General features: G+C 50.9%; 50 protein-coding genes and 10 pseudogenes (2 of these 60 cut by a window edge). 29 read left to right on the top strand and 31 right to left on the bottom strand.

Going from position 1 to position 56,855, the window contains the following annotated elements:
• Together GC56T3_RS06030 and GC56T3_RS06035 are read left to right on the top strand one after the other, a co-directional pair.
• On the top strand, positions 1 to 141 hold the 3' portion of the coding sequence (locus GC56T3_RS06030; protein WP_041468718.1) for an HIRAN domain-containing protein. It extends 606 nt beyond the left edge of the window; only the last 141 of its 747 coding nucleotides appear in the window; the start codon falls outside the window, past its left edge; it ends in the stop codon at positions 139 to 141.
• 143 nt (positions 142 to 284) lie between these two features.
• Positions 285 to 545, top strand: a complete 261-nt coding sequence (locus GC56T3_RS06035) for a nucleotidyltransferase family protein (RefSeq protein ID WP_049775780.1) — start codon at positions 285 to 287, stop codon at positions 543 to 545.
• A 134-nt stretch (positions 546 to 679) separates the two neighbouring features.
• Here the strand turns inward: GC56T3_RS06035 and GC56T3_RS06040 are convergent, their stop codons facing one another.
• The 10 genes and pseudogenes from GC56T3_RS06040 to GC56T3_RS06080 form a co-directional block, all read right to left on the bottom strand.
• Positions 680 to 1,312 carry a hypothetical protein gene (locus tag GC56T3_RS06040; protein WP_013144794.1) on the bottom strand — a complete coding sequence of 211 codons (633 nt, stop codon included), beginning with the start codon at positions 1,310 to 1,312 and terminating at the stop codon, positions 680 to 682.
• Positions 1,305 to 2,171: an ATP-binding cassette domain-containing protein gene (locus tag GC56T3_RS06045; RefSeq protein ID WP_013144795.1), complete on the bottom strand. Its 867-nt coding sequence runs from the start codon at positions 2,169 to 2,171 to the stop codon at positions 1,305 to 1,307. The genes GC56T3_RS06040 and GC56T3_RS06045 overlap by 8 nt, the downstream gene beginning before the upstream one ends.
• A pseudogene (locus GC56T3_RS20275) lies at positions 2,155 to 4,187 on the bottom strand (ABC transporter permease). The gene GC56T3_RS06045 and the pseudogene GC56T3_RS20275 overlap by 17 nt, the downstream one beginning before the upstream one ends.
• 113 nt (positions 4,188 to 4,300) lie before the next feature.
• The gene (locus GC56T3_RS18430; RefSeq protein ID WP_074044580.1) at positions 4,301 to 4,516 is read right to left on the bottom strand and encodes a hypothetical protein; all 216 of its coding nucleotides are present in this window, start codon (positions 4,514 to 4,516) and stop codon (positions 4,301 to 4,303) included.
• A 24-nt stretch (positions 4,517 to 4,540) separates the two neighbouring features.
• The gene (locus GC56T3_RS06055) at positions 4,541 to 5,200 is read right to left on the bottom strand and encodes a hypothetical protein (RefSeq protein ID WP_013144796.1); all 660 of its coding nucleotides are present in this window, start codon (positions 5,198 to 5,200) and stop codon (positions 4,541 to 4,543) included.
• Positions 5,197 to 6,066 (bottom strand): ABC transporter ATP-binding protein, encoded by an 870-nt coding sequence (locus tag GC56T3_RS06060; RefSeq protein WP_013144797.1) that lies wholly within the window; start codon positions 6,064 to 6,066, stop codon positions 5,197 to 5,199. The genes GC56T3_RS06055 and GC56T3_RS06060 overlap by 4 nt, the downstream gene beginning before the upstream one ends.
• Positions 6,063 to 8,114: an ABC transporter permease gene (locus GC56T3_RS06065; RefSeq protein WP_013144798.1), complete on the bottom strand. Its 2,052-nt coding sequence runs from the start codon at positions 8,112 to 8,114 to the stop codon at positions 6,063 to 6,065. The genes GC56T3_RS06060 and GC56T3_RS06065 overlap by 4 nt, the downstream gene beginning before the upstream one ends.
• Positions 8,115 to 8,232: 118 nt before the next feature.
• Entirely contained in the window at positions 8,233 to 8,631 is a 399-nt protein-coding gene (locus GC56T3_RS06070; protein ID WP_013144799.1) for a hypothetical protein, read from the bottom strand.
• Positions 8,618 to 9,250, bottom strand: coding sequence for a hypothetical protein (locus GC56T3_RS06075; protein ID WP_041468286.1), 633 nt, complete (start codon positions 9,248 to 9,250; stop codon positions 8,618 to 8,620). Before GC56T3_RS06075 ends, GC56T3_RS06070 begins: the two co-directional genes overlap by 14 nt.
• Complete coding sequence (locus GC56T3_RS06080) at positions 9,247 to 11,115, bottom strand: hypothetical protein (RefSeq protein ID WP_013144801.1); 1,869 nt, start codon at positions 11,113 to 11,115, stop codon at positions 9,247 to 9,249. Before GC56T3_RS06080 ends, GC56T3_RS06075 begins: the two co-directional genes overlap by 4 nt.
• Positions 11,116 to 11,588: 473 nt before the next feature.
• Between GC56T3_RS06080 and GC56T3_RS06090 the strand changes: the two genes are divergently transcribed.
• On the top strand, positions 11,589 to 12,539 hold the full coding sequence (locus GC56T3_RS06090) for an aromatic acid exporter family protein (protein WP_013144802.1): 951 nt from the start codon (positions 11,589 to 11,591) through the stop codon (positions 12,537 to 12,539).
• A gap of 92 nt (positions 12,540 to 12,631) precedes the next feature.
• Complete coding sequence (locus tag GC56T3_RS06095) at positions 12,632 to 13,138, top strand: L,D-transpeptidase (protein WP_013144803.1); 507 nt, start codon at positions 12,632 to 12,634, stop codon at positions 13,136 to 13,138.
• 51 nt (positions 13,139 to 13,189) lie between these two features.
• On the opposite strand, the gene prli42 is transcribed toward GC56T3_RS06095, so the two are convergent.
• Complete coding sequence (gene prli42, locus GC56T3_RS19250) at positions 13,190 to 13,282, bottom strand: stressosome-associated protein Prli42 (protein WP_012820630.1); 93 nt, start codon at positions 13,280 to 13,282, stop codon at positions 13,190 to 13,192.
• Between the two features lie 213 nt (positions 13,283 to 13,495).
• On the opposite strand from prli42, the gene mce reads away from it, so the two are divergent.
• The 3 genes and pseudogenes from mce to GC56T3_RS18440 all read left to right on the top strand — a co-directional run.
• The gene (gene mce / locus GC56T3_RS06100) at positions 13,496 to 13,921 is read left to right on the top strand and encodes a methylmalonyl-CoA epimerase (protein WP_013144804.1); all 426 of its coding nucleotides are present in this window, start codon (positions 13,496 to 13,498) and stop codon (positions 13,919 to 13,921) included.
• Positions 13,918 to 15,468, top strand: coding sequence for an acyl-CoA carboxylase subunit beta (locus GC56T3_RS06105; RefSeq protein WP_013144805.1), 1,551 nt, complete (start codon positions 13,918 to 13,920; stop codon positions 15,466 to 15,468). Before mce ends, GC56T3_RS06105 begins: the two co-directional genes overlap by 4 nt.
• Before the next feature lie 184 nt (positions 15,469 to 15,652).
• A pseudogene (locus GC56T3_RS18440) lies at positions 15,653 to 15,992 on the top strand (transposase); the annotation flags it as partial.
• A gap of 237 nt (positions 15,993 to 16,229) precedes the next feature.
• Here GC56T3_RS18440 and GC56T3_RS18445 read toward each other — a convergent pair.
• From GC56T3_RS18445 to GC56T3_RS06125, 4 pseudogenes are all read right to left on the bottom strand, one after another.
• Positions 16,230 to 16,694: pseudogene (locus GC56T3_RS18445) on the bottom strand (transposase); the annotation flags it as partial.
• Positions 16,679 to 18,147: pseudogene (locus tag GC56T3_RS06115) on the bottom strand (transposase). The pseudogenes GC56T3_RS06115 and GC56T3_RS18445, both read right to left, overlap by 16 nt.
• 73 nt (positions 18,148 to 18,220) lie before the next feature.
• Positions 18,221 to 18,892: pseudogene (locus tag GC56T3_RS06120) on the bottom strand (transposase); the annotation flags it as partial.
• A 558-nt stretch (positions 18,893 to 19,450) separates the two neighbouring features.
• A pseudogene (locus tag GC56T3_RS06125) lies at positions 19,451 to 20,819 on the bottom strand (DDE-type integrase/transposase/recombinase).
• A 239-nt stretch (positions 20,820 to 21,058) separates the two neighbouring features.
• Between GC56T3_RS06125 and GC56T3_RS06130 the strand changes: the two are divergent.
• The 3 genes from GC56T3_RS06130 to GC56T3_RS06140 are packed head-to-tail and all read left to right on the top strand — an operon-like array spanning position 21,059 to position 23,890.
• On the top strand, positions 21,059 to 22,333 hold the full coding sequence (locus GC56T3_RS06130; protein ID WP_013144806.1) for an RCCLKC-tail radical SAM protein: 1,275 nt from the start codon (positions 21,059 to 21,061) through the stop codon (positions 22,331 to 22,333).
• A gap of 22 nt (positions 22,334 to 22,355) precedes the next feature.
• Positions 22,356 to 22,655 (top strand): carboxymuconolactone decarboxylase family protein, encoded by a 300-nt coding sequence (locus GC56T3_RS06135; RefSeq protein ID WP_013144807.1) that lies wholly within the window; start codon positions 22,356 to 22,358, stop codon positions 22,653 to 22,655.
• Between the two features lie 11 nt (positions 22,656 to 22,666).
• Complete coding sequence (locus GC56T3_RS06140) at positions 22,667 to 23,890, top strand: ATP-grasp domain-containing protein (RefSeq protein WP_013144808.1); 1,224 nt, start codon at positions 22,667 to 22,669, stop codon at positions 23,888 to 23,890.
• Between the two features lie 82 nt (positions 23,891 to 23,972).
• On the opposite strand, the gene GC56T3_RS06145 is transcribed toward GC56T3_RS06140, so the two are convergent.
• Complete coding sequence (locus tag GC56T3_RS06145) at positions 23,973 to 24,851, bottom strand: IS982 family transposase (protein ID WP_013523048.1); 879 nt, start codon at positions 24,849 to 24,851, stop codon at positions 23,973 to 23,975.
• Positions 24,852 to 25,099: 248 nt separating this feature from the next.
• Between GC56T3_RS06145 and GC56T3_RS06155 the strand changes: the two genes are divergently transcribed.
• The 3 genes from GC56T3_RS06155 (at position 25,100) to GC56T3_RS06165 (ending at position 28,418) form a co-directional block, all read left to right on the top strand.
• Positions 25,100 to 26,215: a GTP-binding protein gene (locus GC56T3_RS06155; protein ID WP_013144809.1), complete on the top strand. Its 1,116-nt coding sequence runs from the start codon at positions 25,100 to 25,102 to the stop codon at positions 26,213 to 26,215.
• A 118-nt stretch (positions 26,216 to 26,333) separates the two neighbouring features.
• On the top strand, positions 26,334 to 27,614 hold the full coding sequence (locus GC56T3_RS06160) for an IS110 family transposase (RefSeq protein WP_041468294.1): 1,281 nt from the start codon (positions 26,334 to 26,336) through the stop codon (positions 27,612 to 27,614).
• 396 nt (positions 27,615 to 28,010) lie between these two features.
• The gene (locus GC56T3_RS06165; RefSeq protein ID WP_012820642.1) at positions 28,011 to 28,418 is read left to right on the top strand and encodes a hypothetical protein; all 408 of its coding nucleotides are present in this window, start codon (positions 28,011 to 28,013) and stop codon (positions 28,416 to 28,418) included.
• 14 nt (positions 28,419 to 28,432) lie between these two features.
• Here GC56T3_RS06165 and GC56T3_RS18455 read toward each other — a convergent pair.
• From GC56T3_RS18455 to GC56T3_RS06170, 3 genes and pseudogenes are all read right to left on the bottom strand, one after another.
• Positions 28,433 to 28,740, bottom strand: a pseudogene (locus GC56T3_RS18455) (transposase); the annotation flags it as partial.
• 254 nt (positions 28,741 to 28,994) lie between these two features.
• Positions 28,995 to 29,178, bottom strand: a pseudogene (locus GC56T3_RS20280) (transposase); the annotation flags it as partial.
• Positions 29,179 to 29,372: 194 nt separating this feature from the next.
• Complete coding sequence (locus GC56T3_RS06170) at positions 29,373 to 31,040, bottom strand: IS1634 family transposase (protein WP_041468296.1); 1,668 nt, start codon at positions 31,038 to 31,040, stop codon at positions 29,373 to 29,375.
• 166 nt (positions 31,041 to 31,206) lie between these two features.
• On the opposite strand from GC56T3_RS06170, the pseudogene GC56T3_RS06175 reads away from it, so the two are divergent.
• The 5 genes and pseudogenes from GC56T3_RS06175 to gndA form a co-directional block, all read left to right on the top strand.
• Positions 31,207 to 32,556, top strand: a pseudogene (locus GC56T3_RS06175) (IS1634 family transposase); the annotation flags it as partial.
• Positions 32,557 to 32,864: 308 nt separating this feature from the next.
• Positions 32,865 to 33,989: a tripeptidase T gene (locus GC56T3_RS06180; RefSeq protein ID WP_013144810.1), complete on the top strand. Its 1,125-nt coding sequence runs from the start codon at positions 32,865 to 32,867 to the stop codon at positions 33,987 to 33,989.
• 108 nt (positions 33,990 to 34,097) lie between these two features.
• Complete coding sequence (locus GC56T3_RS06185; RefSeq protein WP_013144811.1) at positions 34,098 to 34,592, top strand: chemotaxis protein CheW; 495 nt, start codon at positions 34,098 to 34,100, stop codon at positions 34,590 to 34,592.
• Positions 34,593 to 34,673: 81 nt separating this feature from the next.
• Positions 34,674 to 34,865, top strand: coding sequence for a hypothetical protein (locus tag GC56T3_RS06190; protein WP_013144812.1), 192 nt, complete (start codon positions 34,674 to 34,676; stop codon positions 34,863 to 34,865).
• A gap of 131 nt (positions 34,866 to 34,996) precedes the next feature.
• On the top strand, positions 34,997 to 36,406 hold the full coding sequence (gndA, locus tag GC56T3_RS06195) for an NADP-dependent phosphogluconate dehydrogenase (protein WP_013144813.1): 1,410 nt from the start codon (positions 34,997 to 34,999) through the stop codon (positions 36,404 to 36,406).
• 164 nt (positions 36,407 to 36,570) lie between these two features.
• Here the strand turns inward: gndA and GC56T3_RS06200 are convergent.
• The 4 genes and pseudogenes from GC56T3_RS06200 to GC56T3_RS06215 form a co-directional block, all read right to left on the bottom strand.
• Positions 36,571 to 38,497: pseudogene (locus tag GC56T3_RS06200) on the bottom strand (FtsX-like permease family protein).
• Positions 38,494 to 39,249, bottom strand: coding sequence for an ABC transporter ATP-binding protein (locus tag GC56T3_RS06205; RefSeq protein ID WP_013144814.1), 756 nt, complete (start codon positions 39,247 to 39,249; stop codon positions 38,494 to 38,496). The pseudogene GC56T3_RS06200 and the gene GC56T3_RS06205 overlap by 4 nt, the downstream one beginning before the upstream one ends.
• 93 nt (positions 39,250 to 39,342) lie before the next feature.
• The gene (locus GC56T3_RS06210) at positions 39,343 to 40,347 is read right to left on the bottom strand and encodes a sensor histidine kinase (RefSeq protein ID WP_013144815.1); all 1,005 of its coding nucleotides are present in this window, start codon (positions 40,345 to 40,347) and stop codon (positions 39,343 to 39,345) included.
• On the bottom strand, positions 40,347 to 41,033 hold the full coding sequence (locus GC56T3_RS06215; protein WP_013144816.1) for a response regulator transcription factor: 687 nt from the start codon (positions 41,031 to 41,033) through the stop codon (positions 40,347 to 40,349). The genes GC56T3_RS06210 and GC56T3_RS06215 overlap by 1 nt, the downstream gene beginning before the upstream one ends.
• 567 nt (positions 41,034 to 41,600) lie before the next feature.
• Here GC56T3_RS06215 and GC56T3_RS06220 point away from each other — a divergent pair.
• From GC56T3_RS06220 to GC56T3_RS06230, 3 genes are all read left to right on the top strand, one after another.
• Positions 41,601 to 42,182, top strand: coding sequence for a hypothetical protein (locus tag GC56T3_RS06220; RefSeq protein ID WP_013524150.1), 582 nt, complete (start codon positions 41,601 to 41,603; stop codon positions 42,180 to 42,182).
• 183 nt (positions 42,183 to 42,365) lie between these two features.
• Entirely contained in the window at positions 42,366 to 42,524 is a 159-nt protein-coding gene (locus GC56T3_RS06225; RefSeq protein WP_083778759.1) for a zinc ribbon domain-containing protein, read from the top strand.
• 204 nt (positions 42,525 to 42,728) lie between these two features.
• Positions 42,729 to 44,096, top strand: a complete 1,368-nt coding sequence (locus tag GC56T3_RS06230) for a glycoside hydrolase family 1 protein (protein WP_013144817.1) — start codon at positions 42,729 to 42,731, stop codon at positions 44,094 to 44,096.
• A gap of 85 nt (positions 44,097 to 44,181) precedes the next feature.
• Here the strand turns inward: GC56T3_RS06230 and GC56T3_RS06235 are convergent, their stop codons facing one another.
• The 3 genes from GC56T3_RS06235 to zwf all read right to left on the bottom strand — a co-directional run bounded on the left by GC56T3_RS06235 (position 44,182) and on the right by zwf (position 46,912).
• A complete protein-coding gene (locus GC56T3_RS06235; protein WP_013144818.1) occupies positions 44,182 to 44,493 on the bottom strand; it encodes an AbrB/MazE/SpoVT family DNA-binding domain-containing protein in 312 nt (103 codons plus the stop codon).
• Between the two features lie 217 nt (positions 44,494 to 44,710).
• Positions 44,711 to 45,328: a cyclase family protein gene (locus GC56T3_RS06240; protein ID WP_011231817.1), complete on the bottom strand. Its 618-nt coding sequence runs from the start codon at positions 45,326 to 45,328 to the stop codon at positions 44,711 to 44,713.
• Positions 45,329 to 45,427: 99 nt separating this feature from the next.
• A complete protein-coding gene (gene zwf, locus GC56T3_RS06245) occupies positions 45,428 to 46,912 on the bottom strand; it encodes a glucose-6-phosphate dehydrogenase (RefSeq protein WP_012820659.1) in 1,485 nt (494 codons plus the stop codon).
• 238 nt (positions 46,913 to 47,150) lie between these two features.
• Here zwf and rnz point away from each other — a divergent pair, with 238 nt between their 5' ends.
• Positions 47,151 to 48,074: a ribonuclease Z gene (gene rnz / locus GC56T3_RS06250; protein ID WP_012820660.1), complete on the top strand. Its 924-nt coding sequence runs from the start codon at positions 47,151 to 47,153 to the stop codon at positions 48,072 to 48,074.
• Here the strand turns inward: rnz and namA are convergent.
• Entirely contained in the window at positions 48,071 to 49,093 is a 1,023-nt protein-coding gene (namA, locus tag GC56T3_RS06255; RefSeq protein ID WP_013144819.1) for an NADPH dehydrogenase NamA, read from the bottom strand. The two genes, rnz and namA, sit on opposite strands and share 4 nt — an antisense overlap.
• A 140-nt stretch (positions 49,094 to 49,233) precedes the next feature.
• On the bottom strand, positions 49,234 to 50,073 hold the full coding sequence (proI, locus tag GC56T3_RS06260; RefSeq protein WP_013144820.1) for a pyrroline-5-carboxylate reductase ProI: 840 nt from the start codon (positions 50,071 to 50,073) through the stop codon (positions 49,234 to 49,236).
• A 509-nt stretch (positions 50,074 to 50,582) separates the two neighbouring features.
• Between proI and GC56T3_RS06265 the strand changes: the two genes are divergently transcribed.
• Complete coding sequence (locus tag GC56T3_RS06265) at positions 50,583 to 51,554, top strand: MBL fold metallo-hydrolase (protein WP_013144821.1); 972 nt, start codon at positions 50,583 to 50,585, stop codon at positions 51,552 to 51,554.
• Positions 51,545 to 52,333 (top strand): SDR family oxidoreductase, encoded by a 789-nt coding sequence (locus tag GC56T3_RS06270; protein WP_013144822.1) that lies wholly within the window; start codon positions 51,545 to 51,547, stop codon positions 52,331 to 52,333. Before GC56T3_RS06265 ends, GC56T3_RS06270 begins: the two co-directional genes overlap by 10 nt.
• 146 nt (positions 52,334 to 52,479) lie before the next feature.
• On the opposite strand, the gene GC56T3_RS06275 is transcribed toward GC56T3_RS06270, so the two are convergent.
• Together GC56T3_RS06275 and GC56T3_RS06280 are read right to left on the bottom strand one after the other, a co-directional pair.
• Entirely contained in the window at positions 52,480 to 52,677 is a 198-nt protein-coding gene (locus GC56T3_RS06275) for a YqzH family protein (protein ID WP_013144823.1), read from the bottom strand.
• Positions 52,678 to 52,749: 72 nt separating this feature from the next.
• Complete coding sequence (locus tag GC56T3_RS06280; protein WP_012820666.1) at positions 52,750 to 52,968, bottom strand: CDGSH iron-sulfur domain-containing protein; 219 nt, start codon at positions 52,966 to 52,968, stop codon at positions 52,750 to 52,752.
• 87 nt (positions 52,969 to 53,055) lie between these two features.
• Here GC56T3_RS06280 and GC56T3_RS06285 point away from each other — a divergent pair, with 87 nt between their 5' ends.
• The 4 genes from GC56T3_RS06285 (at position 53,056) to GC56T3_RS06300 (ending at position 55,395) form a co-directional block, all read left to right on the top strand.
• Complete coding sequence (locus GC56T3_RS06285) at positions 53,056 to 53,400, top strand: iron-sulfur cluster biosynthesis family protein (RefSeq protein WP_013144824.1); 345 nt, start codon at positions 53,056 to 53,058, stop codon at positions 53,398 to 53,400.
• Positions 53,390 to 53,629 (top strand): YqkC family protein, encoded by a 240-nt coding sequence (locus tag GC56T3_RS06290; protein ID WP_012820668.1) that lies wholly within the window; start codon positions 53,390 to 53,392, stop codon positions 53,627 to 53,629. Before GC56T3_RS06285 ends, GC56T3_RS06290 begins: the two co-directional genes overlap by 11 nt.
• Before the next feature lie 272 nt (positions 53,630 to 53,901).
• Entirely contained in the window at positions 53,902 to 54,138 is a 237-nt protein-coding gene (locus GC56T3_RS06295; protein ID WP_013144825.1) for a DUF3886 domain-containing protein, read from the top strand.
• A 15-nt stretch (positions 54,139 to 54,153) separates the two neighbouring features.
• Complete coding sequence (locus GC56T3_RS06300; RefSeq protein WP_013144826.1) at positions 54,154 to 55,395, top strand: MFS transporter; 1,242 nt, start codon at positions 54,154 to 54,156, stop codon at positions 55,393 to 55,395.
• A 184-nt stretch (positions 55,396 to 55,579) separates the two neighbouring features.
• Here the strand turns inward: GC56T3_RS06300 and GC56T3_RS06305 are convergent, their stop codons facing one another.
• Positions 55,580 to 56,500: an aldo/keto reductase gene (locus GC56T3_RS06305; RefSeq protein WP_013144827.1), complete on the bottom strand. Its 921-nt coding sequence runs from the start codon at positions 56,498 to 56,500 to the stop codon at positions 55,580 to 55,582.
• 120 nt (positions 56,501 to 56,620) lie between these two features.
• Here GC56T3_RS06305 and GC56T3_RS06310 point away from each other — a divergent pair, with 120 nt between their 5' ends.
• A protein-coding gene (locus GC56T3_RS06310) for an NUDIX domain-containing protein (protein WP_013144828.1) crosses the window boundary here: on the top strand, positions 56,621 to 56,855 show its start. It continues 326 nt past the right edge of the window; the window shows 235 of its 561 coding nt (coding positions 1–235); its start codon is at positions 56,621 to 56,623; the stop codon falls past the right edge of the window.

Consider the following 56,855-nt stretch of genomic DNA (forward strand, 5'->3'; position numbering starts at 1 on the left):
TATACGGCGAGAATTGAATCAATTCATGTTGAGGCTTTTCCACAGCGGAAAGTAAATATAAGTGTCTACGGCGAGTTCTTTCCATCTTGCCAGACGCAAGATCTCGATATGCTGCATCAAATATCGTTAGAAGTGATTTAGTCTGTTCACTGTTTTCTGAAGTAGGCATGTTTGATTTCAGATGAATGAATATGTCCACAAAATCGAAGCGCTACTCGAATAGATCAAAAAAGAAGTGATCGACCGTGAGCTATGGAATTAGCCCGACCGTGTTTGAACGGCTGATGGCGTATTTCGCCGGCGAGGAGGAGATTCAAAAAGTCGTGTTGTTCGGCTCGCGTGCGCGCGGCACGGCCCGCTACAACTCCGACATTGACTTGTGCATTGACTACACCGGCAAACAAAAGTGGAAAATCAAAGAGGATATTGACGAGATCGTCGGCATTTATTCGTGCGACGTGCTTTTTTTCGACGCGTTGAACGAAGCGATCCGGCGCGAAATCGAGCGCGACGGGAAGACGATTTATGAGAAAGCCCGCTCATGAACCGTGCCTCTTTTTTGTGTCCAGGACGGTCTGTCCCGTATTGCGGAGATGAGGTGGGGGCGGACGGGTGCGTCCAATGAACGGAGACCACACCAACAAGCCCCCCACATTCCTCTGTTGGGTTCCGCCCTCGTTTACCAAAACTCCCGTCCAATCAAAATGGCGGCGATCACAATGCCCGCCCCCAGCCACATCATAGGAAGAAGGAGGGATAGCGAGTCGGCCGGCGCTTGAAACAAAAACAGATGCGGCCACGGCATGAACGTCCCTTGCGTCGCGACTTCCATAAAGGTATAGACCGCGATGACCGACAAGGCGACATCCAGGTTGCGGAAGACGCATAACATGGCAAGTCCAATCAACTGGTAAAACGAAAACAACAGAAACAGGTGCACCAAAACGGGAGCGGTGAGAAACATCGTTCCATGGATCCATATGACCGCCAAGACAAGAAGAACGATGCATCCCCCATGCAAAACGGCATAGCGAACCAAGTCGAGGACGACCTCTTTCCGATAATACCATAACACCGCCTCTTTCGCCCCCTCGTCATACAAATGGCGGTACAAAAAGACGAGATGCCATCCGGCGATCGGCACGGCGATGCCTTGGATGACAGTGTAGGGCAAAAACGGTTCGTCGGAGCGGGCGGAAAAGATCACCATCAACCCCACGCACAGCCCATACGCGAGAAACGGAAACCAGTACAATCGGCCGAGCAAGCGGCGGTCAAAGGAAAAATGATGGGCGATCGTCTTCTTATCCATGCGCTTCCACCTCTTTCAACAACGCCAAATATCCGTCCATCAGCCGCGGGGCGACAGGCCGGCCGATCGGGTTCTCCGATAGGACGCGCACGACGACGTGGGAAGGCTCTTCGTTCATTTGGACGACTTCGTTGGCGGCCATAACCGAGTCGAGTTCCTCAAACGGCACGTCCAACTCATACGTATAAGGAGCGGCTTTTTGCTTGAGCTCGTCCGGGCTGCCTTCAAACAGCACCACGCCGCGGTCCAACACCCCGATTTTGGTGCACAAAAATTCAATGTCCTCGACAAGATGCGAGGAGATGACGATCGTATGATCTTGCCCCAGCCGCTTCAACAAATTGCGAAACCGCACGCGCTCACGGATGTCAAGGCCGGCCGTCGGCTCGTCAAACAGGAGGATGGACGGCTCCCGAAGCAGCAGCATGGCGATGCCCACCCGCCGCCGCATGCCGCCGGACAGCTCGCGCATGGGTTTATGCATGTGAGAAGACAAGTTGACTTGTTCGATGACCTGTTCGATTTTAGGCCGGCAGGCGGCGGGATGTTCTCCTTGCAATACCGCGAGATGCTCGAGCACTTCATACATTGTCAGCTCCAGGTAAATCATAAACTCTTGGGGCAAATAGCCGATCTTGTTCACCCGCTTCACTCTCGTGCCGGTGCTGATCCGCTCGTCTCCCAGCGACACCTGTCCCGCATTGAAATCCAACAGCCCGGCCAAAATGCGCATCAATGTCGTCTTGCCGGCGCCGTTTGGTCCAAGCAAGCCGTACACGCCGGAGATGGTGAGGGAGACATCCGATAAAATCGCCTTTTTTTTCACGATTTTCGTCAAACCTTCAATGGTGACCGTCAACGCCTTTCACCTCCTGCATCATCTCGAAGACGCGATCCCATGTCCAAGCATCGTCTATGTTCTCATACCATGTCCGCAAAAATTGCTGTTTTTGGTCTACATCAAGCGGCTGAAAATCGTCATAAATCGTCATAAATCGATTCAATCTGCTTCTGCACGGATCGCGGTTGCGACTCGAACCACTCGCTTTTGGAGCTCCAGTCGATCACCGGCAGGCCATTTTTTTGCATCAACCAGCGGGTGGCCAGCGAAATCCACTCGTTGTACACGATCCGCGACCCTTTCGGCGGCACGGAAAGCCGGAGTATTTTTTCATAATAATCTCGTTCCACATGATAGGTGCCAATCGAAAAAAAGCTCGTGTTATAGACAAGATGGTCATTGGCCATAAACGAGGATAGCCCCCGACTTGAGAACACAATGGATTTCGGCAGCGATGGAACCGCCGTTGATGCGATTTGTTGTACATAATGAAACGTTTTTTCCAACTGGCGGATGACAGTCGGCGCCCGTTCCGCCATGTGCGGCCAGTCGGCTGGATAGGTGATCTCATATCCTTGATAGACGAGTTGATGTCCTTGCCCTTTGACCAAGGTGACCGCTTGCGCCTTCCCTCGGTAAACCTTTCCACGCTTTGGCACATTGCAAAACAGCACATCGCCGTCCACGTCCAAGGTAAAGGTGTACGTTTCATTTGGAAAGAATTGATCGGTGAACGCCCCATCCCAAGCTTTCATCCCGCCACCCGATATTCATCAATCCGATACATGTGCGCAGCTCGTTTTTTCGGATACCACGCTCGATCCGCCAGCAGAACGATGCGGCCGTTGGTGTACGGAATGAGCGCCGTATCGACGATCTCATAGGAAAAGGTGAGCGTCGAGGTGCGTTTCGGCAGCCACACGGTCACGAGATCGCCGTTTCCTGTAAATTTGACGGGCTGATGGTCCGCTTCAATCGAGTGGAGCGGATACAAATGGTACAGTTGAAACGTGGGCCGGTTCGTGTCCAACTGGGACAAGGCCACGCGCACGACCGCACGCGATCCATGCAAGGAAAGGTCATACGACTGGATACGGTAGCGCAAATCGGCTGTTGTCTCTTGTTTCATTTGTCGGTATTCCTCGAGTTCGGTCGTCTGATCGGCCCGGGTGAACGCCTTGGTGTTCGTTTGCAAGGAGTGGTAGGCGGTTAGGACGATCAGAAACGGGAAGACGAGCAGCGCTTTCAGGACGGTGTTTCGCTCCTTTCTCGTCTGCGTAAAGCGGATCGACGACAACAACGCCAACCCGACAAGGGAAAGAAACCACGCGGTCCATTTCCATTCTCCGCCGCGGTCGACCTCAAACCCGATGGTAGGAATCATACGCCCGTTGAATCGCGTGTTTTCCGATAAACAGCAGCGACGTCCAGTCGCGGGCATGAACAGTTTCGGACAGATCGATGAACAGCTCCGTCGTCATCGGTCCGGTTAGGATCCACACAAGCAAAATAGTGAAAAAACTGACCTTTTTCGTTTCCAACAGCAGTGCGATGATGACGCCGTACAGGACGGTGAGCATGAGCGGTCCAAACTGATAGACGGCGAGAAACCGAAGCAGCGACAAATACAGATCCGAAGGCTCCACCCCAACGAAGAGATACACGAGTGAAAAAACAGCGCAGCTCATCATCAGCATGATCCCTTGGCACAGCGTATGAACCGCGAACAAGGCGCTCATTTTCTCGAGCAGAATCCGGTAGCCATCGGCGAACCATGACGAAACGCCGTAAAGAAGTTCTTTTGAATAGAGAAGATAGAAAAACACGATGTAAAAGATCGATACGATTTGGACAAGCATGAACACTTCAGAGGGCAATTCCCCAGAGTATTCCATGCCTGAGTTCATATCGTCTGGAAAGAATAAAAGGAATCTGATAAGCAACAAAACAAAAAAATAGTGTGCTGGCACCAACGTATAGCTTACTTCTCAACAGTTTTTTTAGATAAAATAAGACGAGAAAATTCCACCTCATAGCTGATCAACCGCTTTCTTTCCAAGAAGTTGACAAAAGAAAAATGCGGTCATGGATCGCCCCATTCTTTTTAGGCGTATCCCTGACTCCCTCATCATCCGGATTCGGTATATTTATTTGACGGTAATGGTCACATATCCTCTTGAGCCAATCGTTTGACCAACAATTTGGCCATAGTATTTAGCCTGATTGGTTTGAGTAAAGTTGCGCGTTTCTTCTTGACCGGGATTAAGCCAGTTGGTGGAGGCGACGACGCTGTCGGGCCACCAATCAATCGATTTGTAAGCATAGCCTCTCGTTTGGGTGGGGAAGCCGTTATTTGCGGCCAAACGTCAATGATCCCCTGTCTGCTTTTATTGAGGTTTCCGATCTCCTTTGCGGATCCATACAATGGTGATACATGCTGCTAGGAAGATGGACAGCGTTAACATGATGAATTTGTTGATGAGCATCGGTTCCCAAACCGGCGGCTCGAACAAAAAGATATGCGGCCAGGGCATGAACGTTCCTAATGTGGCCACTTCAAGCACCGTATAAATAAAAATGACTGTCAGTGCGATATGGGTGTTTTTTGTAAGAACAAGGGCGGCAGTGCTGAAAAATAGGTAAAAGAACGTCAATAGAATGAAATGAATGAGATTCAAAAAAGACAAAGAAGAAACTCCATATTTCCACATGAATGCCCCGCTTAGCACGACAACCCCCAACAAATGGATGAAAGAATAACGTACGATATCGATCCAAACCCATTGCCTATAGTAAGGGACAAGCGTTTCTTGCGCTCCATCTTCATACAGTTCACCGAATCGATAAATCAGGCACCATCCGGAAAACGGGATGAACAACCCTTGGATGACGATCACATCATCGTAAATGCTTGACGATTTCCGGGGAACAAGCAAAATAAGCAACAGCGATAGGATGAACATCGCTGGTGGGATAAAAAAGGCTCCGCCCATTGTCTTGCGGTCAAACACGAATGCGGTTCTCATCCATTCGATGTAAGCTTTCATCTTGGTTCCCCTCTTCGGACAACAGCCAAATAGCCATCGATCAATCGCGGTGCCACCGGTCTCCCCCCTGTTCCCCCATTTTTGGAAAACACCCGCGCGTGAATGCCATCCTCTTCTTCGAGAAGCTGCACCACTTCTCTCGTTGCGATCAAGTCATCCAATTCTTCGGGGCATATGCAATATTCCCATACGCAGCCTTCTGCGCGGGACTTCAGCTCAGACGGCGTGCCTTCAAACAACACTTGCCCTTGTTTCAAAACCCCAATTTTGGTGCACAAAAACTCAATGTCTTCCACAATGTGCGAAGAAATGACAATCGTATGCTCGGAACCAAGCTGCTTGAGCAGATGGCGAAAGCGGATTCGCTCTTCAATATCCAAGCCGGCAGTCGGCTCGTCAAACAGCAAGATGGACGGCTTTCGCGTCAATAAATGGGCAATTCCCACCCGTCGCCGCATTCCGCCGGACAGCTCGGACATCTTTTTCGTCTCATGGCCGTTCAAGTTCACTTTTTGAATTGCTTCGGCAACGGCCGCGTGCCGTTCGCGTTTGTCCATCATTCCTTGCAATAAAGCGAGATGGTCAAGCGCTTCTTCGACCGTAATGTTCGGATAGACCATGAAATCTTGCGGCAAATAACCGATCCGTTCATGAGCTTTCACATATTTTCCTTTGGTGCAGCTTCGTTCGTCGATCGCCACCTGCCCTTCATCCATGGGTGTCAAGCCGGCCAATATTTTCATCAATGTCGTCTTGCCGGCTCCGTTCGGTCCGACTAACCCGTAAATCCCTTCCATGCAAAGCGATACGTTCGATAAAATGAGTTGTTTTTTGATTCGTTTCGTGACGCTGGATACATGGATCATGTCTGTCCCTCCTGAACCATGCGGATGAGTTGTATCGCTTTCTCCCAGCTGCCATCTGCTCCTTCCCTCATTTGTTTGTACCATAAAGCCAAAAATTCTTGTTTTTTCTCATCGGATAAGCGTTCATACTCCCCAGACAGCTGCCTCAGCACTTCCTCTGTTTTCCCGTCAGGAGAGTCGACTGACAAAGCCAAATCAAACGTCAAATCTCCTCCGGAATAGGGAAGGGCTAATTGTTGTTGGAACCATCTTGCCAGCAACGCTTGAAACACTTCTTTTTGCATCGATGAATGTGCTCCCCTCCAAAGAAGTCCTTCTGTTATGATTTCCGGCAAATACATCAATGTTCCTTCTTGGGAGCGAAGGGAATATGGCGTATCAATTTGAAGAAGCAAATGATCGCTGCTATATACGCTCCGTTGTTCACCATGGGGAGCGAGCAACACGATGTTCGTCGGCAACTTTGCCTCTTTTAAATCGAACATCTGCACGATGTCATGGTGGATGCGCCGTACATGACGTTCGAAAACCGGCCAATCCCGCTCAAGATTCGGCCAATCGGCGGGGTGCACGATCTGCCACGGCCCGATTTTTTCCTTCAAAAACATTCCCGCTACGGCTGTAATGCCGCCGGACACAACTCCTTCGTACGTTCCGTCGCTTCGGCGCGGCAAATTCGTATAAAACGGCGCCGTTCCGTGAAACGACAACGTATAGCGGATCGGATGGCTCGGTTGCATCGATACAGGCACCAGACTGGAATGAACGTTCACAAAGGCAAACGGCGCATGGTCGGCTTTTGTCGGCACCCAGCTGAAATCGCTCGGCAAAAACAAATAGTGCGGTGAAATGGGAATTTGCGCGGAATCGTTCATTTGATACTCAAACGTCCATTCGTCGGTCAAGCGATTGGATGACCGTTTGACCGTGATGACATCCCCCTGTTGAATAAACGGCAGCTGTTTTCCGGTTTGATCGGTGATTTGCTTCAGAGAAAAATGATGATAAAGCACGAACGACAGCGTGTCGCCCCGAATTTGTCGCAAGGTCACTTTCACTTTCGCATGTACACCGTTTTTGGCCTCCAGCTGAATGTCGTACCGTTCAATCGAATAGTGCAATGTGCTCGGTTTGATTGTTGGATCATGAGTTTGATAGTAAACATTTTCTTGAGCCAAATCAGCGTAGCTAAACACCAGTTTGCTTCCTGTGAAAATATGCGGAAACAACCAAGCATCACCCGACAAAAGGAAAGCAACGCCCATGATAATGGCCGCTTTCTCCTTTGTAGTGCGGGCCGTTTTCCAAAGAATGGCCCATACCGCCATCATCGACGCTAGGATCCAAAACAATATTTTCATATACGTCGGAAGGCTGACGTTGTATCCAATGACGTCACGAAATACATCGTCCATATTCAACGGACCGATGTAGAACAAACTATGGATGTCGGAAAAGGGGATGCGATGGAAATAACGGGAAAACAATTGTGTATTCATCGGGCCGATTGCCAGCCAAATGACCATCATCCAGGCAAAGCTTAATCGGTTTTTCCCAAACAATAGAGCAGTGAAAATACCAAGAAAAAAGGCAAATACGAACGGCAATAGCCAATATACGGCAATATACGATGCCGTTTCGGTATACAACGAAGAAAAGGGAAGGCTCCATGTCCGATAAAACTGCCATACGAGCACAACTTGCAGACCGGTGAAGAATGCAAGAAACAACAGGTGATTGGCGAACAAGGCGGCGATTTTCAACGCTGTGATGCGCAGTGAACCGGCAAACAAAAGATTGGCGCCAAATCGGTATTCATCAGAGAACAACTTGTAAAAAAACACCATAAACAGCAGCATTGTCGCTTGGACGATTAACGTCATTTCCCCGACAAAATTTCCATAATCCGTCTTACCAAAGGAATCGTACTGGCGAATGAGAAAGCGCATCATCAGCATGATTAACAAAAATGTGTATGTTCCCATATAGAGAATGCTTTTTCCCATCTGTTTGGCGTAAAACCACGATAGGCGAGTAAACAAAGCCATAAGGGGTCACTCCATTTTCAGCATGGTCGCATCCATCAACGATAAAAGGAAGCAAGCGAATGCCGGTGTGATGGAGCCGTGTTGACATTCGCTTGCTTGTTGAATGAAGCGTGCAAACTTAATTCACGGTCACTTTTGCTTCGCCATAAATAGATGTCGCGTTGGCTTGTGTGTATGCTTCAGCATAGTAGAAAGACCCGTTTTCAGCTGTAAAAGATTTTTTTACTGTTTGTGATGGATAGGCTATTGCCGAAGCAACTGTTGAATCAGGCCACCAGTTGATTTGTTTTTTGGCATACCCTTGTACATAAAATGCTGGACCTGATGAAGAGACGGCCAATGTTCCAGAAGCCCCAGTAGCTTTCACTGGTGTTCCTGTGGCAGAACTAGCCCCCGGTGAAATATGCGCAATGGAAGTGCCGGCGGCATAAACAGATCCAGCAATGCTGAGAACCAACACTAAAATGAATAGTGGTAGCCCCTTAGCTTTCGTTTTACGTGCCTTATTGACAACCATCCTTCTCACCTCCTTTCAAGGGTAGTAATTTGGTAGAATCAAGTTGATAAATGGGTTTAGGAAGCATTGTGAATATTTTTTCTATTCGATTTGTAAAGATGAGATAATGTGCATTCGAAAAATCATCTTTTAAGAAATAATAAAACTGTTCTAAGTCTTCGAAGTCAAAGTGTTTAGTCGGCTGATCGAAAATGAACACTGTGCGATTCAGTGACTGTCCAAGGGAAACAAGATAAATCAGCCGTTGAAACATAGTGAATGAATCGATTGATGCATGGGAAGGGAGGCGATATTTTTTCCATAGCGCCGATTGTTGAAATGGCCGGTTCAGCCATATCGAAATATCTTGCAAACGATAGTTTCTCCACAGTTGATGGTAGTTCTCAGGAATCACGAAAAATACGGTTTTATTCGATTTTTCCTTTCTTTTTGTTGCCTGTTCATCGAAATGGATTTCCCCTCCATCGATAGGATGAAAGCCGGCAAACGCTTGAGCGACAATATCTGTGCGAATGTGATTTTTGGCTAGAATGATAGATTGAGAAGGGAGATTGACGGAACAATGATGCAAAATAAGTTGGCGATTGTGCTTGAGGGTCACGTGTTTTAATTCCATCATTTGTCTCCTCTCCCCCTTTCTTGCACTAGTTGAATCAATATTTTTTCTTTTTCTTTCATCGATAATGCCATGTAGTGCTCCCACGCTGTTGAGTCGATGGAGGATTTTTCCGCTATCCTGTTTCCATATCCGATGGATGGAATATGTAGTTTTTCCATTAAATACAAGCCGGCGAAGAGGCTGAGCCGTTCGTTTTCGAACAATCGGTATGGGATGAAAAACGCAGCCAACTCCTGAATATGTTTGGTTGCCGGGCTGCCATTGACGTCCAAGAACGGATCAATGTAAAACGTGTAGTTTCCATCAGCCACCGTGCTGTCATACAGCGAAAGATTTGTTGTGTTGATGCTTTTCGGGATGATCGAGACGCTCTTGACTTCTTTTGTGCAGTAATCTATGTTTGCAAGATCCGGAAATACGTGACATAGCTCATTGCGGATGGAAACGAGTTGACGCTTCAACTCCATATAATTTCTTGTTGTGGTGAGAAACGGTTTATAAACAAGGAAACGAGTATGTTGCACTTGAATTTGTTTGTAAGGACCGTTGATCATGGAGAGACAAAGGGGATGGTCCCCACGCCAACGGTACTTTTCCTTTCCGACAATCATTTTGACCCGTGTACATGTTTTCGTTTCCACATTGGAATGTAGAGTTCCGGATGAGTCAAGATCGTAAAGCGTTGAATCGACGGACTGCGGATACCAGTTGGCTTCAAATGGCAACAAAGTGACGCCCGATGTCAACGGATAAAAGGTTGAGCCGAACGTATGCTGATAATAGATCGTCATGGATGGCGCACCGTTGGTCTCCACCTGAACAACGTTTCCTTGTTGTTGAAAGGGTAAACGCTTCCCTCCGCCTTGGATGTGATCGATTTGAAATTGCTCGTTGATCGAAAAACGAACGGTGCGTTCTTTCGGATGCAGAGAGAGTGTGACTTTGATCGGATACGTGGATTTCGGATTCACCTCGATCTCCTTGATTTTCCAATATCCATTCAACGGGATGTTCTTGGTTTGATCTTGATGTTTGATTTGTTGATAAAGTTTGACGTCGTTTGCCAACAGAATGTCATCCAACTGGAATTTTGATTGTGCATGTTGAAGGAAAAATGTTACGAAAATAACGAGAGTCACACCAGCCGCAAGCCCCGCGAAGGATCGCCGCATGCTTCGAAAAACGCCATAAACGGCGATGGAAGAAAGGATATACGCCAACTTGATCAGCACGCGTTCTTTTTGAAAGGTTAGGCTGAATAACGGGTCAATGTAAGGCCAACGATGGTTTACCCACAAGGAGAAGGATGGGTTGCGATATTCCAAAGAAAACAGCACGATGATCCACAAAACAAGTACGCCAACGAGCAACATCGCTTTTTTCGGAGAATGATAGGCGTAAACAGCGCTTGTGGACAATCCAATCATCCACGCCCATAGAAATGGAAGAAGAAAATGGATCAAATACAATGGAAACAGAAAGGCGAAAAGATCCCACCCCGCTGAATAGTTGATCATCACCGCACCGGCGATGATCCCGGCCAAGGCCATTTGCAAAGCGAAAAAACAAACAAACGCGGTCAAAGCTTGGCAGAAGACGATCTTTTGTGGGTTTCGCATGATGTCGTTCATCGCGATCCAGTGAATCGGCGTTGAGGCGAACAAGGAAACGTGCAACCGAAAGCTGAAAAGCAGCCAGACCGCCATTCCAATCGGAACCAAGTATTTCGTATATAAGATCCATTCCGCTGGATTGATGGTATGGGGATTGAGGCAATCAAACATCAAAGCCCCGGAAAATACCAATATGAAAATGGCTTCTGCTTTTAAGCGGGACGCCATCCTTGAAATGAAAACCCATTTCATATGGAATGCCCTCTCTGATCATCAATTTGAAATGTTTGTAAAATTCAATGGCATTATAAAAAAAAAAAGAAGATGTCAACCTTTTACATGGAAATTCACAGTATATTCACAAATAATAGGAAAATCGTATTGTCATGATGACGATTTTTGGCAAATTTTGCGTCTTTAGGTGTAGGGAGTGTCCATTGTGCGACGTGCTTTTTTTCGACGCGCTGAACGAAGCGATCAGGCGCGAAATCAAGCGCGATGGGAAAACGATTTATAAGAAAGCCTGCTCATGAACCGTGCCTCCGGATTTAGCCGGTTCGCTTTCTCACTTGAGGGCGGCCTTTTTTTGCCCTTGCGCGGCTGTTTGGGCAGATGGGCTTCGGGACGGGTGTGCATGTGAGCCAAATATTGTCCGTTTTTCCTTGCATCGAAAGCGCCGTCATCTGTACAATGAAGTCGGCAAACATTGGCAAAGGAGACTCGCGATGAAAATCGGCTATCGGACATTGAAAACGGCGGTGGGGGCGGCGCTGGCGATTGCGATCGCTCAGCTGATCGGCCTTCATAACTTCGCTTCCGCCGGCATTATTGTCATCTTATGCGTCCAAGTGACGAAAAAGCGGTCGCTTGAGACCGCCCGGGCTCGTTTTGCGGCGTGCGTTGTCGCGATCGGGTTTGCGGCGTTGTTTTTTGCCGTCTTCGGCTATCATCCGTGGACGATCGGGCTGTTGCTGCTGCTGTTCATTCCTGTGACCGTCCGCTTGAAAATCAATGAAGGCATTGCGACAAGCTCGGTCATTATTTTGCATTTGTATGCGGCCAAGGACATCACGTGGGGATTGGTCGCCAATGAGATCTTGCTGGTGGCGGTTGGCATTGGTGTGGCGCTGCTGATGAACATGTATATGCCGAGTGTGGAAAAGCAGTTGAAGGAGCATCAACGCACGGTTGAAGACTTGTTCCGCATCATTTTAAAAGAAATCGTCCGCTACTTGCGCACCAATGAACTCGATTGGGATGGCAAAGAGCTTCCGCTCGCCGCCGAGACGCTCGAAAAAGCGAAAAAACTCGCCATGCGCCACGCCGACAACCAATTATGGCGGAATGAGGATGAATATGTCCGCTACTTCCGCATGCGCGAGCGGCAGTTGGAAATCATTGAGCATATGCTTCCGCTTGTGACGTCGCTCGTCTACACGGTCGAGCAGCGGATGATGATTGCGGATTTTATCGACGAATTAAGCGACGCCATTCATCCGGGGAATACGGCGGACCGCTTTTTGCGGCGCCTTGCCGAGATGCGCGAACAGTTTAAGGCGATGCCGCTGCCAAAGACGCGCGAGCAGTTTGAAGAGCGGGCGGCGTTGTTTCATTTGGTGCGCGAATTGGAGCGATATTTAATCATCAAAAGCGAATTCCACCCCGGAAACGAATGAAAACAGCAGCGGCTGAAGGCATGATGCAGGGCATATGTCCATCTGTTTTGGCGCACACTATAGCCAAACATTCAAGCAAAGGATGGACTTATATGCGGGTATGGTTGGCCATTTGTCTCGTGATAACCGCAGTGTTGGGGGCGCCTTTCCAGACAGCGGCGGAGGCGAAGCCGCTCGTGATTGTGAACAAAGCGATCAATAAGCTCGCGCTCGTCCGCGACGGCCGCATCGAAGCCGTTTATCCGGTGGCGACCGGGGTCAATACCGATTTGACGCCGGAAGGAATGTTTACGGTGACGGTGAAGGCGAAACACCCGTATTATCGGAAAAAGAACATTCCAGGCGGGGCGCCGAACAATCCGCTTGGCACAAGGTGGATCGGCTTTAACGCGCGCGGGACGGACGGGCGCACGTACGGCATTCATGGCACGAACAACCCGGCGTCGATTGGCGGCTACGTGTCGCAAGGCTGTGTGCGCATGCACAACCGCGATGTTGAGCATTTGTATGAACGGGTGCCCATCGGCGCCAACGTGCTCATTCTCCGCAGCAACGAATCGTTTTACTCCATTGCCAAACGGTACGGCGCTGTCCCATGAAAAACGCAAGCTTCCGGTTTCGGAGCTTGCGTTTTTTACGCCGGATCGCGCTTAAAACCACATGCTGATGCCGGCGAGGAGCGTCGTCAGCAGCATGCAAATGAGCATCAAGTAAACCACGAATTTTTGCGTTTTGCGCGACAACGGTCCGTCCTCCTTCCGTCCGCTGTTCTACGTTTATTGTAACGGCAAACAGCGGAGCGGACAAGGAAAAAAGCAGGATGAGAGATGAAACGAACCGCTCCATGGCTTGACCGTTGCGCAGACAAAGAAAAACAAAAAAAGCAGGATTTTTTGTCGAAACGGCGAATAATAAAACGTTGGCCTCATCATTTTGCAGCAAAGGAGACCAAGACGATGCAGGTGAAAAAAGTCGACCATATCGGCATTGCTGTCCGCTCGATCGAGAAAGCGCTTCCGTTTTATACGGATGTGCTCGGCCTGCCGTTTCTCGGCATCGAGGAAGTTGAGTCGGAACAGGTGAAAGTGGCGTTTCTGCAGGCCGGAGAGGCGAAGCTTGAGCTGCTCGAGCCGCTGTCGCCAGAGAGCGCGGTGGCGAAATTTATCGAGAAACGCGGCGAAGGGATCCATCACGTGGCGCTTGGCGTCGAGGACATCACCGAGCGCATCCGTGAGCTGAAGGAGCATGGCATTCGCATGATTCAAGATGCGCCAAAACGCGGCGCCGGCGGGGCGTGGGTGGCCTTCATGCACCCGAAATCGACCGGCGGCGTGTTGTACGAACTTTGTGAACGGACGAACCGAACGGAGGGACACCAATGAGCGACATGTACGACAAAATCAACGAACTGTATGACCGCCGACGTGAGATTGAACTGGGCGGCGGCGATGAGAAAATTGAACAGCAGCACGCGAAAGGGAAGCTGACGGCGCGCGAGCGGATTGACTTGCTGTTGGACGAAGGGACGTTTGTCGAGCTCAATCCGTTCATCGAGCACCGCTGCACCGATTTTGGACTTGGCGAAAAGAAGGGGCCGGGCGATGGGGTCGTCACCGGCTACGGGAAGATCAATGGACGCACCGTATTTGTGTTCTCGCAAGATTTCACCGTCTTCGGCGGCGCGCTTGGGGAAATGCATGCGAAAAAAATCACGAACATCATGGATTTGGCGGCGAAAACCGGGGCGCCGGTCATCGGCTTGAACGATTCGGGCGGCGCCCGCATTCAAGAAGGGGTCTTGTCGCTTGACGGGTACGGGCACATTTTTTACCGCAACGCCATTTATTCCGGCGTCATCCCGCAAATTTCCGTCATTATGGGGCCGTGCGCCGGCGGGGCCGTCTATTCCCCGGCCATCACGGATTTTGTGTTCATGGTCGAAAAAACGAGCCAAATGTTCATCACCGGTCCGAAAGTGATTGAAGCGGTGACCGGGGAGAAAATCAGCGCCGAAGATTTAGGCGGCGCCCGCGTGCACAACACGATCAGCGGCAACGCTCATTTTGCGGCGGCGAATGAAGAGGAGGCGCTCGCCGAGGTGCGGCGGCTGCTTGGCTATTTGCCGTCAAACAATAACGAAAAGCCGCCGTTTGGCCCGATTCCGGACGGGGACGACTACCGCCCCGATTTGGCCGATGTCGTGCCGATTGACGCCGTCCGCCCGTACGATGTGCGCCACGTCATCGCCCAAGTCGTCGATGACGGATCGTTTATGGAAGTGCAAAAAGATTTCGCCAAAAACATCGTGATCGGCTTTGCCCGCATCAAAGGCGAAGTGGTCGGGCTTGTGTGCAACCAGCCGAAGTTTATGGCCGGCGGGCTTGACATTGATTCGTCCGACAAGGCGGCGCGTTTTATCCGCTTTTGCGATTCGTTCAACATCCCGATCATTACGTTTGAGGACGTAACCGGCTTTTTCCCGGGCGTCAAGCAGGAGCACGGCGGCATCATCCGCCATGGGGCGAAAATTTTGTACGCCTACTCGGAAGCGACCGTGCCGAAAATTACGGTCATTTTGCGGAAAGCGTACGGCGGCGCGTACGTCGCCTTAAACAGCAAATCGATCGGCGCCGATGTCGTCTATGCGTGGCCGAACGCCGAAGTGGCCGTCATGGGGCCGCAAGGGGCGGCGAACATCATTTTCGCGAGCGAAATTGAAAAAAGTCCGAATCCGGAAGAAACGCGGGCGCAAAAAATTGCCGAATACCGTGAGAAATTCGCCAATCCGTACGTCGCCGCGAAATACGGCATGATCGATGACGTCATCGACCCGCGCGACACGAGAATCAAGCTCATTCAGGCGCTCGAGATGCTTCGAAACAAGCACGAGGAGCGGCCGAAGAAAAAGCATGGCAATATTCCGCTGTAAGCCTCACATTTCGCACCCTTCCGACGAAAATCGGGAGGGTTTTTCTGTTCCGATATCGAATGAATCCTTGACACACAAGAAAAGTGAAGGAGTTTTTCTCTCATGAATGTGCAAATCAAAGCGGTCTATCGCAATTCCTATTTTGAATATCATAAGTGCTCTAGTCAAAAAACTGGGCCTGCCCCACTTGAAAGATCCGTTTTTCACGGATGAGATTGATGTCAAAAAGCCAGAACGAGTGGCCGTATTGGGCTATTTGTTTCTCTTGGCCTTGGCGATTTACCGCGTTTTTCAGCGCCGGGTGCGCCCGTTCATCACACCGGAACACCCGTTAAAAGGGCCTGGGGGCCGCAAGCTGACCCGGCCAACGGGACAGGTGATTTTTCAGCTGTTTCCATTATGTGAACGTCGTCGTGTTCCAGCTGCCGGACGGGCGCATCCAACGCGCACTGGATCGCTCCCTCAACCCGGATCAGCGAAGGATTCTGCAAGGATTGGGCATGGACGAGAGCATCTACGTCTAACTCACATTTCGCACCCTGAATAAAAATTCGAAATAAGCCAGGTTTGACCGAATAAAAATTGGTTCATCACCAAAAGTTGTACTTGCACCTGTCATTAAAGTATGTTAGCTGTTTCTAGAAGGCCGGTGATTTAGTGAAAAGTCGCGAAAAACGGACTCTTCTCAAATTGAGAAGTCCTGTAAAATCAACGCCTCTCTTTCACCCAAAAGCAACGGATTCGGCGAAATCGGTCGTTTTTCACCAGTCCTCTAGACGAACCCGCAATGCAAAACGCTGGATATTTCTGTATCCGTATCCCCGACGTTTGATTAGCTTGATCTTGTTATTTGTTCCCTCCATTTTTCCATTCGAATAAGGTGACAATATGCATGATATGATTTCATCTGTTCGTTTGACAAGCGATTTTGCGATGGCGCGTACAGCCGAACAAGGACAAAATACATATCGGTGAATCCAAGCCTCCAAACGTCGTTTCGCCTGTTGTTCGTCTTTGCTTTTAGACACATAGCGAAAATGTTGAAGCGATTGGCAGACAGACTTTAAGTAATCGCTTTCATTGCACCATTTCCGTACGATTTGGCGTTCTTCCTCCGTCAATTTCTCTGGGCATTGGCTCAATAAACGACAAACGTAACGAACATTTCCGTGTTTCTTGCCTCCTTTGTCTAAATATTTGCGACAACGCTCTAAAAGGCCGGTGAATTAATGGGGCATAGACTTCCCTCATGTCGAATTTTGGAGGCCATTCTCCCCGCCATTTGGCGCCAAAGGATGGGAAGACGAGCAGGACTTCCTGCTCCCAATTCCGTTTTTGCGCACGCCAAAGAGCCGGTCCCCCCTTGTTTTTTCGAAACCGGCACAATCGCTTCAGATTTTGCACGACGGCGGTCAACAGCGCCTGTTCTTCCATGGCGTAAAGGCCCCGGCTTCGGGCCCGGTCCAGCCCATGACATTCCTTCCCTTCGGCGAACACATGCTCACAACGCGTGCGAAGGGCTTGAATCGATCGATAACCGCCCTGTTGCTGAATGAGCCTCGCTTGGTTGCGAATCTGAACGTCTCGGACTTTCGCCTGGCGTTGTGCTTCCTGAGCGGGATCCTTCGCCCGGCGCTTCCAGGTTGGAATCTCCTCCATCTCCTTGCGGCGCAGCGACACGAGCGGCGTGATGCCTTGGATGAAGAGCGCTTTCAAATACTCCGTGGTGCCATACGCTTTGTCCGCGGACAAGGTCCGAATCGTGATCGACGGGTGGCGAAACCGAATCGAAGCCAGCTGCTCCAAACTCGTCTCCCGTTCCGCCGTTCCGGTGGCGAGGCTGGCCCGTCTGGACAAAATCACGCGCGACTGGACATCGATGACGTCGTGCACCAGATACCGAGGATACGCTTCCTGTCCTTTGCCTTTCTTGTACAACCGGGCATCCGGATCCGTCACGCTTCGATGGGTTTGGTTGGAAAACCTGGTTCCACGGAAGTTTCCTCGTTCTTCGGCATGGACGCACTCCCCTGATGGGGGAGACGGAGAGGGCGGGGCGTCATCCGGATCCCGTGACTCGGTCTGTTCATCTTCCTGGGCAGTGCGGGCGAGGTAGTCTTCCAACGTTTCCACCGGAGCGAGCTTGACTTCCCGCAAGCTGTGGATCGAAGCATTCGCCCGCACTTGGGTGCCATCGGCCGCCGCATGCACATCCGGCGAGACCAGACCCGCCGCGATGCACTGATCCACCACGTAGGTCATCAGCCGATCAAAGATTCCGTGTTGGCGCCAGCGTTTCCGTGTTTTGACGAGCGTCGTTCGATCCGGCAGTGTGGGGTGATGAGGATCCGGATGGAGCACGGATTCAAAGTCGATACCGCAAAACCACAAGTATCCGGCATGCATGGGGAGGATCTCATACAACTCCCGCTCGGAGTGGTCGAACAAATACGAGAGCAGCATCAGGCGAAGCAGCCGTTCCGGATCCGCCGCCGGGCGACCCGTTTTTTCCGTGTACAGGGGAGCCACCCAATCGTGAATGACGGAAAAGTCAACCGCTTCGTTGATTTGGCGCAGGATATGATGTGGGGGAATCAGGTCCTCCATGTCGATGACTTGAAACAGCCGAGGCTGAGTCGAAGGGTTTTTGGGAGCTTTCATGATCCGCTCACGCTCCATTCCAACGATTTTTCTTCCTTTTTCGACACAAGCCCCCTAAATTCCTGCCTCAGGGTGTACTTTTTCACCGGCCTTCTAAAGCATCTGTAAACAGCTGAATGACATGGAAATAATCCACGACATGTGTCGCCTCTGGGCAAACCCTTTGAATCGCTTTTTTCATTGCTGGAGCCAAATCGCTCACGACATACTGAACAGAACCAGACACATGAGCCAACGCACGTCCAATGGCTTCCTCGTTCTTTCCTGCTTCAACGGCATACACTTCTCCCGTTTCGGCATCCATGATCGCCACCCCGTAGTCATGCCCTTTTCGAAACGCAAACTCATCGACACAAACCGCCTTTGGTTGGATTTCATTCGATAGGAAGGAAGGGGCATGGGTATAAAACCAACGTTCAACGGTCGTGTAAGGAAGCTTGAGCATACGAGCCACTGCCTGAATGGATGTCCCTATGCAAGATTGCGCCACCCATTGTTGAAAGGCATCCGTTGCTATGCTTCGAGGGGAGATTCCTGGATAAGACGTGCTGAATGTCATGCCACACGTACCACAACGTCTTCGCTCTACAGGAAGTTCGATCCAAAAAATCCCGATTCGCTGAGCATAGCCATGCATCCATTGCTTCTTTTTTCCTGTCATTTTGATCGTGCGTTTCAAGCAGACAGGACATAACGGGCATTGTTCGGGAAGAGAAAGTTCGAAAATCCAACGTTCTTCTTCTTTTCGTACCTTTTGAATCAAAACATCTGGTCAATCGATGAGTTCTTTGATAAACTGAGCGTACATGCGAATTTTCCTCCAATGGTTTGGTTTGGTCACCTTTACCATACAGGAAAATTCGCATTTTTTGTACCCTCTATTTTCCCTATGCATACCTATCCTAAAATCTCAAGTACAACTTGTGGTGAAGAGCCAAAAAAATATTAAAAAAATATTGAAAAAAATATAAAAATATGAGAAAATTCAAATTGGATAAAAAATACACTAAAATTATATAACAAAATTGATTCGTTTTGCAACTAATAAATAAAAAAGGTAGCGTCAAAAGTTTTATGAAAACTCCACACAGGCCATCCCATTGAGCATCATTGGGCATGCGGAGAGCCGGATTCGCCCTTGACCAACACCCGCCAAAGGTGCGGAAGAGTCGTCAAGGGCGACGGGGACAAAAAAGAAGGCAATAAGAAAGCCGCCCTTGCCATGACCGAATGTTACCTTTGGCGGTGTTCGGTTGGTCAAGGGTTCGCTTCGCCGAATCCGGCAGGAGTTCTGTTCAACGGGCTCCGGAGGACAAAAAAGTCAGGCCGCCTCTTGTTGGAGAAACGCCTTGTGCCATGGCGATCAGCTTCGTCCACCGGGCCGGCATATGCGGAAGATCCGCCAATTCCGGGATGACGACCGGCACCCGGCCCTCGAGCGCGCTATGCGGGCGCAGAAAGTTGAAATACGCCACAAACAGCGTCACAAAGGACACCGAGCCTTCTTCCGCACCGAACCCATGGGTCGGGCGGTAGTTGCCTTTAAAAGTCCGGTTGAATCGCTCGATGATCTGCTTGAGAGGGCGAAACTCTTCCGAGACCGGATCTTCGTTGGTCAGGCCGATCACCTGGCGGACGTCAAACGAAATCCCGTGCTGGGCAAAGAAGTGTTGCGCCAGCCGGTAAATCGGGTTGCCATCCACGACGAACGACAAGTCGTCTGGGAGGGACGCCAGCTTCTGCAGGACATCATCGATGGCCTTGATGGCCGAGAGCGTGTCCCGGTTGGGCGAGACGCGATAGGACAGCACGATCTTTTTGACGGCGTCAAATAGAAAGAACAGGTCATGCCAGCGCCCTTTGACGCGAATATACGTCTCGTCCCCGCAAAACGAACCGGACAGCTCATACGGGAACCGGTCGACAAAGGGCTTGATCCAAAGCGCGACGCTGTTGGCGTAGTTGAGCACCGTCTGATGGGAGATCGAGACGCCATGGATGTCCTTCATGGCGGCGGCGGTCTCCCTCGAGGACATCCCAAAGTTGACGTAGTACGTCAACACGAGCCCCAACACGTGCGGCGACGCAGCCAGCCGGGACAAATCGACCTTCGGCTTGATGAGCGACGAGGAAGCCAACGGGAGAAAGTCAAACAAGAACTCTCGAAACAAATACCGCACCTTGAAGGCTTGAGGATCCTGTTGAAACTGTTGGCGCTCCTTCTTCGTCATCCGGCGAAGGTTGGCCTGGTAAAACGAGCAATCGTTGTTCTTGCACTTATAGATGTGGTATTCTTTGCGTTCCTTGATTTTTTCCAGCGTCTTTTTGCAGTGCGGGCAGCGAAAGACCGCTTGCTTGGTGAACCGATTTCGGTGGTTGAACCGGCATTGGCACACTTTGCATTGGTATTGCCCGTTTCCGCCGTTATTGGCGTACAGGTAAGAAGAGGGAGCCTGGCAGCGAGGGCAGGTCAACGAATCCGGAACACGGTGTTTCGCATTCGCGCGGCGCTGGATGGGCCGTAAAGGACGTCCGTGCTGGGCTTCGTAGTCCGCCAACAGCTTCCGGTAATCAAGGGTTTCCGGCACATCGATGATGGGAAGGTCATCGACCTGAAGTTTCCGGCACGGCTTTTGGATGGGTTCGTCCAAGTCCTCGAGATTCAAGGATTTTCCCAATATCACACCCATCAAATACACAATGATTTGATATTGGGTCTTGATGATTTGAAGCAAATAGGCTAATCATTGAGGTAACAAAGCTTGTCACTCCTTTGTTTTGGCTGTTGAGTGTTGTTGCCTCAATGATGGCCGAAAACAACGGGGGTGGCAAGCTTTTTTTCGTTCAACCGTTGAAACTCAAGGGAAAACCGTGAGTGTGGAGGATAAACTTTTGACAATACCAAAAAAAGTGGGAGGTTTTATATGAAATGAACATTTTACTTATTTCTACATTTGAAGGAGGTTTTCAGCCTAATACCGTCGCTACTGCAGCAACTCCATTGATAAAAGATGGATTTCATGTATCTGTTTTGGATACTTATGTTGAAGGGATACAAGAGGATCGTTTCTCTTCAGCTGATTTAGTGGCCATTTCTATCCCGCTATTCGATGCTGTTCACTCTGGTGTTGAAGTGGCAAAACTGGTTAGAAAGATTAATCCGAATGCTCATATTACTTTTTTCGGTCAACACGCGACGATTCATGCAAACCGTTTAGCCGGAAAATACAGTGATTCCTGTATTTGCGGTGAATGGGAGAAGCCATTAGTATGTTTAGCTCGGCATCTTTCTGGCGATGCTCAGAGTGAAATACCAGGAGTGTTATTTGCAGAACAAGCAAAAAAAGGGGAATATGTTCATCCTTTTATGTCACGGGATCATTTTGATGTTCCAAGCCGACACCTTCTTCCGCCTTTGTATAAGTATCCTCAAAAGCAAATAGACAAGATTCTTGGTTCACCACAAATAGTTGGTTCTACGGAAATAGCTAGGGGATGCCATCACAAGTGTTTATATTGTTCTGTATATGCAGCTTATGGTGGAAAAGTGATATTGATTTCAGAAGAAATAGTCTTAAAAGATGTTCAGCAACTCGTGGAAGGAGGAATGACCCATCTCACATTTATTGATGCAGATTTTTTTAATGCTAAATATCACGGTATTAAAATCCTAAGAAAATTACACTCTGAATTTCCACATTTAACATATGATTTTACTACTCGAGTTGACCATATTTTGGAGAATAAAGAGACTCTTCGAGAGATGAAAGAATTAGGGGTTAAATTCATTACATCTGCTCTTGAATTTCCTTCAGATGAAGTGCTTGATGCTGTTGCAAAGGAAACATCAGTTTCAGATATTGAGGAAGCAATTTCTTACTTAAGAGAAATTGGAATCAAGTTAAATCCGACATTCATTATGTTTAATCCTTGGACAAAATTAGAAGATCTTTCTGCTTTCCGTGCTTTTGTAGCTGAAAATCAACTTGAGGACATTATTGATCCTATTCAATATGAAACCAGACTTTATCTATATAAGGGTTCACCATTGTTATCTCGTTCATCGATTCAAACACTTGAATTAATAGAATATGAATTTCATTATGAGTGGAAGCACCCTGATCCTCAGATGGATGAATTATATTATAAAATCCTTTCTCCTCAAGAGGAAGGTGTTTTTAAACGGTGTTGTTTGAAATGCTAATTCTCAGATTGGAGTGATATTAGTGTTAGCATTAAATAATAAATTGCAAAAAGAGTTTGACACCTTTTTTACTGAGACTTTAGAAGGTGGAGTTTTATCTGATCGAGATCGTATTCTCGTTATACTTGCAACAGCTCTAGTTATGGAAGACGCTAATACCTTAAAAAATGCTGTTCTTACTGCAAAACAATTAGGCTTTACAAATGAAGAGTTAGGTCATATAAGCGCTATTGTTATTGCTATGAGAGGACAAAAAATCAATGGGCTAGTTTCATTCAATGTATCAACCGCAACAAACAAATCCTCTAAATGTTGCGAATAGGTGGGATAAGATTGCTTCAACAGAAATCAGCAGTCATACTCGTTGCTCCACGTGATAATGAAATAGAACTAGCTAAAGCAAAAGGATTTAAAACCATTCTTTTCAGAAAGTCTATTGATTTCGAAAAAGCTTTTTCCGTTGATATTCCTATTGAAGTTGATCTTAACAATGAATTGTTAGTGGTTGAAAAGTCAATAGAGTTAGCTAAGCAATATGATATTCAAGCGGTTTTTACCATGAATGAGTACCGAATTCCTTTATGTGCTCGAATATCTGAAGCTATTGGATTACAAAAAGGCTTAAGTTTGCAGGCTGCTTTAAATTGTCGGAACAAAAAACTTACAAGGAAGATCTTATATGATTCCAAAGTAGACCAAGTTAAATTTTGTTTAGTTAAGTCCTCTGATGAATCTCTAGAAGTTTTGAAACACTTTGCTTTTCCTGTTATAGTAAAACCTTCTAATGAGTCTGGTAGCCGTTTTGTGAAAAAATGCAATTCCGAGAGCGAAGTAGTTCAAGCAATCAATGAAATTAAAAATAAAGGTACAAATTCTATTGGGCAACCTATTGATCCTGAAATTCTTATTGAGGAATACTTGGAAGGTCCAGAGTTTAGTGTGGAATCAGTAACTATAAATGGGGAAACCACAATCATTGCAGTTACTGAAAAGAAAGTCACTCCCCCTCCTTATTCAATTGAGATTGGTCATACAGTTCCATATACATTAAGTACTGAAGATTATCAGCGTGTTTACCAACTTATCTCAAAATCTCTTGAGGTATTAGGGGTTCAAAATGCTGTTACTCATATTGAAGTAAAGAAAACTTCATCAGGGTGGCATATTGTTGAAGTAAATGCTAGACCAGGAGGAGACCACATACCAAAACTAGTTAGGATTGTCACAGGATACGATTTAGCTGAATTAGCGTTACATATAGCCTTAGGAGGAACACTTAAGGATGCACCTAAACATCCTGTTCAAGCTCCTTCTGCTGCAATTCGTTTTTTAGTTGCTGATCAACCAGGAACTGTATTGATTAATGACACAATTTTTGCAAAAGGGCATTGCAATCTGGTTGATGCCAAACTAAATGTACAACCAGGAGAAATTGTTCCTCAGACTACAAGTAATTATAATCGGTTAGGTTATATTATAGCCCAGGGTTCATCGGATACACATGCTTCAGAAATATCTGAGGAAATATTAAAATTCTTGGAACTACGAATCATCTAACTCATATTTCGCAACCTTTGCATAATATACAAAAAACAACCCGGATATGCGCATAAAAATAACCCGTGGTGCTAGTTGAGCGTCAGCGCTCAACCAGCCCTAGTGTGACCAGGGAATAAGCCACCAAGATGCCATCGAGTGCCACTTCAAACCCGGCAATGGAATTCGCCCGAATGTCGGTGATCCGGTATTGGTCCACGAGAATCGAAAACACCGTCTCGATGACTTTGCGTTTTTTCCTGATCCATTCTTCCCATGCCTTGGATGGGCCGTGCTTTTGATTGTGTCGAGACGGTGTCCAGAACGCGGCTTGGTGTTCTTCATACAGCTTTTCTCGAAGAGCGCGGCTGATGTACCCTTTGTCTCCAAAGTTGTAGGGATGAGGGATTTGAGTCATCACCGTTTCAGCCGCTTTGACGTCGTGGCAGGACGCTTCCGTCACGACATAGCCCATGGCCAGCCCTTGATTGGTCACTTGAAGATGCAGCTTGAAACCGTAGTACCATTGCTTTTTGGAAGCACAATACCCCATATCCGCGATCCCTCGAAATCGCTTGACGCGCTGCATTCTCGCGGGATGGCACAACGGAAGAGGCAAACTGTCAACAACGGCATAAGCATGGTGTTGGCCACGTTTGGCTAGTTCATGACGAATCCATTTGACCGCGAAGCCAAGCGCTCGGCAGCGGCGGTTGTATCGGGAGCGTTCAAGAAACGAGCCGTTTGTGAACAAATTTCCCGTGACAAAGCGATGCCAGGCTCGTTCAGAAGAAAAGCCCAGCAGCTTCCCCAAAAGGTGAACCGCCATGACCACTTCGTCTTTTTGCTTGACCAAGTGACGGTTGCGGCGATGAAGATACATTTGAATCAACGACAGTTGAGCAGAAACAAAACAGAAAATAGCGGCATATTGTTTTTGAAGTTTGGCTGGATCTGTAGTAAAATGAAAGTGCTCTTGCATGGGGGATCTCTCCTTTCGAATGTTGGGTGACACTTTCATTCTACTGGAGATCCGCCAGCAAGGGCTATTTTTATGCTTGTCTGAGTTTTATCTAGCACCACGGGTAAAAATAATTTTTTTATACAAAAATTGTAAAATGATTAATTTTTATTCGGTCAAACCTGGCTTATTTCGAATTTTTATTCAGGGTGCGAAATGTGAGATCTAATATAATATCATTTTCAATAATAAGTAGTGGTGGTGATACTATGGCAGTTAAATTAGTCCTTTTAGGTGGTTTTCTGGGAGCCGGTAAAACTACAACGTTAATTCAAACGGCAAAAAAGTTACAGAAACGTGGAAAAAGGGTAGCAGTTGTTACAAACGATCAAGGAAAGGAATTAATTGATACTGAACTAGTACAAAATAATGGTTTAGATGCAGAAGAAGTTACTGGCGGGTGCTTCTGTTGCCAGTTTGAAGATTTATACAAAAATCTCACTCTATTATTAAAGGAAAAACAACCAGATGTTATTTTGGCGGAAGCAGTAGGTAGTTGTACAGATTTAGCGGCTACTGTCATTCAACCGATAAAAAAGTATTACGCAGATGAATTTAAGACAGCACCCTTAACGATTGTTGTGGACCCTACCCGATTGATGGACAACCTCGATTATAAAACGGATGGCAAAAATAGAATATTTTCTCCTTCTGTTAATTATATTTTCGAAAAACAACTTGCAGAAGCTGATATTATCGCATTAAATAAATTGGACAAGTTCCAGCATGAAGAAATTAATGGATTAATGAAGTTTTTAAAACAACGTTATCCCCAAGCTGAAATTAGAGCAATTTCGGCGGAACGAGGAGACTTCCTCGAAGAATTAATAGATCTTTGGCTTTCAGATACTGTAGGTGGAGACAAGGTACTGGATATTGATTACGATTTGTATGCAGAAGGCGAAGCACAATTAGCCTGGATGAATATATTGGGAGATTTAACTCATTTGGAAAATAACACATTTGATCCAAAGGAGTGGGTAAATTCTTTTCTTGAAACGCTGGATGGACATTTCCTTCGGGAAAAAATGGCGATTGCTCATCTTAAAATCCAATTGAGTCAAAGTAATGGCTATGTAAAAGCAAGTATGACCAAAACGGGCGAAGCTCCGATTTTTACCATTACTGATGGCAGCCCAAATAGACAATTTCGTGTTCTTCTCAACATTCGTATAGAAGCTAACCCATCCATGTTGGATTTAATTGTAGCCGATGCAATTGAATCAACTAACCAACAATACGGAACCAATTGGAGATCGAGCTACCATGAGTGTTTTAGCCCAAAACCTCCTGTCCCAACTCATAGATTAACGCCTCAGTATTAATAATCTTTTAGAAAGCATTCCCGTTAGGAGCTTTTCCGGGGACTTGATCAAAAAAAGCCCTCTTGGTATGATGCAGGGGTGTCAAACACATCACTCACCATACCAAGGAGGACTTCAGATGAATTGTACACAAAACTATAAAATTGATCAAGTCACCGAACAAACGCTTGTCGTGGGAATCGATATCGCGAAACGAACCCACTACGCCTGCTTCGTGGATGACCGAGGACGCGTGCTTCGCAAATCGTTCCCGATCTTCCAGTCGAAAGAGGGCTTTCGCCAGCTGTATGAAGCGATTCAGGAGGCGATGCAAGCGTTCGGAAAGCCGCAGGTGATCGTCGCGGTGGAACCGACCGGGCACTACTGGTTGAACCTGGCCTACTTCCTCGAGGAAAAAGGGATCCCGTTGGTGATGGTCAACCCGGCGCATGTGTGCCGGTCGAAAGAACTCGATGACAACCTGCCGACGAAACATGACGCCAAAGACGCCCTGGTCATCGCCAGACTGGCGAAAGACGGACGATTCCTCGTCCCCCGGCTGCTGCACGAGATCGAAGCCGATTTGCGCGTCGGGAGCACGCTCAAAGAAAAGTTCCGCAAGGAACAGACGGCGGTGAAAAACGCGATCGTCCGCTGGACCGACCGATATTTTCCAGAGTTTTGGACGGTGTTTCGCGACCTGGGGAAAACGGCGCTTTCGGTGCTGGAGTGGACGCCGCTTCCAGCCGATATGGCCGGCCGGGCGGTGGAGGAGCTTCTTGAGGTGTACCGGCAAAGCGAAGGGCTGAAATGCCCGCAGAAGGCCAAAATTCAGGCGTTGATCGACGCCGCGAAGGACTCGATTGGGGTGACGGAAGGGACGACGATGGCCCGGTTTGAGATCGCCGCGCTCGTCCGCCGATACCGCCAATTGGAGGCTGAGATCGCCGCGTTGGACGCCGAGTTGAAGGCATTGGTTCAAACGACGATGGAGTATCAATGGCTGAAAACGGTCGACGGGTTGGGAGACGCCACGATCATCGATCTGCTGGCGGAGATCGGCAGCTTCGCCCATTATCGGGACCCGCGTCAATTGGTGAAGTTGGCGGGCCTGACGCTCAAAGAGAACTCCTCCGGCCAGCGCAAAGGGCAAAAGCACATCTCCAAACGGGGACGGAAACGGCTGCGATCGGTGCTGTTTCGGGCGATGATTCCGCTGATCCGGCACAACGAGGCGTTTCGCGAGCTGCATGACTATTACACGACCCGCCCCGTCAATCCGCTGACCGGAAAGCAGTCCATCGTCGCATTATGCCGGAAGCTGTTGAATGTGCTGTTTGCGATTTGTATGAAGAAACAAGCCTTTGACGCGGAGCGAATGAAACAGGACGTCTTGTCCCAGGTGCAACGGGCGGCCTAAGGCCTCCCCCTGCGAACGGAAGAATCGTTGGACAACAGGATGACACCGGAGAAGCTGGCGTGATTTTATCCATTCGACCTTGAGTCCCCAAAGGAGCTTGGCCGGCCTCCGCCTGATGACGAGACCGAACGAGGGAATGTTGGCGCGAAGACGCCCGGAGACATGGGAGGGTTCGTCCTCATCAGCGACGCGGAGATCCAAAGGGTGCATCGAATACGCTTCTCCCCACGGAAGGAAAATGTACCCAGCCGTGGCCGCGAAGCGCACCCTAGGTCTGTAAGATATCCACAAAACTGAAAAAGGATGTAAGGGATTTTGTCGAAAAATATTTTTTGGACACCCCTGAGAGGCCCCAAAGCCTTGATACATCAACATTTCTAGAGGGAGGAGATTTGCATGAAAAAAAAACTGTTGGTTGAACTATTCCCAAAGTACCTTGTTCAATCTGAAATCACTGAATGCACACCAGAAAGTGTATGCTGTGATACAGTCTCTGACGAATCAGGTGCTGAAATGCAGGAACTAAAGCAACGTTTATTGAAACAATTTAAGGACCAAGTGATTGTTCAAATATATAATTACCAAGTTCATCTAGATTTGGTTTTGGCTCAAAAAAAATTGACCTCTATATTAGAAGAAAGAGGATTTAAAGCAATAGCATCTAATGCCGAAAAAGCTATACAGTATGCTACACCGGCTGTAATTGTAAACGGTAAATTATTGTCCTTGTCTACATTTCCTCGATTGAAAGAAATTTACCAATATATTAACGATGAGATTATGATTACCCGTGGTGCTAGTTGAGCGTCAACACTCAACTAGAGCCCTATTGTGACTAGGGAATACGCCGACAAGATGCCATCGAATACCACTTCAAACCCGGCAATGGAATTCGCTCGAATGTCGGTGACCGATATTGGTCTACGAGAATCAAAAACACCGTCTCGATGACTTTGCGTTTTTTCCTGATCCATTCTTCCCATGCCTTGGATGGGCCGTGCTTTTGATTGTGTCGAGACGGTGTCCAGAACGCGGATCGGTGTTCTTCGTACAGCTTTTCTCGAAGAGCGTGGCTGATGTACCCTTTGTCCCCAAAGTTGTAGGGATGAGGGATTTGAGTCATCACCCCCGACCCGAGTTCGACATTGACTAGGCAAACAAAATGCCTCTCGACCCTTGATACAAAAGGGACGGGAGGCATTTGAGCACACTTTGGGCGTGTATCTCACATTTCGCACCCTGAATAAAAATTCGAAATAAGCCAGGTTTGACCGAATAAAAATTAATTATTTTACAATTTTTGTATAAAAAATTATTTTTATGCGCATATCCGGGTTGTTTTTTGTATATTATGCAAAGGTTGCGAAATATGAGGTGTATCTAGGCGCGAGGATGGATGCGTAGGATCTTCGGAGGAGGCTCCAACCCTAGAGCCACAAAGAGTTGAGCCTGTTTGGCCGTCAGTTCGGTTCGTTGAGAAAGGTCTTCGTTTTTGGAAGAAAAATGTCCAAGCATGAGAACGCTCCCACCCGTCTCTTATTTTCGGATATGATTCATGATTTTGGCCAGACGCTCCAAGACGGTGCGATTCGCCTCATCTTCGCGTCCAAACGAATCCATCACCTTCGCTTTTGCCCATTTGGCCTTCGGATTCCATTCGCTATGACCCGAGTTCGACAGTCACTAGGCAAACAAAATGCCTCTCGCCCCTTGAGGCAAAAGGGACGAGAGACATTTGGGCACACTTTGGGCGTGTATCTAGGCGCGAGGATGGATGCGTAGGATCTTCGGAGGAGGCTCCAGCCCTAGAGCCGCAAAGAATTGAGCCTGTTTGGCCGTCAGTTCGGTTCGTTGATAAAGGTCGCCGTTTTTGGAAGAAAAATGTCCAAGCATAAGACGCTCACATTCATCCCTTACTTTCGGCCACGATTCATGGGTTCGGATCTCCACGATCCGAACTAACAAGAGAGCAAGCCAACTGAGTAGCACATGCGCCCGAATGCGGTCTTCCAAGCGATGATACATAGGTCGCAATTCCAATGTAGACTTCAATGTTCGGAAGGCCTGCTCAATATCCACCAGCTGCTTATACCCGATGGCGACATCTTCGGCAGACAAGGTGTCATCGGATGTCCGGATGAGATATTTGCCGTCGTACTTTTCCGCGTCACGAACCGCTTGCTTGTCGATGCGAAGGGTTCCGTCCTTCAACTGGCGCAAGTATTTTCCGTAGGACGGATGGGAACGCAACCGGCAGGTCGCCTTATGATGGGCTTCGTTTGGGAGTTGGCGAAGCCCTTCTAACTCCTCTTTCAGCGATTCGAGCAGCGTTTCCCGCTCCTTGCGTTGGCGTTCGGCTTCGCTGGGATTGTACACGAGAACATAGCGCTGACGCGCTTCTCCGTCGCCCACGATGATTTCTTTGATGTGCAAATTCTCGTCCACTTCATGATAACGTCCGCGACGGCTTAAGGCCTCTTCGACGGCGGCTTTGCCGGATCGCATTTTTTCGCCGACAATGTAGTGTCCCCCGGCCTGTTGCAAGATTCGCAAATTCTCTTCAGAGGAAAAGCCGCGGTCCATGACGCTGATCACACGTCCAAGCTTCCAGCCAATCAAGTCTTGTTTCACCTGTTTGATGACCGTCATGTCCATGGTATTGCCAGGCCATACCCAAGCGCGAATCGGGATTCCTTCCCGGGTGACAGCCAGCCCAATGACGATTTGAACCAAGTCTGGGCGTTTGTCTTTCGAGAATCCTTGTTTTCGAAGCGATTCTCCTTCCGGTGTTTCAGAGGGATCCACTTCGAAGTACGACGAAGTCGTATCGAAGTAAATCAAGTCGACTTCCAAATTCAATAAATCGGCCACGGCATGGAACACTTGACGTTCCAATTCCGGCTGCACGGCCAGCAGTTCATCCATCGCCCGGTACAACTGGTGGCTGGCGGCTTGAGGAAGGTGAGGGATATACACGTCTTTCTCCACCCACTCCTCCATCGCCAACTTGCTTGACGGATGAAGGGCGCGATTGGCCACCATGGCAAAAATCAGCCGTTCCAGCGAAATCTGGTGATGTCGGGAGGTAAACAAGGAGTGGAGAATCTCTCCCAACCCCAGTTGTCTCCAGAGCTGATCCAAGAGCCAAACGCCGCCGAGGTGTTTGCATGACTGGAATTGAAAGTCATCGGAAGCTTCTCCTGTCAACGTTTCGACTTCCCAAGCCTGCTCAGGAGAAAGGAATCGCGAAATGCTTTTGGCCAGACGTTCCAGGACGGCGCGATCCACCTCGTCTTCGCGCCCGAACGAATAAATCACCTTCGCTTTCGCATATTTGGCCTTTGGATCCCATTCATTGTGAGCAAGCTGGAGATAAGCAACGGTTGTTCCATCCTTGTTTTTGCGTGTGACTCGTCGTATGTACATGCCTATATTATAACGTATAAACTTTATTTTTAAAAGAAAAAATTAATAAATCGTGTGCCTATGAAATTCGGCGTTTTTTCCTAGGATCCGCATTACGAAACCCTTGATATAACAGCATTTTGGTCATTTCCATTTGCCTAAAATGACCTCAAAACTGTCGAACTCGGGTCACAAGGTCATCAGCACTTGCTTGATTCACATTTATCGCAAAGAAGGCCTTTCCCTCCGAGCCTTTCACGCTGATACGACGGACAAGACGGTTTACGGAGCGTATGAATCGGCCTCATTAGAGGCTTTGCAGATCACACATGGCTATAACCGCCATCACCGTTGGCAAAAACAGATCGGCTTCGGGCTGGTCGGCAACGAGGACGGCATCCCGTTTTACGGCGATGTGCATGACGGCAATCTATCGGATAAGGCGTGGAATCCTGAGGTGCTGTCGCGGATCCACGAACAGTTCAAACAAGCCAAGATCGACGACGAATGGATTTACGTGGCCGATTCCGCCGCGATGACGAAAGACACCTTGGCGCAGACAAAAGCCGCCCGTGCCTTTTTGATCACCAGAGGCCCTTCGTCGCTTCGAATCGTGAAACAGGCGCTCGCGGAGGCCGATTCGCCTCACATCCCGTGGAGCGAACCCTTTACCCTAGCGGAGAAAAACGGCGCCACGCATCGGGTATGGGAAACGGCCGCGACCTATGAAGGCCACCCGGTTCGGCTGATCGTCGTCGAATCGAGCGCGCTCGACCAGCGCAAAGGAAAAACGCTCGAAAAAGAGCGGGTCAAAGAAGCGGAGCTTCTTCGCGAGGAACAAGTCCGTTGGGAGCGCCACCCCTTCTCCTGCCGCGAAGACGCCGAACAAGCCTTGACGTCCCTCAAGGCGTCCCTTCGCCCTCGGTTTCATCGAGTGGAGGCCGCGGTCGAAGAGATCGTGCGTCCGAAAAAACGTCGCGGACGGCCGAAAAAAGGGGTGGAACCCGAGACGGAGACGCTGTATCTCTTGCGCCTGAACGTCGAATTCGACCAACCGGCATGGGAACAGGCAAGACGGAAAGCGTCCCGGTTTGTCCTCGTCACGACCGTTCCGAAGGAATGGAAGGGCCAACAAATGGATGCCCAAGAGATCTTGAAGCTGTATAAAGGGCAAATCTCGGTGGAAATGAACTTCGCGTTTTTGAAAGATCCGTTTTTCACGGATGAGATTGATGTCAAAAAGCCAGAACGAGTTGCCGTATTGGGCTATCTATTTCTCTTGGCCTTGGCGATTTACCGCGTTTTTCAGCGCCGGGTGCGTCAGTTCATCACACCGGAACACCCGTTAAAAGGGGCTGGAGGCCGCAAGCTGACCCGGCCAACCGGGCAGGCGATTTTTCAGCTGTTTCAATATGTGAACGTCATCCTGCTGGAGCTGCCGGATGGACGCATCCAACGCGCACTGGATCGCTCCCTCAACCCGGATCAGCGAAGGATTCTGCAGGGATTGGGCATGGATGAGAGCATCTACGTCTAACATGATACGGAACGACTAGCGATGGTAAAAAAAGGATTGCCATCGCTCGTTGTGTTGGTCAAAAAGTTATTCTGAAAAACTAAATAAAAAATCCTTTGTTTTGACCTTGTTAGGGTGCGAAATGTGAGTAAAATGGCCTCAAAACTGTCGAACTCGGGTCGCAGCAGGAGCTCTCTTGCTGAGACGGTGCATCTCAAGCACGTTTTGATACGTTGGCAGCGTTTTGATCGTTCCGGCGTCCGGTTTGGCTCTTGGCGGAACATTTCGGTATACTTAAGGTGGAATACATAAGCAGGAGGAAGAAAGTTATGGTCAATGAACAGCGTCTTGTCGACGAATTTTTGGAGCTCGTGCAAATCGATTCAGAAACGAAGCATGAAGGGGAAATCGCCAACGTGCTCAAACAAAAGTTTGAAGCGCTCGGCCTTGAGGTGATCGAAGACGATGCCGCCGCGAAAACCGGGCACGGCGCCGGCAATTTGATTTGCACGCTCGCGGCGACGAAAGACGGGGTGGATCCGATTTATTTCACGTCGCATATGGATACGGTCGTGCCGGGCAAAGGCGTGAAGCCATCGATTCAAGACGGCTATGTCGTCACCGACGGGACGACGATTTTAGGCGCGGATGATAAAGCGGGCTTGGCGGCGATGTTGGAAGCGATTCGGGTGTTGAAAGAGCAAAACATCCCGCACGGCGTGATCCAGTTTATCATCACCGTCGGAGAAGAGTCGGGGCTTGTCGGGGCGAAGGCGCTCGATCCGTCGCTGATCCAAGCGAAATACGGCTATGCCTTGGACAGCGACGGCAAAGTCGGCAACATCGTCGTCGCCGCCCCGACGCAGGCGAAGCTGAAAGTGGTTGTGCACGGCAAAACCGCTCATGCCGGTGTGGCTCCGGAGCGAGGGGTGTCAGCCATTACGATTGCGGCGAAGGCGATCGCGAAAATGCCGCTCGGCCGCATCGACGAGGAAACAACGGCCAACATCGGCCGCTTTGAAGGCGGCACGCAAACGAACATCGTCTGCGACCGCGTCGATATTTTAGCCGAAGCCCGCTCGCTCGTCCCGGAAAAAATGGAAGCGCAAGTGGCGAAAATGAAAGAGGCGTTTGAAACGGTGGCCGCGGAAATGGGCGGCCGCGCCGATGTCGAGGTCGAAGTGATGTACCCGGGCTTCAAGTTCAGCGACGGCGACCACGTCGTCGAGGTCGCCAAGCGGGCGGCGGCGAAAATCGGCCGGCCGTGCAAGCTCGAGCGAAGCGGCGGCGGCAGCGATGCCAACATCATCGCCGGCTTCGGCATTCCGACGGTCAACCTCGCTGTCGGCTATGAAGAGATCCATACGACGAACGAACGGATGCCGATTGAAGAGTTGGTCAAACTGACGGAAATGGTCATCGCCATTGTCGAAGAAGTCGCCAATGCCGAATGAGCATCCCAAGGCTGGATGCTCTTTTTTCTTGAACCATTCGGTAAACATTCGGCCGGAATCAGCCGATAAAAAAAGCAGAATGCGAATCACGAAAGAGGTGGCGGGGGAATGGACAAATATGTGGTGTTTCGCGTCGAGCAGGAACAGTACGCCGTTTCGATCGCGTATGTCGTCTCGATTGAAAAAATGACGGCGCCGACCGCCGTGCCGCATATGCCGGACTGTATGGCGGGCGTCGCGCGCATCCGCGGCGAGCTCGTGCCGGTGCTCGATATGCGAAAGCTCCTATACGGGCGGACGATCGAAGAAACCGAGCAGACGCGTCTTGTCGTCGCTGCGGTCGACGGGTTGTCGGTCGCGTTTATCGTTGACGAAGCAAAGGAAATTGTGGATATTGAACCGGAAGCCATCAAGCCGCTGCAGCTCGTATCCGCGGAGCGCACACCGTATATCGTCGGAATTGCGACGCTGCCGGAGCGGCTGCTCACGGTGCTGGATCCGCGCGTCTTGTTTACCCATTTGGAGGAAGCGGACGCGATTCGCGAGCAGGTGGCCGCTGCCCAAGCCGCGGCTCAGGTCATCCAAGAGGAAGAGACGGTATAGGTGTTTGCCTATACCGTTTTTTCTTCCGCGCATATCCTAACCATGGAAATGAACTTCAACACATGAGAGGGGGCGCATTCCATGGTTCGACCGTTCGGCCCATATATGGGCGGCTTTTACCCGCCTTACTATGGCGGCTATGGCCACTATCCGTATGGCTACTATCCTTATTGGCACGGAGGCTACGGCGGCTATCACCACTTTCCATACGGGATGCATGATGGCCACTATCCGTTTTCCCCATATGGGTTTCCGCATTATGGCGGGTATTGAGCAAGAGGGGCGTTCTGCCCCTTTTCATATGACAAGAGGTTCCTAAATCGGTTTAGAAAAACTTGCAGGCAAGCGTAAACGTATGGTATGTTGTTTGATGAACAAACCAAAACGGAAAGGGACGTTGGACAATGGCGAAACAGCAAATCGGCGTCATCGGACTGGCGGTCATGGGGAAAAACTTGGCGTTGAACATTGAAAGCAAAGGCTATTCAGTGGCGGTATACAACCGTTCGCGCGAAAAAACGGACGAGTTTTTGCAAGAAGCGAAGGGAAAAAACATTGTCGGTACATACAGCATCGAAGAATTCGTCAACGCCTTGGAAAAACCGCGGAAAATTTTGCTGATGGTCAAAGCCGGAGCGCCGACGGACGCGACGATCGAACAGCTGAAGCCGCATTTGGGAAAAGGCGATATCTTAATTGACGGCGGCAATACGTATTTTAAGGATACGCAGCGCCGCAATAAAGAACTCGCTGAACTCGGCATTCACTTTATCGGCACGGGTGTCTCCGGCGGCGAGGAAGGGGCATTGAAAGGTCCCGCGATCATGCCGGGCGGGCAAAAAGAAGCGCATGAGCTCGTGCGCCCGATTTTTGAAGCCATCGCCGCCAAAGTCGATGGCGAGCCGTGCACGACGTACATCGGTCCGGACGGCGCGGGGCATTATGTCAAAATGGTGCATAACGGCATCGAATACGGCGACATGCAGCTGATCGCTGAAGCGTACTTCCTGCTCAAACATGTGCTCGGCATGGATGCCGCTGAATTGCACGAAGTGTTTGCCGACTGGAACAAAGGCGAACTGAACAGCTACTTAATCGAGATCACCGCTGACATTTTCACGAAAATCGATGAAGAAACAGGCAAGCCGCTTGTCGATGTCATTTTGGACAAAGCCGGGCAAAAAGGGACGGGCAAATGGACGAGCCAAAACGCCCTCGATCTAGGCGTCCCTCTGCCGATCATCACCGAATCGGTGTTCGCCCGCTTCCTCTCGGCGATGAAAGACGAGCGCGTGAAAGCAAGCAAAGTGCTGGCAGGTCCAGCGGTGAAGCCATTTGAAGGCGACCGCGCCCACTTCATCGAAGCCGTGCGCCGCGCGCTTTATATGAGCAAAATTTGCTCGTACGCCCAAGGATTTGCGCAAATGAAGGCGGCGTCTGAGGAATACAACTGGAACTTGCGCTATGGCGACATCGCCATGATCTTCCGCGGCGGCTGCATTATCCGCGCGCAATTTTTGCAAAAAATCAAAGAGGCGTACGACCGCGATCCGGCGCTTCCGAACTTGCTCTTGGATCCGTATTTCAAAGACATTGTCGAACGCTACCAAGACGCGCTCCGTGAAATCGTCGCCACCGCGGCGATGCGCGGCATTCCGGTGCCAGGGTTCGCAAGCGCCCTCGCCTATTACGACAGCTACCGCACCGCGGTGCTCCCAGCCAACTTAATCCAAGCGCAGCGCGACTACTTCGGCGCCCACACGTACGAACGCGTCGACAAAGAAGGCATTTTCCATACGGAATGGTTGAAATAAGAAAAAAGCCCTTAGAGTCATTCGCTACTCTAAGGGCTTTTCGTGTTCGATAAAGCTAAAATTCGTTCCGTCAACTGGAACTGCATCTTCAGAATGGGATGACCACTGATCGAGTGGGCGAACGTTGGAACGGTTTTGGTTCTTCCCTCACTCGCTGCATCGTTTTAAAGCGCCTCGCGAATTAGCTTTTTGTAATAACGAACGGACAACACGCCAAACAGCGAATAGCAGACCGTGTAAATCGCCATCACCGTCAACATCGGCGTCCACAGTTCGGTGCCGAAAAAGAACCAGCCGGAACGGACAGCAAAATAGCTGTGAGACAATCCCAGCAGCAACGGAATGCCAAAGTAGAACAGCTGTTTCCGCCGAATGCCCCCGAGCAAGTCTTTTTCGGTGAATCCCAGTTTGCGCAAAATGGTGTAATTCGGCCGCTCTTCTTCGCCGGCGCCCATTTGCTTGAAGTAAAGGATGCAGCCGGAGGTGACCAAAAAGGCGAGCCCTAAAAAGGTGACGACAAACATGATCAATCCGAACGTCTGCTTTTGGTGGCGGCTCATCATCAGGCGCGAGTCGGCGATGGAGGAAAACTCCATGCGTTGAAACAACTGATCAGCCCGTTCAATATTTGTTTCGTCAGTCAGATGAATTCCGATATGCACCTTTTTCTTTTGTGGATCGGTTTCTTTTTGCAAACGATCAAACATCGTTTGGTCGACGATGACAGTCGGCATGCCGTACGTGAAATGATAGTTGACGTAATAGTCTTTTTTCATCCCAAGGTAATGAAGCGGGACCATGCGGCCGTTTTCTTCTAAGCGAATCGTTCCCGTTTCTTTAAACGGCAAGAATTGACGGAGCAAGTCCTGGTATCCCGTCAGCAATGCTTCATTAGGCTTGACATCGACGTGGCCCGTACTTATGTCGCTGATCACCGATAACGGCGCGGCGGACGGCTGAAACTGAAGCCGGTTTTGGTCGGCGATGTCCAAAATCATCGAAATATCAGTCGGTGCTTCGATGACATCGATAATCGTTTCCCGATAGCGAATATCATGAGATCGCAACGCCGCCGTAAAACGGGCGGCATCTTTTTTGTCCGTAAACGCGAAATCGGCGGCGACGTTGTTTTTGGCTGATTGCTCGGCTGAATAATAGGAAATATAGCTTAGTGAGATCAACCCGATCGCGATGGCCGACACGGTCGTGATGATCGTAAGCAGCAACGCGTTCGATTTCATGCGAAACATGAGCGACGATACCGATAGTACGTCGTTGATCGACAAATAGCCACCTTTTTGTTTCCGCCATAGGTGGAACAGAAAGCTGATTGTTCCTTTGAAAAACAAATAAGTGCCGATGATGACCGCTCCTAAAATGAACGCCATGGCCATGAATAATCCTTGCACGCTTTTCCAGTCGCTGCTAAACAATTTCGTCGATATACCATAGCCGCTGCCGATGAGGATGATCCCCACCATCCCCACGACCATGTTCCATACGGATACGTGTTTTGCTTCGGTTGTGGATGTAGTGCGGAACAAGGATAAAATCGTCTGTTTTTTGAGAAACAAGTGGTTCATCCCCCATCATGAGGACATCAATCACGCTGAACACAATCAACGTTTGCACCAATGCTCGGCCAGAAAAGGAAAGAGATGCCGCTAGCGGAATATCGATGATTTTAAACAAAATCATCATCAACAGCTTGGAAGCGGCAAATCCCACCAATATGCCGATGATCAGTGTGCCGTAATAAAGAATGACGTTTTCGGCCGCCAGCATAAAAAAGATGTTTCGTTTCGTCATGCCGATCAACTGCAAAAGAGCGATCTCATGGCTCCGACGCTTGATAAACAGGGCGTTGGCGTACAAAAGAAAGACGGCGACAATCACGATAAGAAGCACCGCGCCTGTGCGGACGGCCGCCGCGCCTTTCACTCCCCCTTTGATGGCATCAAGCGATGGATCGTACTGCAATGTCACGAACGCGAAATACAAGGCGGAAGCAAACATCAAGGCAAACACGTACAAATAATAATGTTGGATGTTTTGTTTCAAGTTGCGGAACAGGAGTTGCTTCATGCTCATGGCCGAACACCGCCCAGCACGCCTTGCGTTTGCATAATGGCTTGGAAAAATTGCTGACGCGTTTCCGTTCCTTTATACAGTTGCGTATACAATTGTCCGTCTTTGATAAAAACGACACGGCCTGAGAAACTGGCGGCGACCGGATCGTGGGTGACCATGATGATTGTCGTCTTCCGTTTTTTATTAAGTTGTTGCAGCTTGTGCAATAAATCGGAAGCCGATTTTGAATCGAGTGCGCCCGTCGGCTCATCGGCAAAAATGATGCTCGGTTCATGGATGAACGCCCGCGCCGCGGCAGCGCGCTGTTTTTGCCCACCAGAAATTTCGCTCGGATAGTGGTTTTGGATGTCAATAATGCCAAGTTCAGCCGCCAATTCTGCAAATTTCTTTTCCGCTTCTCGCTTGGGCGTTTTCGTAATCGATAAAGGCAAAAGGACGTTCTCCTTCACCGTCAGCGTGTCAAGCAAATGATACTCTTGAAAGATGAATCCGACATGGCGTTTGCGAAATTCTGCCAGCTCTCGGTCTTTCATGGCGACGACGTTGTTTCCTTCGATGAAAATAGCGCCCTCGCTCACCCGGTCGATTGAGGAAAGAACGTTGAGGAGCGTCGTTTTCCCTGATCCGGAAGGCCCCATGATCGTGAGAAATTCCCCCTTCTCCACACGCAGATCGATGCCTTTGAGCACTTCTTGTAGGTTCTTTTTCGTTCCGTACGTTTTGTGGATGTTGGTTGCTTCCAATATGACCATCTCGTTTTCCCTCCTTCGTTTCTATCATAAGCAATGGGGTTGGTTTTTTCCTGCGTTTGGCCGAACAAAACGAAACCGCGTGTGACAAAATCGTCACATGCGGTGCGTGCGGATGATGTCATTTTCTTGCGGAAATATGATCGTAAATGTCGTTCCGCGCCCGGGCGTGGATTCGACATGAAAGTCAAGAAGAAGCGGTTTGGCGGCTTTTTTCGCCAAATACAGCCCCATCCCCGTCGCCGCTTCATTTTGGTGTTCGGTGGTGGAGGTGAATCCTTTCTCGAAAATGCGCGGCAAGTCCTTTGGATCAATGCCCAAGCCGAAATCTTGAATTTGCAAGCGGACATGGCCGTTTTTCATAAAGCTTTTCACGACAATGTCAGATGACTCGCTGTATTTCACCGCATTCGTGATGATTTGCCGGATGATAAAAGAAAGCCATTTGGCATCGCTCAGGACGGAGCGGACGTCCAATTGAATGTCAAAGCCGATGCCTTTTTGCATACACCACGATTGCAGCGGTTTAATCTCATTGATGAGAAGCGGCTCAAGCTCGACTTGTTCGATATATAAGTCGTTTTCCATGTGTGGAAGCCGTCGTTGATGAAGCTGCTGATCAAGAAGCAGATGAATGCGCAGCCATTCGTACAAGAGTTGCGCTTTCGTGTTTTCGTCCCCGACCCGTTCGATGATGAGCCGCATGGCCGTCAGCGGCGTTCTCATTTCGTGAATCCATGACAACAGTTCATCTTTCTCTTGTTCCAACGTGGCGAGGTGTTCTTTCAGTTCCTGTTTCCATTGGTCCGTTTGGCTGGCGAGGACGCGTTCGACGATCTTCTCCAGTGGGCTTGCCGCCCGCAGGGCAGAGACGGGATCGAGGCCGCGCTCCCACTCTTGCAAACGTTGATAAAATGCCGTTTCTTTTTTCCAACGGATGATGACAAAGACAACAAAGATGATAGTCGTTAAAAAGACGATGTAAAGGATGGAGGAGAGCGGAATCGTCGGATCCAGATAAGCGACAAACAGGATGAACAGCTCCAGAAAGAGAAAGAGGGCCATCCAGCTTTTTCGTTCCCACAAATAGTCTTTGATCATCAGTGGCTCCCTTCTTCCGTAGCCATATAGCCTTGCCCAACTTTCGTTTCAATGAAGCGGCCCAAACCGAGTTCGTCCAGTTTTTTCCGCAAGCGGTTGACGTTGACGGTCAGCGTGTTGTCGCTGACAAACCGTTCGTCTTCCCATAGCCGTTTGATCAGCTCCGTCCGAGCAACGATCTGGTTTTTCTTGGCCAATAAATGTTTCAAAATCAACAGCTCGTTTTTCGTCAGCTCCACTGTTCCGTGTTCATTTGAGACTGTGCTTTTTTCATAGTCGACCGTTGCCCCGCACCATGTTTGCAGCTGAACGGGTCCGGCATTGTAGTTGTACACGCGGCGGAGCAGCGCTTGGATTTTGGCGATCAGCACATCGAAATGAAACGGCTTTTGGATGTAATCATCAGCCCCAAGCTGCATCGACATGACCATATCAGTCGGGTGGTCGCGCGATGATAAAAACAAAATCGGGACGTTCGAATGAGCACGAATCTGGCGGCACCAGTGGAACCCGTCAAATTTCGGCAGCTGGATGTCGATGATCACCAAGTGCGGCTTGCAAGCAGAAAACTCTTCCATCACACGACCGAAATCGCGGATGCCGCAAACGTCGTACGACCATTGTTCCAAACGAGCTTTGATTTCTTGAAACAACGTCACATCATCTTCAATGAGCAAAATGTTCAACTTTGCCTCACCCCACTTGTTTCTATTGGGAGTTCCGTTTTCATTATATTTGTTTGACCGTTCGGGGGAAAGGAGGTTCAAAATGGAAAGCATGAAAATGTATTAGACAGCAAAGCGATGGCCGCTGTTCGTGATCGGCGGCGGTTGGTGTATGCAGCCGAATGGGGTGCGTATGGCAAAAAGAGCTTGAAGTGATGATCGACGGTGGGCTATCATGGATATTGAGGATGGATAAGGAAGGGTCAAATGTCGGTGCTCGATTGTTTGAGCTATGCTATGCGCAAGGAATGTATAAGGAATTAGAAATCATCGTTTGACGGGGGATTGGAATGGGAACAACATTTAGGAAAGGTTTTTTATTTTGTCTCTTCTTGTTTATCTGTCTTTTCCATGTGTTTCCTTCCGCTAAAGCGGAAGCGGCCGGACCGCGTACGCAACAGCTTCCTGGGCGCGTGCTCGATTGGGTCATGGATGATCAAAATGGGTATATTTATGCGCTCACGGAAAAGGGGATGTTATTATTTATTGAAGCGAGCACATTGTCGATCAAAATACGACGCCAAAACAATGCGGTTTCTTGGAACGGTGCCGCTGATCGCTGCTCCGCGTTCATTGGCGATCGGGGACGGGAAAATTTTCTTCACGGACAATAGCCGCACGTTGACGGGATCGATTGCCGTTTATGATATGAAGACGAAAAAACAATGGCGAATCCCAAAGGTATTCATCAATCCGTTGATTGGGTATGACGAAAAACAAAATGTATTGTATGTCGGACAGGAAGGAACATCGGATCATGATCTGTATGCGGTGCGGCTTTCCGATTGGCATGTTTCGCAACTATTGTCCTTCCCTGGAGGGGATGATGCCTTTTTTATGAACGGCGGGGAGATTTTTTACGGAAAGGCGCGCATCAATCCAGCCCAGCCTGGCGCATTGGTGGCCGCTGAATTTCCGGAGCCGCTGCGGGCGGCGAGCCGTCAATATATCATCACCAGCCGTGCCATTTATAACCGGGCAACAGGAACGAAAATCGCCGATTTGTCATCTGAAGCGTTGCTCGCAACGGCTGGAGATGATGGAATGATCTTCACGTATCGAAAAGTGGCTACGAACCATTATTTGATTAAGCAAAAACTGTCTCAATAAAATTGCCATTGCTGGGAGCGTTGGTGCTCTCCAAAGCGCATGAAACAGTTTTCACAACGTCTAGACGGGCTCGTACCTCCGCCCGTCTAGTTTTATCATCCTAAACCGAGAAGCCCCCCACTTCCACGCGTGAGCGTAAGTGGGGGATGAATCGTTATTCGCCATCGATCTCCCTCTTGACAATTGTGCTCGTGTTGCGGGCATCGGCAGGTTGAGGTGAAATCGCTCGACATCCGTCAGTGGATGTGCCCAAACGGCGGAGCCGAACATGACCGGGACCATAACGCCGCCCGAACTATTTTGCAGGAAGGGCTTCGTTTGCTGTTTTGGCAAGACCACTAAACCGTGGGACGCACGGGGATGGCTTGGTTGACAATCCTGCCTTAGGGCGGGTGTTCAAGAATCTCCCACCTCTAAGCGTGAGCGTAGGTGGGAGAGCGTTCAAAAAGAAGCAAATATGTCATAATGAGGATGATGCCCAAGGGTGAATTTTCCAAGGCGTTCAATCACTTAAACACGTCTGTTCACAGATAGGAGGGTCTTTCCATGTCACAACAGCGTAAATCGATCATCCCCGACAACTTTTTATGGGGCGGGGCGGTGACGTCGTTTCAGACGGAAGGGGCGTGGAACGAAGGCGGCAAAGGGCTGTCGATCGTTGATGCGCGCCCGATTCCAAAAGGGCATTCCGACTGGAAAGTGGCGGTCGATTTTTACCATCGCTACAAAGAAGACATCGCTTTGTTCAAGGAGCTCGGCTTTACCGCCTACCGGACGAGCATCGCTTGGACGCGCATTTTTCCGGACGGGGAAGGGGAGCCGAATGAAGCGGGCTTGGCGTTTTATGACGCCGTGTTTGATGAATTGAGAGCGAACGGCATCGAGCCGGTCATTACGCTGTACCATTTTGATTTGCCGCTGGCGTTGGCGAAAACGTACAACGGCTTTGCCTCGCGGAAAGTCGTCGACTTGTTTGAGCGGTACGCGCGCACCATATTTGAGCGTTACCGCGGGAAAGTGAACTATTGGCTGACGTTCAACGAACAAAATTTAGTGCTCGAACAACCGCATTTATGGGGGGCGATCTGCCCGGAAGACGAAGACCCGGAAGCGTTTGCCTACCGCGTCTGTCATAATGTGTTCATCGCCCACGCGAAAGCCGTGAAGGCGCTGCGCGAAATCGCTCCCGAGGCGAAGATCGGCGGGATGGTGACGTATTTGACGACGTATCCGGCGACATGCCGGCCGGAAGACGCTTTGGCGAACGTGCAGGCGAAAGAGCTGTTCATTGATTTCTTCTTTGATGTGTTCGCCCGCGGCGCCTATCCTCGTTATGTGACCAACCGGCTTGAGAAAAAAGGAATCTGCCTGCCGCTCGAAGCGGGGGATGAGGAGTTGCTCCGTTCGCAGACGGTCGACTTTTTGTCGTTCAGCTACTATCAAAGCCAAATCGTCCGCCATCAGGAACAGGATGAGCGGATCATCAAAGGGCTTGAACCGAATCCCTATTTGCCAAAGACGAAATGGGGCTGGGCGATCGATCCGATCGGTTTGCGGATTGCCTTAAAAGACGTGTACGCCCGTTACGAAATGCCGATTTTCATCACCGAAAACGGCATCGGGCTTGAGGAGGAGCTGAATGAGGACGGCACGGTCGAAGATGATGAGCGGATCGACTATTTGCGCCGCCATATCGAACAAATGAAGATGGCCATGGAAGAAGGGGTCGAGGTGATCGGCTATTTGATGTGGGGGGCGACGGATCTATTAAGCTCGCAAGGGGAGATGCGCAAGCGCTACGGCGTCATTTTCGTCAACCGCGACGACGAGAACTTGCGCGATTTGAAGCGCTATAAGAAAAAAAGTTTTTATTGGTTCCAGCGCGTCATTCGCACGAACGGGGAAGAGCTGTAAAAAGAGGCGGGGAAGCCCCGCCTTTTCACCAGTTCTTTGGACGATCGTGGCGAATGTTCAATCGTTTCAAATATTTGCGAGCCACTTAGTTTTCCTCTCCGTCTTTCAATTCTTTTGCTCCCATCGTACGATATACTTCATCTCGGATTTCCTCAACGGGGCGGAACGGCTGATTGGTTTTGAGAATGCCGATTAATTGTGACAAGCGATATTTCTTCGTGACTTCCACTTTGATTTCCCCATCTTCATTTACAATAAACGTAAGATCGTCGCCTTCAGCAAGGCCTAATGTTTTCCTGATTTCAGCAGGAATGACCACTTGCCCTCGGCTAGACAGTTTGCTTGTCGCTTTCATGACGATAGGCGATGGTTGAGCAGAAACATTCCCCTTCTCCATCGATGCGTTCACTCCTTTCGAGAACGCTTTTTATACTTATGTTTGTGTTGAATCAATCATTAAAAATCGTATGATTTTTTGTCCAGCAAGAATCATGTGTGGTCAGCAACGATATGAGAACGGACGTTGAACGCCCTCTTGCCCCGTTCACACATAGACATGGGGTCTTCTTGAATGAGAATGAAAAAAATCGGTCCCATCAAGGGACCGGCTGTTTTTACGGCTCGCGGTCAAACAGCAAGACGCGCGCCGGAGCGGCGTCGGTGCCGACGAGTTTGAGCGGGGCGGCGACCATGAAATAGCGTCCTTCGGGGACGTCTTTCAGCCGCAGCCCTTCGATGATGATGACGCCGGCCGAAAACAGCGTTTTATGAGTCGGGTGGCCTTCTTGCGCCCGTTCGATGCCGAGCGCATCGATGCCGACGCCGCGGATTTGTTTGTCGGCCAAATAACGAGCCGCGTCTTCGGCGACGAAAATAAACTCGAAATGGAACGCGTCTTCGAACGAATTTTTCGTTTTGAACAACACAAAGTCGCCTTCTTGAATGTCAAGATGCGCGATGTCGTCTTTCGTGATCCGGTCGTTGACATGCGTCAAATCGAACAGCTTGCACGGGCCGACGAGGTCGTTCAATGGAATCGTTTCAAACGTCGCCCCGCCTTCGACCATATGGAGGGGGGCGTCAATGTGCGTGCCGGTGTGCACGTCCATGTCAATGCGCGATTCGGTCACATAGCCGTTGGTGATCGTTGTGCGTTTCGGTTGTTTTTCTGGTTTGTTTTTATACACGGGCATGCCCTCGTAAATCGGGGCGGTGACGTCATACACCTTCATCGTTCATTCGCTCCTTTGCATGAGGGATAAAGGGGCAAGCGCCCCATGTTGGTTCGTCAAAGAGGACGCGATAGGCGCAACAGGCGGGTCATCGCGTCTTTACGAACGCGGATGCTCGATCGGCCACCAGTGGAAGCCGTCTTTTTTGAGCAGCTCGTCCGCGGCCGCCGGGCCCATGGAGCCAGCCGCGTAGTTCGGAAAGTCGGAAGCTTTTGTGTTCGCCCACACCTCAGAAATCGGGTCGACAAATTGCCATGACGCTGCTACCTCATCCCAATGGGTGAAGTTTGTCGCATCGCCGCGCATGCAGTCGTACAGCAGCTTTTCGTATGCTTCCGGCGTGTTGATCCCGTCGATGCAGTTGTTGCAATAGTCGAGTTGAAATGGAGCTGTTATGGTCGTCGATTCCCCGGTTTTTTTGCCGTTTAAATGAAGGGTGATCCCTTCGTCCGGCTGGATGTGGATGACGAGCAAGTTCGGGGCGATCGTCTCATTCGTCCGGTAATACAAGTTCATCGGTACATCTTTAAATTGGACGACGATTTTCGTCGATTTTTCCGCCATCCGTTTGCCGGTGCGAATGTAAAACGGCACGCCAGCCCAACGGAAGTTGTCGATCAGGAGTTTTCCAGCGACGAACGTTTCCGTGTTCGAGTCCGGATCGACGTTCGGCTCCTCGCGATACGCCGGCACGTTTTTGCCGTGGATCACCCCGCGCCCGTATTGGCCGCGCACGAAATAGCGGTCGACTTCATCGTGCGCAATCGGGCGCAAGGCGCGCAACACTTTCACTTTTTCATGGCGGATGTCATCGGTCGTTAATTTGATCGGCGGTTCCATCGCCAACAGAGCGACCATTTGCAGCATATGGTTTTGCACCATGTCGCGCAGCGCCCCGGAATGGTCGTAGTAGCGGCCGCGGTCTTCGACGCCGAGCGTTTCGCTCGATGTGATTTGAATGTTGGCGATGAACCGGTTGTTCCAAAGCGGCTCGAAAATGGCGTTTGAAAAGCGGATGACCTCGATGTTTTGCACCATTTCTTTGCCAAGATAATGGTCGATCCGGTAGATTTCCCGCTCGGAAAAGACGCGGCGAATCTCGTCATTCAGCTTCTCGGCGCTCGCCAAGTCATGCCCGAACGGCTTTTCGATGACGAGCCGCTTAAAGCCGCGCGTTTCCGTCAATCCTTCCGACTGCAAGCGGGAAGTAACGGTGCCGAAAAATTCCGGCGCCATTGCCAAATAAAAGATGCGGTTGCCTTCGGTCTCGTATGTGCCGTCGAGCTGTTCGAGGAGCGACTTTAAGCGCTGGTACGACTCGGCTTCCGTCACGTCGAACGGATGGTAATAGAAATGGGAGGTGAATCGGCCGTCGGCGAGCTTTTGGTGAAACGCCGTTTCGACCGAGTCGCGCACATAATTCCGGAACTCTTCGGCCGACAACGGGCGGCGCGCGACGCCGACGACAGCGAACTGCTCATGCAAATGCCCTTTTTCATACAAGCGGTAAAGGGACGGAAACAGTTTCCGTTTCGCCAAATCTCCCGTCGCTCCGAAAATGACGATGATCGATTTCGGGTTCATGTTGTCCACCGTATGTACCTCGCTTTAGCCAAATTTGTCTCTTCAATGAAACCATTGTAGAGGTTTGCCGGTCGGAACGCAAACACTTTGTTGCATTCCGGCGGCAAAGCGTTTTATGTTCATGAAAGAGCCGGGCGCCAACCCGGCGTTTTTGAGCGCAAAAGAAAGTTGAAAAGCCGTTTTGACATTGGTACGCTAACAACAGGCAATGTTGAGCGAGAAAAAGGAGTGAAGCGCGTTGGAACTGTTGTTTTTAGGCACGGGTGCCGGCGTGCCGGCCAAAGAGCGCAACGTATCGTCCGTCGCCCTGCAGCTGCTTGACGAGCGGGGGGCGACATGGCTGTTTGACTGCGGCGAAGCGACGCAGCATCAAATTTTGCATACCGCCATTCGCCCGCGCCGCATCGAGCATATTTTTATTACGCACTTGCATGGCGATCATCTGTTCGGTCTACCTGGGCTGCTTGGCAGTCGCTCGTTCCAAAGCGGCGAGACGCCGCTTACGGTCTTCGGTCCAAAAGGCATTCGCGCGTTTGTCGAAACGGCCCTTGCCGTCAGCGGGACAAAGCTCCGGTATGAACTGAACATTGTGGAGATCGATGAGGGCGTCATTTTTGACGATGAACGGTTTTCCGTCATCGCCAAACGGCTCGATCACGGCATGCCGTCATACGGTTTCCGCGTCGTTGAAAAAGATTTGCCCGGCCCGCTCTTGGTCGAGCGATTGCAAGCACTCGGCGTCCGCCCCGGCCCGATTTATCAAGAAATTAAGCAAGGAAAAACGGTCGTGCTGGATGACGGCACGGTCATCGACGGGCGCGAATTTGTCGGGCCGCCGCAAAAGGGGAGAATCGTCGCCGTGTTGGGCGACACCCGTTTTTGCGAAGCGGCGATTGAACTCGCCCGCGATGCCGATGTCGTCGTCCACGAGGCGACGTTTGCCGCGGCGGAACAGCGGCTGGCCCGTGACTATTTCCATTCCACGACCACAGACGCAGCCGAGGTGGCGAGGCGGGCCGGGGCGAAGCGGCTTATTTTGACCCATATCAGCTCTCGCTACCAAGGTGCGGCGGCGCTGCAGCTCGTCGCCGAGGCGCGCAGCGTGTTTCCGAACACCGAGCTCGCCGTTGATTTCGCCTCGTTTTCGATCCCGCGCGGTTAAAACCGCCAGCCGCGCTCATATTGGACGGGCGCCGAGATTTTTGCGCCCAGCTCTCTCGCCGCGGCGTATGGCCAATACGGGTTGCGCAGCAGCTCGCGCCCCAAAAAGACGAGATCGGCGCGGCCGTTTTGCAAAATTTCTTCCGCTTGCCAGCCGGACGTAATGAGGCCGACAGCGCCGGTCGGGATGTCCGCTTCACGGCGGATCAGTTCGGCAAATGGCACTTGGTAGCCGGGATAGACGTTCATGCGCGCCGGAACAATAGCGCCGGAGCTGACATCGACGAGGTCGACTCCTTGTTCTTTCATCCGCTTGGCGTATGGGACATAGTCTTTGGTCGTCAGCCCGTCCGGATGGTAGTCCGACGCCGAGATGCGGACAAAAAGCGGTCCGTCCCACACCTCGCGGACAGCGTCGATCACGTCGCCCAAGAAACGGTAACGGTTTTCCGGAGAGCCGCCGTACTCGTCTTGGCGCCGGTTGGAGAGCGGCGATAAAAATTCGTTAATGAGGTAGCCGTGGGCGGCATGGATTTCAATAACGTCAAAGCCGGCTTCCTTCGCGCGCCGTGCGCCGTTTTGGAACGCTTGCACCGTTTCTTCAATGTCGGCTTTCGTCATTTCTTTTGGTGTCGGCGACGAATCATCAAACGGGACGGCTGACGGAGCGATGATCTCTCCCGGCACTTGCGATTTTCTCCCCGCATGGGCAAGCTGGATGCCGATGGCCGCTCCATGCTCTTTCACAAGCCCAACGAGTTCGCGAAGCCCGGCGATATGGTCATCGCTCCAAATGCCTAAGTCGCGTTCAGAAATGCGGCCTTGCGGCGTCACGCCGGTCGCTTCAACGATAATCAAGCCGACTTGGCCGACAGCGCGAGCCGGGTAGTGGATTTTATGCCACGTGCGTACGGCGCCGTCTTTCGTGTCGCACGAATACATGCACATCGGCGACATGACAATTCGGTTTTTCAGCGTCAGCCCGCGGATTGTATACGGCGAAAACAGCATCGTGTTCATGACAAGCAGCTCCTTTCTAGGCCAATGAATGGTTCATGACTGAATGATAGCACGCTGCTTATCAAAAGCAAAATAAAACGGATTGTCGCCGTGTTCGGGCTAGGCGGGAAAAGGAGCGGCGCGCTCCGGAGGTCCGCTCTTTACGCTTCGGCGATGGCAGCGAGAAGAGCGCTGCCGAGCTCTTCGGAGCGGGCCGTCGCCCGGCGGATGCAGGCGATGACCGCTTCTTGGAACCGGTATTGCTCAAGCACGCCAATGCCGGCTTCGGTCGTGCCGCCTGGGCTCGTGACTTCACGGCGCAGGACGGATGGGTGCTTGTCGGACGCTTTTAGCATCTCGGCTGCGCCGATGATCGTTTGCAAAATGAGCCGTTTGGCGACATCTCGCTCAAGGCCGATGTCGGCCGCCGCTTTTTCCATCGCTTCGACCAAGTAATACACATACGCCGGACCGCTTCCGGACAGGCCGGTGACCGCATGCAAGTCCTTCTCCGGCACAACAGCGACGATGCCGACCGTTTCAAACAGCTGTTTGGCGACCTCAAGATGTTCTTTCGCGGCGAAGCGGCCGCCGGCGATCGCGGTCGCCGATAAGCCGACGGCGGCGGATGTGTTTGGCATGGCGCGCACGACAGGGATGTTGCGTCCGGCGAGCCGTTCGATCGTCTCGGTCGTGATGCCGGCGAGCAGTGAAAGAATGAGCTGATGGGCGCGGAGGGTCGGTGCGATGGCGTTCATCGCTTCGACGACATCTTTCGGCTTCATCGCCAAAATGACGATATCCGCTTGTTTGACGGCTTCTTGCGCGCAACCCGCCGTGCAAACACCGTATTGGCGCGCCAGCTCCTCGAGCCGAGCGCGGTTTTGTCGGTTGGCGACGACAATGTGCGCCGGATGGCAAAACGCTTTCGTCATGCCGGCGATGAGCGCTTCCGCCATCGAGCCGGCGCCGATGAGCGCGATCGTTCGTTCGTTGTTCATCATTCCACTCCTCCTTGCCTTGGTGTATCCATCCAAAAGAAAAAGGTTTCCCGTCCTGCAAAAGGACGGAAAACCTTCGTTTCCGCGGTACCACCTTTTTTGGCCCGATTTGGCCCAAGCGCCAAACAGGCCCGACTCTGCCCCGATAACGCCGGGGAGGCGTTTAGGTTGGCCTAACAGCTCCTAGGGTAGGTTCAACCGCAAAGAGGGCCGCAAAGCCTTCCAGCCGCGGGCTTCGCTCTCTGGTGCCGTTTGCGGTTTACTGGCCCTGTTCATCGCCGGTTTGCCGTATCCGTGATGTTATTAGTCATTATGCCGCGGGACAGGCGCTGTTGTCAAGGGAGGAGAGCGAATTTTTTTGCAATTTCGTCGTGCGGAAGAAAAAGGCATGACAAATGGATGAAATCGGTGTAAACTGTAAAATAAAATATAATGAATAACTATTCATTTTGACTGATGAAACGGTTCGAACGGGATGGTTCATGAACTTGAGGAAAGAAGGGAACGCAATGAACGAGGAACGAGTGTATCGGATCACGGTGCCGACGCCGTTTCCGGTCGGCGATGTGCATATGTACGTGATCGCCGGCGATCGGTTGACACTGGTCGATGCCGGAGTGAAAACAGAGGAAGCATGGCAGCTGTTTGTGAAGCAGCTTGGCGAGGTCGGTTATGCGCCAGAGGATATTGAACAAATCGTCATTACTCACCATCATCCGGATCATGTCGGCTTGCTTGATTATTTTCCGCATGCGCCGATCATCGGCCATCCGAAAGCGGATCCGTTTTTGCGCCGTGAACGTTCGTTTATGGAGCGGTACGTCCAATTTTTTCAGGAATTTTTTACGGAATGCGGCGTCGACCGCCGTTTGTTCAGTCAGCTGTCGAAAGAAGGCGGATCGCTTCGCTACGCAAGCCGGCGCGGGCTTGACATCATGGTGACGGAAGGGGACGCGGTGCCGGGGATGCCCGGGTGGCAGGTCATCGAAACGCCGGGGCATGCGCAAAGCCATATCGCCCTCTACCGCGAGGCGGATGGGTTGCTGATCGGCGGCGATCATTTGCTTGTTCATATTTCCCCGAATCCAATGATGGAGCCGCCGGCGGAAGGGGAGACGGAACGGCCGAAACCGTTGTTGCAGTACAACGAGTCGCTGCAAAAAATGCTGCAATACGATATCGTTCGCTCGCTAAACGGCCATGGCGACGATGCGACCGATATTCCGGCGCTCGTTCGCGAGCGGCTGGATAAGCAGCGCCAGCGCGCCGAGCGGGTGCTCGAAATGGTGAAAGAACGCCCGCATACGGTGTTTGACGTTTGTCAAAAGCTGTTCCCAACGGCTTACGAACGCCAGCTCATGCTGACGATGTCGGAGACAATCGGCCAGCTTGATTATCTCGAGGCGAACGGGTATGTGACGAAAAAACAGGAAGCCGGCCGATACGTTTACGAAGCGGCGGGGGTGTCGGTGTGCGGCTGAAGGGGCGCCATGTCGTCATTACCGGAGCGTCGGGAGGAATTGGCGAGCAAATCGCCTATGAAGCGGCGCGCCAAGGGGCGGTGCCGGTGCTCTTGGCGCGCAGTGAAGAAAGGCTGAAAGAAATCAGCGCGCGGATCGAAGCGCAAACCGGCATTCGCGCCCCGTATGCATCGCTTGATGTCAGCGACCGCGGCATGATCGAGGCGGTCGTTTCCCAGCTCATTGCGGACCTTGGCGCGATCGATGTGTTGGTCAACAACGCCGGGTTTGGCGTCTTTCGCTATGTCGAGGACATCGACTTGGATGAAATGGAGAGGATGTTTGCCGTCAACGTCTTCGGCCTCATCGCCTGCACGAAGGCGGTGTATTCTCATATGAAAGAGAGAGGAAGCGGCCATATTATCAACATTGCGTCGCAAGCCGGCAAAATCGCGACGCCGAAGTCGAGCGTCTATTCCGCGACGAAACACGCGGTCGTTGGCTTTACCGACAGCCTCCGCCTCGAGGCGGGGCGCTTTGGCATTTTTGTCACGACCGTCAATCCGGGGCCGGTGGAGACAAACTTTTTTTCGACCGCTGATGAATCGGGAGAGTATGTGCGCAATGTCTCGCGTTGGATGTTAAGGCCGGAGGCGGTGGCGAAGCGCGTTGTTGCCGCGATGATGACGCCAACGCGCGAAGTGAACATGCCGCGCTGGATGGATCTCGGCAGCCGGCTGTATCGCCTTGCGCCGGGTTTGGTGGAAAAGGTGGCGAAACGGGCGTTTTTCCAAAAGTAAGTCAAAGAAGCTGGTCGAAAACGGTCATGTTGTTTGATCGTTTTGCGTCTATGGAATGCGAGAGGGTGTCCCGAGCCTGTGGGACACCCTTTCACAATCGCAGCGCCGCTTTTCTTTCTCATTAGGGGCATTTGACACAAGTCGGGTCAAGAACCGGCGATGAACCGGTAGACGGCGTCATGGACAAGTTCATACATGTCCGCGTTTGGCTGCTTTTCTTTGGCCGCGGCAATGCGGGCGCAAAGCTCGCGCCAATCGTCTTCGTCAAGCGGCATCATGTCATCATCGTAGCCGTAATGCCGCAGACAGTTGCGCGCTTGTTTTTGCAGCCAACGTTCATTCATCGATTTCACCGTCCGTTATGAAACTTGTGCAAAGACGTCCTTGCCTGTTGGCTGGGAAGAAACGGCCGTTCGTTACGATTCGCTCGATTCCGGCGACGGGGCGCGGACGACCGATTGGAATCGGCCTTTATGTGAACCGTCACAAAACGGTTTATTGTTCGACAGCCCGCACCGGCAGAGCGAAAACGTTTGTTTGGTCACAAACGGCTTTCCTTCTCCATCGAGCAGTTCCACATCGCCGGTGACGCGCAGCGAACCGTTGTCGTTCACTTTGATTTGCACGTTTGCCATCGCTTTTTCCTCCTTGCTTTGTTTTGACAGTTTCTCATGTTGACAGGTAAAATAAATAAAGGAAATCAAAGGGAAAAGGAGCCAGCTATGAGTCTGTACATCACGTTTACGGATGCAGCCAAACGGGCGCTTGCCTCTATTGTAGCGGAATCCAGACGGCAGTTAAAGCTGGCGTTTGACACGGACGGCTGCGGCTGTTTGGTCGACGGCGTGCCGGCGCTATGGCTTGTCGACAAGGCGGATGAAGATGATGTCGTCGTCGAGACGAATTTCATGCCGGTGCTCGTGGAACGGTCGCGCCTCATCTTTTTTGATGAAGCGATGACGATTGACGTCAAGCCGGGAACGACCGTTTTTCAGCTCAAAAGCCCAGGGCAAACGTTGAATGGTCATATGCCGCTTGTTGAGGTGAAATCTGGCCATGAACGGTAAGCTAGAGCAGCTCGCAAAGGCGGCGAAGCAAAAAACATGGGTGTCGTTCACCCATGAAAACGATCCGTACAGCTTGCTTCATTGGTCGGTCGCCGGCCCGTATCATGAGGCGAAAGACGTCTGGCTGCTGCAAAACGAAATGACGTTTGAAACGAAAGAGTTTCCGACGCTGGAGGCGGCGATCGCCTGGCTTGGCGAACATATGCCGCACATCACCGAGGTGTTGTAAAGGGGACGCCCTGAAAGCCGGTTTGGGCTGCAGGGCGCCCCTTTCTATAAAAGCTGCATCGTCCATTTTGCTGTTATTGAGGACTGTTTTGCCGTTTTGTCGGATGGATTGCTTTTTCCAGTTCTTCTTTGGCGATTGTCGGCTTCACCGTGTCGGCCGACGGTTTCCCTTTTTGGGCGCGGTTTTTCGTCATCCATCATCTCTCCTTTACTTTGTCGTGTAGTTGTATCGTTTGACAAACGAACGATTGTTATGCAAGGGGGCGGACATTGATGAAAAAACAGATCAGGCGAAAAAAAGAACAAGAGGCATTGACGATCGCCGACCGGATCGGCGCCGCGGCGGAGGCGAAGCTGCTTGCGAAAAAACGCGCGCTCGCCGAGGAAGAAGCGCGAAGACGGGCGGCGGAAGAGGCGCGGCGCCGTGAGGAAGCGCGCCGCCGTGAGGAACAGAAATCGTTTGCCGAGCTGCTTGAGGAAAGCGAGCTGGACTGGCGGAAGTTTAAGTAGCAAGGGGGACGGACGATGAAACCGAATGCAGCAGCGTCGCGCGCCTCTTCTTTTCCATTTTGGACGGCCGGAGCGGTCGTCGCGCTGGCCGCCAACTTGCGCGCGCCGCTCACGACGGTCGGGCCGCTCGTTCCTGAACTTCAGCGGGAGCTTGGCCTTTCCCACGCAGCCGCTGGGGCGCTGACGACGATTCCGCTTTTGGCGTTTGCCTTCTTGGCTCCTGTGGCGGCCGCGTTCGCCCGACGGTTCGGAATGGAGCGGACGCTCTTTTTTTCGCTTATCGTTTTGCTCGTTGGCGAGCTTCTTCGTCCGCTCTCCAGCATCGGCTGGCTGTTTGCCGGCACGGTGTTGATCGGCGCGGCCATTGCTGTTGACAACGTCTTGATGCCGGTGCTTGTGAAAGAGTCGTTTCCCGAACGGGTCGGTTTGATGATGGGGATTTATACGGTGACGATGAACATGAGTGCGGCGTTCGCTTCTGGGATCGCTGTGCCGCTTGCTGATGGTTGGGGGCTTGGCTGGCAAGGGTCGTTTCGCTTTTGGGCATTGTTTGCGACTTTGGCGCTTGTCGTTTGGCTGACGCAAGCACGCCGCCGGGAGTCGGACGGCGCGCCGGCAGGAAGCCGCCGCTCGGCGCTTTGGCGGTCATGGCTCGCTTGGCAAGTGACGCTTTTTATGGGATTGCAGTCGTTTTTCTTTTACTGCGTCGTCACGTGGCTGCCGGAGCTTGGGCAAAGCAAGGGATTGGCGGCCGATACAGCCGGCTGGCTGCTCTTTTTCTTTCAGTTTGCCCAGTTGCCGATGATGTTCGTCTCTCCGATGCTCGCGGAGCGGATGGACAATCAAAAAATGTTGATCGGCTCGGCGGTGCTGCTCATGACGTTTGGAACGATCGCCTTTTTGGCTGGCCAAGGCTGGCTGCTTTGGGTTGGGGCGCTTTTCGCCGGCATCGGCGCCGGCATGGCGTTTTCGCTGGCGATGATGCTGTTTACGTTGCGGACGCGACGTCCGCTGGCCTCCGCCCAATTGTCCGCCAGGGCGCAATCGGTCGGCTACTTGCTGGCGGCTTCCGGTCCGCCGCTGTTTGGCCTATTGTATGATGCGGCTGGACGGTTTACCGCCCCGCTTGGCATGTTGTTGGCCGTCTGTGCGGCCATGATGGCGTTCGGGTTGGGGGCGGCGAGGAATCAGTATGTGGAAGAGGATGGATCGACTTTTGTGGGAGCGGCCGGTCCATTTGGAAAAAAGAGCCCGTAACGGACATTGGCAGCCGTCGGGCTCTTTTGGTTTGTTTTTTCGTTTTGCCTCTTGTCAGCGCTATGGCCGCCGGCAAGTTCAGTGACGCACATAGGCAGGGAAATAGAGGTTGCGGCGGCCTGCGGTTGTTGCTGGCTTCGCCGGCAATAGGCGTCAGAATGAAGCACGATGGCGCTTCCTGCGATTATCGGTGCGCTTCATACACCGAGCGCTTTGTCGCTTGTTTCAGCCATTCGTATTCGTCGCGGCCAAGCGGCGGGGCGGAAGCGGCGGCGATGTTTTCCTCAAGCTGCCGAAGTTGGCTGGCGCCCGGGATGACAGCGGCAACGACCGGGTCATACAGGCAAAATTGCAGCGCGGTCGCGGTCAATGAGCGGTGTTTTTCGCTTTTTTCCTTCAGCTTCGGGATGAGCGCCTGCAGTTCCTCGTATGAATAATCGAGGTAGCCGTGTTCTTTCACCGCGCTGCTCGCTTGTTCAAGCGGGCGGCTGGTGAGCAAGCCTCTAGCGACCGGACCGCGGGCGATCACGCTGATGTGATGTTCGCGAAGAAGCGGGAACCATTCTTCCGGCCGACGGTCAAGCAAGCTGTATTGCATCATGACGCTGACGATGTTCGAGCGCTTCACATATTCGCGAATGACGTTTGGGCGGATCGAGGAGATGCCGTACCAACGGATGACGCCTTCTTGCTTCAGCTCTTCGAACGCTTCAATCGTCTCATCGATCGGGTCGTCGATCGTGCCGCCGTGGAGCTGGTATAAGTCAATGTAGTCCGTTTGCAGGCGGCGCAGGCTCTCTTTGACCGCTTGTTTGATATAGGCTTTTGACGGATCCCAGTCCCAGCCGCTTCCGTCTCGGCGCCAACGGTTGCCGACTTTTGTCGCGATGATGACTTGGTCGCGTTTTCCTTTCACCGCTTTGCCGACGAATTCCTCGTTTAAGCCGCGGTCGTATAAATCGGCTGTATCCAAGTAGTTGATGCCGCGCTCCAATGCTTCATGGATGAGATAGATGGCATGGTTTTCATCAGTGCCGAGCGACATGCAGCCGAGTCCAATTTCGCTGACGTATAAGTCTGATGTGCCGATGCGGCGTTTGTTCATTTTTTGCGCCCCCTTTCGCGATCGATGATGATATGTTCATTGTACAACGGAAGCGAAAAAATGGCCAAACATGTAGTACAATGGAAAAGAATCGATCCAATTTGATAGGGGAGAATGAACATGGAGCTGTATGAAAAAACAATCCGCAGAGAGAAGCTGTTCAGCGGCCGCATTATTGAGTTGTATGTGGAGGAAGTTGAGTTGCCAAGCGGGCAGAAAAGCCGGCGTGAGGTGGTCAAGCACCCGGGCGCGGTGGCGGTGCTGCCGCTGTTGCCGGACGGGAAAATCGTTCTTGTCCGCCAGTACCGAAAAGCGCTGGAGCGCGCATTAGTCGAGATTCCGGCGGGCAAGCTAG

Origin of the sequence: Geobacillus sp. C56-T3, from assembly GCF_000092445.1 — a bacterium.
In the GTDB taxonomy this organism is placed as follows: domain Bacteria; phylum Bacillota; class Bacilli; order Bacillales; family Anoxybacillaceae; genus Geobacillus; species Geobacillus thermoleovorans.

What these genes read in the sequence shown, in the direction of transcription:
- GC56T3_RS06105 (WP_013144805.1), top strand. Translation starts at nt 13,918, where the DNA reads ATGAGCGACATGTACGACAAAATCAACGAACTGTATGACCGCCGACGT.
- GC56T3_RS06290 (WP_012820668.1), top strand. Translation starts at nt 53,390, where the DNA reads ATGAACGGTAAGCTAGAGCAGCTCGCAAAGGCGGCGAAGCAAAAAACA.
- GC56T3_RS06160 (WP_041468294.1), top strand. Translation starts at nt 26,334, where the DNA reads ATGAATTGTACACAAAACTATAAAATTGATCAAGTCACCGAACAAACG.
- GC56T3_RS06300 (WP_013144826.1), top strand. Translation starts at nt 54,154, where the DNA reads ATGAAACCGAATGCAGCAGCGTCGCGCGCCTCTTCTTTTCCATTTTGG.
- GC56T3_RS06180 (WP_013144810.1), top strand. Translation starts at nt 32,865, where the DNA reads ATGGTCAATGAACAGCGTCTTGTCGACGAATTTTTGGAGCTCGTGCAA.
- GC56T3_RS06065 (WP_013144798.1), bottom strand. Translation starts at nt 8,114, where the DNA reads ATGGCTTTGTTTACTCGCCTATCGTGGTTTTACGCCAAACAGATGGGA.
- GC56T3_RS06095 (WP_013144803.1), top strand. Translation starts at nt 12,632, where the DNA reads ATGCGGGTATGGTTGGCCATTTGTCTCGTGATAACCGCAGTGTTGGGG.
- zwf (WP_012820659.1), bottom strand. Translation starts at nt 46,912, where the DNA reads ATGAACCCGAAATCGATCATCGTCATTTTCGGAGCGACGGGAGATTTG.
- GC56T3_RS06070 (WP_013144799.1), bottom strand. Translation starts at nt 8,631, where the DNA reads ATGGTTGTCAATAAGGCACGTAAAACGAAAGCTAAGGGGCTACCACTA.
- mce (WP_013144804.1), top strand. Translation starts at nt 13,496, where the DNA reads ATGCAGGTGAAAAAAGTCGACCATATCGGCATTGCTGTCCGCTCGATC.
- GC56T3_RS06235 (WP_013144818.1), bottom strand. Translation starts at nt 44,493, where the DNA reads ATGGAGAAGGGGAATGTTTCTGCTCAACCATCGCCTATCGTCATGAAA.
- GC56T3_RS06275 (WP_013144823.1), bottom strand. Translation starts at nt 52,677, where the DNA reads ATGAATGAACGTTGGCTGCAAAAACAAGCGCGCAACTGTCTGCGGCAT.
- GC56T3_RS06145 (WP_013523048.1), bottom strand. Translation starts at nt 24,851, where the DNA reads ATGCAAGAGCACTTTCATTTTACTACAGATCCAGCCAAACTTCAAAAA.
- GC56T3_RS06265 (WP_013144821.1), top strand. Translation starts at nt 50,583, where the DNA reads ATGAACGAGGAACGAGTGTATCGGATCACGGTGCCGACGCCGTTTCCG.
- GC56T3_RS06080 (WP_013144801.1), bottom strand. Translation starts at nt 11,115, where the DNA reads ATGAAATGGGTTTTCATTTCAAGGATGGCGTCCCGCTTAAAAGCAGAA.
- GC56T3_RS06165 (WP_012820642.1), top strand. Translation starts at nt 28,011, where the DNA reads ATGAAAAAAAAACTGTTGGTTGAACTATTCCCAAAGTACCTTGTTCAA.
- GC56T3_RS06210 (WP_013144815.1), bottom strand. Translation starts at nt 40,347, where the DNA reads ATGATCAAAGACTATTTGTGGGAACGAAAAAGCTGGATGGCCCTCTTT.
- GC56T3_RS06280 (WP_012820666.1), bottom strand. Translation starts at nt 52,968, where the DNA reads ATGGCAAACGTGCAAATCAAAGTGAACGACAACGGTTCGCTGCGCGTC.
- GC56T3_RS06295 (WP_013144825.1), top strand. Translation starts at nt 53,902, where the DNA reads ATGAAAAAACAGATCAGGCGAAAAAAAGAACAAGAGGCATTGACGATC.
- GC56T3_RS06205 (WP_013144814.1), bottom strand. Translation starts at nt 39,249, where the DNA reads ATGGTCATATTGGAAGCAACCAACATCCACAAAACGTACGGAACGAAA.
- namA (WP_013144819.1), bottom strand. Translation starts at nt 49,093, where the DNA reads ATGAACACGATGCTGTTTTCGCCGTATACAATCCGCGGGCTGACGCTG.
- GC56T3_RS06185 (WP_013144811.1), top strand. Translation starts at nt 34,098, where the DNA reads ATGGACAAATATGTGGTGTTTCGCGTCGAGCAGGAACAGTACGCCGTT.
- GC56T3_RS06055 (WP_013144796.1), bottom strand. Translation starts at nt 5,200, where the DNA reads ATGAAAGCTTACATCGAATGGATGAGAACCGCATTCGTGTTTGACCGC.
- gndA (WP_013144813.1), top strand. Translation starts at nt 34,997, where the DNA reads ATGGCGAAACAGCAAATCGGCGTCATCGGACTGGCGGTCATGGGGAAA.
- GC56T3_RS06090 (WP_013144802.1), top strand. Translation starts at nt 11,589, where the DNA reads ATGAAAATCGGCTATCGGACATTGAAAACGGCGGTGGGGGCGGCGCTG.
- GC56T3_RS06040 (WP_013144794.1), bottom strand. Translation starts at nt 1,312, where the DNA reads ATGGATAAGAAGACGATCGCCCATCATTTTTCCTTTGACCGCCGCTTG.
- GC56T3_RS06035 (WP_049775780.1), top strand. Translation starts at nt 285, where the DNA reads ATGGCGTATTTCGCCGGCGAGGAGGAGATTCAAAAAGTCGTGTTGTTC.
- GC56T3_RS06220 (WP_013524150.1), top strand. Translation starts at nt 41,601, where the DNA reads ATGCGGTTTCTTGGAACGGTGCCGCTGATCGCTGCTCCGCGTTCATTG.
- GC56T3_RS06130 (WP_013144806.1), top strand. Translation starts at nt 21,059, where the DNA reads ATGAACATTTTACTTATTTCTACATTTGAAGGAGGTTTTCAGCCTAAT.
- GC56T3_RS06155 (WP_013144809.1), top strand. Translation starts at nt 25,100, where the DNA reads ATGGCAGTTAAATTAGTCCTTTTAGGTGGTTTTCTGGGAGCCGGTAAA.
- GC56T3_RS06240 (WP_011231817.1), bottom strand. Translation starts at nt 45,328, where the DNA reads ATGAAGGTGTATGACGTCACCGCCCCGATTTACGAGGGCATGCCCGTG.
- GC56T3_RS06190 (WP_013144812.1), top strand. Translation starts at nt 34,674, where the DNA reads ATGGTTCGACCGTTCGGCCCATATATGGGCGGCTTTTACCCGCCTTAC.
- GC56T3_RS06075 (WP_041468286.1), bottom strand. Translation starts at nt 9,250, where the DNA reads ATGATGGAATTAAAACACGTGACCCTCAAGCACAATCGCCAACTTATT.
- GC56T3_RS06060 (WP_013144797.1), bottom strand. Translation starts at nt 6,066, where the DNA reads ATGATCCATGTATCCAGCGTCACGAAACGAATCAAAAAACAACTCATT.
- GC56T3_RS06170 (WP_041468296.1), bottom strand. Translation starts at nt 31,040, where the DNA reads ATGTACATACGACGAGTCACACGCAAAAACAAGGATGGAACAACCGTT.
- GC56T3_RS06305 (WP_013144827.1), bottom strand. Translation starts at nt 56,500, where the DNA reads ATGAACAAACGCCGCATCGGCACATCAGACTTATACGTCAGCGAAATT.
- GC56T3_RS06230 (WP_013144817.1), top strand. Translation starts at nt 42,729, where the DNA reads ATGTCACAACAGCGTAAATCGATCATCCCCGACAACTTTTTATGGGGC.
- GC56T3_RS06285 (WP_013144824.1), top strand. Translation starts at nt 53,056, where the DNA reads ATGAGTCTGTACATCACGTTTACGGATGCAGCCAAACGGGCGCTTGCC.
- proI (WP_013144820.1), bottom strand. Translation starts at nt 50,073, where the DNA reads ATGAACAACGAACGAACGATCGCGCTCATCGGCGCCGGCTCGATGGCG.